The organism is Streptomyces sp. NPDC096105, assembly GCF_044763335.1.
In the GTDB taxonomy this organism is placed as follows: domain Bacteria; phylum Actinomycetota; class Actinomycetes; order Streptomycetales; family Streptomycetaceae; genus Streptomyces.
The window spans coordinates 1-55,785 of sequence record NZ_JBIWGC010000030.1 but is presented as its reverse complement, the minus strand read 5'-3'; the positions used below and the strand labels follow the sequence as shown (position 1 = coordinate 55,785).

The window sequence follows — 55,785 nt, the reverse complement described above, 5'->3', positions numbered from 1 at the left end:
CGCGTCCGGCTGTCCGGCATGCTCTCGGCCTGCGCGATGCGATCACGGCACGGACCGACGGGGCACCTTTCCTGAGGTGCGGGTGCACATGCGAGGGTCCGCGTCACACCGTGGGTCTCCTCACACCGGGGTTCACCTCGCGGGCCGATCTGACAGCGGAGGTGTCACAGCACCGGTGGGACAGCGATACTGCTGCACATGACGACCGAGACCGAGGCCCTGACCATCGACGAGCTGGCGGCCCGGGCCGGGGTGACCGTGCGCACGGTCCGCTTCTACGGGACGAAGGGCCTGCTGCCGCCCCCGGTGCTCGGTCCCCGGCGGGTCGGCCGCTACGGCCGGGAGCATCTGGCGCGGCTGGAGCTGATCGAGGAGCTGCAGAGCCGTGGCATGACCCTGGCCGCGATCGAACGCTATCTGGCGCAGCTGCCGCCGGACCTGAGCGTGCGCGACCTGGCCGTGCAGCGGGCGGTGGTCGCGTCCTGGGCGCCGGGCGCGGTGGAGGCGGTGTCCCGCGCGGAGCTGGAGCGCCGGGCGGGGCGCGCGCTGGGCGAGGAGGAGCTGAGGCGGCTCGCGGCGATGGGCGTCGTGGAGCGGGCCGCCGAGCCTGGCGCCGGCCCGGACGACGAGGTCTTCCGGGTGGACGCCGGGCTGCTGCGGCTCGGGGTGGAACTGCTGGACGTGCCGCTGTCGCACGAGTCGGTGCTGGCCGCCCGCGCGGTCCTCACCGAGCACTCCCGCGCCGCCGCCCGTGAGCTGTCGCGGCTGCTGCGCGACGCGGTGGCGGACCAGGACTCGCGCGACGTGCGGTCCCTGTCCGCCCGGATGCATCCGCTCGTGGTGCAGGCGCTGCTCACCACCTTCCAGCGGTCGCTGAGGGAGGAGTTGCGGGAGTGGCTCGACGAGGAGGGCTGAGCCGCCTCCCGCCGAGCCGCGTCCGGATCAGCGGGCGTCGGTGAAGACCTCGCCCTTCTCCGCCTTCTCCACGAGCAGGGCGGGCGGGGTGAACCGCTCGCCGTAGCGCTCGGCGAGTTCCCGGGCGCGGGCGACGAAGCCGGGCAGGCCGCCCTCGTAGCCGTTGATGTACTGCAGGACGCCGCCGGTCCAGCCGGGGAAGCCGATGCCGAGGACGGAGCCGATGTTGGCGTCGGCGACGGAGGTCAGCACGCCCTCCTCCAGCAGGCGGACGGTGTCCAGCGCCTCGGAGAACAGCATCCGCTCCTGCATGTCGCGGAACGGGATGGTGTGCCCGGGCTTGCCGAAGTGCTCGCGCAGCCCCGGCCACAGCAGGCCGCGCCCGCCGTTCTCGTCGTAGTCGTAGAAGCCGGCGCCGCCGGAGCGTCCGGTCCGGCCGAACTCGTCGACCATGCGGTCCACGACCGCGTCGGCCGGGTGCGGGGTCCAGGTGCCGCCCGCCTCCTCGACGGCCCGCTGCGTCTCGCGGCGGATCTTCCGCGGCAGGGTGAGGGTGAGCTCGTCCATCAGGGAGAGCACCTTGGCCGGGTAGCCCGCCTGGGCCGCCGCCTGCTCGACCGACGCGGGCTCGATGCCCTCGCCGACCATCGCCACGCCCTCGTTGATGAAGTGGCCGATGACGCGGGAGGTGAAGAAGCCGCGGGAGTCGTTGACCACGATCGGGGTCTTGCGGATCTGCCGCACCAGGTCGAAGGCGCGGGCCAGGGCCTCGTCGCCGGTGCGCGCGCCCTTGATGATCTCCACGAGCGGCATCTTGTCGACGGGCGAGAAGAAGTGCAGCCCGATGAAGTCCTCCTGCCGCTCGACGCCCTCGGCGAGGGCGGTGATGGGCAGGGTGGAGGTGTTGGAGCACAGCAGCGCGTCGGGCGCGACGACGTTCTGCACCTCCTGGAACACCTTGTGCTTGAGGGAGGTGTCCTCGAAGACGGCCTCGATGACCGCGTCGCAGCCGGCGAGGTCGGACACCTCGGCGGTGGGCGTGATCCGGGCGAGCAGCGCGTCGGCCTTCTCCTGCGTGGTGCGGCCCTTGGCGACGGCCTTGGCGCACAGCTTCTCGGAGTAGCCCTTGCCCTTGAGCGCGGCTTCGGGGGAGACGTCCTTGAGGACGACGTCGATGCCGGCGCGGGCGCAGGAGTAGGCGATGCCGGCGCCCATCATGCCGGCGCCGAGGACGGCGACCTTGGTGACCTTGCGGGCCGGGACGTCCTTGGGGCGGCCCGCGCCGGAGTTGACCGCCTGGAGGTCGAAGAAGAACGCCTGGATCATGTTCTTCGACGTCTGTCCCGCGGCCAGCTCCACGAAGTAGCGGGCCTCGATCACCTGGGCGGTCTCGAAGTCGACCTGAGCGCCCTCGACGGCGGCGGCCATGATGTTGCGCGGGGCCGGGTGGGGGGCGCCGCCGGTCTGCTTGCGCAGGTTGGCCGGGAAGGCGGGCAGGTTGGCGGCGAACTTCGGGTGCGACGGGGTGCCGCCGGGGATGCGGTAGCCGGGCCGGTCCCAGGGCTGCGCGGACTCGGGATGGGCGTCGATGAAGGCGCGGGCCCTGGCGAGCATCTCCTCGCGGGTCTCGGCGACCTCGTCGACCAGGCCGTTCTCCAAGGCGCGGCGCGGGCTGTACTGGGTGCCCTGGAGGAGCACCTTCAGCAGCGCGTCGGTGATGCCGAGCAGGCGCACGGTGCGGACCACGCCGCCGCCTCCGGGCAGCAGGCCCAGGGTGACCTCGGGGCAGCCGATCTTGGAGCCGGGGGCGTCCAGGGCGATGCGGTGGTGGCAGGCCAGGGCGATCTCGTAACCGCCGCCGAGGGCGGCGCCGTTGATGGCGGCGACCACGGGCTTGCCGAGGGTCTCCATGCGGCGCAGCCGGCGCTTGAAGGCCAGGCCGCCGTCGAACAGGTCCTGGGCGGTGTCGGGGGTGACCCGGATCAGGTCGCGCAGGTCGCCGCCGGCGAAGAAGGTCTTCTTGGCGGAGGTGAGGATGACGCCGCGGATCGAGTCCTTCTCCGCCTCCAGGCGGTCGGTGATCGCGGCGAAGGAGTCGCGGAACGCCTTGTTCACGGTGTTCGCGGACTGGTGGGGGTCGTCGAGGACGAGGGTGACGACGCCGGTGTCGTCCTGCTCCCAGCGGATGGTGGTGGACTCGCTGCTCATGAGGGTGTGCTCCAGGTGATCCGTCGGGAGGGGGTCAGACGCGCTCGACGATGGTGGCGATGCCCATGCCGCCGCCGACGCAGAGCGTGGCGAGCCCGTAGCGCTTGTCGCGGCGCTCCAGTTCGTCGACGAGGGTGCCGAGGATCATCGCGCCGGTCGCGCCGAGCGGGTGGCCCAGCGCGATGGCGCCGCCGTTGACGTTGACCTTGTCCAGCGACAGGCCCATGTCCTTCACGAACCGCAGCACGACGGCCGCGAACGCCTCGTTGATCTCGACCAGGTCGATGTCGTCGATGGTCAGCCCGGCCTTGGCGAGCGCCTTGCGGGTGGCGGGCGCCGGCCCCGTCAGCATGATCGTGGGGTCGGAGCCGGAGACGGCGGCGGAGACGATCCGGGCGCGCGGGGTGAGGCCGTGGCGCTCGCCGACCTCCTTGGAGCCGACGACGACCAGGGCGGCGCCGTCGACGATGCCGGAGGAGTTGCCCGCGTGGTGGACGTGGTCGATCCTCTCCACCCAGTGGTACTTCTGCAGCGCGACGGCGTCGAAGCCGCCCAGCTCGCCGATGTCCGCGAAGGACGGCTTGAGCTTCGCGAGGGAGTCGGCGGTGGTGCCGGGGCGCAGGTGCTCGTCGTGGTCGAGGACGACCAGGCCGCTGCGGTCCCTCACCGGGACGACGGACCGCCCGAAGCGGCCCTCCTTCCATGCCGTGGCCGCCCGCTCCTGGGAGAGGGCGGCGTACTCGTCGACGTCCCGCCGGGAGAAGCCCTCCAGGGTGGCGATGAGGTCCGCGCCGATGCCCTGCGGCACGAAGTTGACCTCGAGGTTGGTCATCGGGTCGTTGAACCAGGCGCCGCCGTCGCTGCCCATGGGCACGCGGGACATGGACTCCACGCCGCCCGCGAGGACCAGGTCCTCCCAGCCCGAACGGACCTTCATCGCGGCCATGTTGACCGCTTCGAGCCCGGAGGCGCAGAAGCGGTTCTCCTGCACGCCGGCCACCGTGTCCGGCAGGCCCGAGGCGACGGCGGCGATCCGGGCGATGTCGGAGCCCTGGTCGCCCAGCGGACTGACGACGCCGAGCACGATGTCGTCGACGGCGGCCGGGTCGAGTCCGGGGAAGCGGGCGCGGATCTCGTGGATCAGCCCGACGACCAGGTCGACGGGCTTGGTGCCGTGCAGGGCGCCGTTCGCCTTGCCGCGCCCGCGCGGGGTGCGGATCGCGTCGTACACATACGCTTCGGTGCTCACGAGGAGGCCTTTCGCTGAGGGTTCGAGGGCGGGGACACCAGGCCGGGTACGTCCCAGTCGCGGGCCACGTCCTCGGTGTCGGCGCCCGGCCGGGCGGGCCCGGTGCGGACGGTGGCGGGCGTCGCGGAGAACCGCGGCGCGGGTGCGGGCTGGGTGATGCCCGCGTGGTCGGTGAAGGTGGCGCGGGCGGCGAGGTGCGGGTGGCGCGGGGCCTCGCGCAGCGACAGCACCGGCGCCACGCACGCGTCGGTGCCCTCGAAGACGGCCGTCCACGCGTCGCGGGTGCGGGAGGCGAACCGCCCGGCGACCCGGGCGCGCAGCTCCGGCCAGCGGGTGACGTCGCCGTGCGCCCCGGCGAGGTCCTCCAGGTCCAGCAGGCGCAGGAACTCGGCGTAGAACCGCGGCTCCAGCGCGCCGACGGCCATGTGCCCGCCGTCGGCCGTCCCGTAGGTGCCGTAGTAGGGGCAGCCGCCGTCGAGGAGGTTGGCGCCGCGGCGGTCCTGCCAGACGCCGGCGGCGAGCATGCCGTGGATCATCGAGGTGAGGTGGGCGGTGCCGTCCACGACGGCGGCGTCGACGACCTGTCCGGCGCCGGTGGCGCGGGCGTGGTGGAGGGCGGCGAGGACGCCCACCACCAGGTACAGGGAGCCGCCCGCGTAGTCGCCGAGGAGGTTGGCGGGGGCGACCGGGGCCCGGCCGGGTTCGCCGGTCATGCCGAGGGCGCCGGTGACGGCGATGTAGCCGATGTCGTGTCCGGCGCGGTCGGCGAGGGGGCCGTCCTGGCCCCAGCCGGTCATCCGGCCGTAGACCAGGCGCGGGTTGCGGGCCCGGCAGTCCTCGGGGCCGACGCCGAGGCGCTCGGCGACACCGGGGCGGTAGCCCTCGATGAGGATGTCGGCGCGCTCGGCGAGCCCGAGGACGCGGCCGGGGCCGTCCGGGGCCTTCAGGTCGACGACCACGGAGCGCTTGTTGCGGTTGGTGACGTCCCGGGCGGGGTCGATGCCGAGTCCGGGGCCGCCGGGACGGTCGACGCGTACGACGTCGGCGCCCAGGTCGGCGAGGAGCATGGCGGCGAACGGGCCGGGGCCGATGCCGGCCAGCTCGACCACGCGCACGCCGGTGAGCGGGCCGTGGTCCGGCGCCGTCGCCTCCGTCATCGAACCCCCATCGACTGTGACACTTCTGGTGTAACACCTGCGATGTTAAGAACACCGCCCACCGGGCACAAGGGCGGGCGAGCAAGCGCTTGGCCACTCTACGGGGGCGGTCTCCGGGCCGCCCCCGCTCCGGCCGTCTCAGCGGGCCCCCGGCTCCGCCGCCCGCGCGTCGAGCCCGGCCGCCCGCCGCTCGGTGGCGACCGTGCGGCAGCTCTCCTCCGCCCGGTCGCACAGCAGCCCGGCCGCCGGGGCGCCCGCGGGCTCCGGCGGGACGCGGACCCGGCCGGCCCGGCCCGGGCCGTACCCGGCGGGCTCGGCGCCCGGGCAGGCGGGTGCGTGGGCGTGCGCCGTCTCGTCCGTCAGCGTCACGGTCACCCCGAGCGGGTGACTTCCGTCGTCGACGCCCGGGAAGACGAACACCTTCCGGTCGGCCTCGGCGACCGTCTCGCCCCAGGGGTGATCCCCGACGGCGCCCGGCAGGCGCAGGGCCCGGTCGCGTACTTTCTCCCGCTTCCTCAGGGCGTTCCGCGGCACGGCCATCGCTTTCCTCCGGACTCGTCGTCGGGCTCCGCACCCCTCACGCTAGCCTCGGCCACCGACAGCGGCGCGGCTGCACGACCAAGGGGTGTCATGAGCAGGCTGAACAGGACGGACCGTCCGTACGACATCGTGCTCTTCGGGGCCACCGGCTTCGCCGGGGCGCTGACCGCGGAGTACCTGGCCGCCCACGCGCCGGAGGACCTGCGCTGGGCGGTCGCGGGACGCAGCGAACGGAAACTCGAGGAGCTGCGGGAGCGGCTGCCCGGCGGCGAGAAGGCGGGCGTGCTGCGGGCGGACGTGTCCGAGCCGGCCACGCTGCGCGCCCTCGCCGAGCAGGCGCGCGTGGTCGCCACCACCGTGGGGCCCTACGTCGAGTACGGCGAGGAACTCGTCGCCGCCTGCGCGGACACCGGCGCGGACTACGCCGACCTGACGGGCGAGCCGGAGTTCGTGGACCTGATGTACGTCCGCCACGACGCCCGCGCGCGGGAGACCGGCGCGCGGCTGGTGCACGCCTGCGGCTTCGACTCGGTGCCGCACGACCTGGGCGCGTACTTCACGGTGCGGCAGCTGCCGGCGGACGTGCCGCTGACGGTCGACGGGTACGTCACCGCCGACGCGGCCTTCTCGGGCGGCACGTTCGCCTCGGCGCTGAACCAGTTCGCCCGCCCTGGCAGGCTGCGCGCCGCCGCACGGGACCGCCGGCGCCACGAGCCCCGGCTGGTGGGCCGCCGCGCCTCCGCGCCGACGGGCGCCCCGCGTTACGCGCCGGAGGTCGACGCGTGGGCGCTTCCGTTGCCGACGATCGACGGCCAGATCGTGCGCCGCTCGGCGAAGGCGATCGCCCGCTACGGCCCGGACTTCCGCTACCGCCACTACGCCGCGGTGCGCAGTCTGCCGGTCGCCCTGGGCGGCGTGGCCGCGGTCGGCACGCTGGTCGCGGCGGCCCAGGTCCCGCCGCTGCGCCGCGCCCTGTCCGCCCGCCTCGCGCCGGGGGACGGCCCGAGCCCCGAGAAGCGGGCCCGCAGCTGGTTCACGGTCCGCTTCGTCGGCGAGGGCGGCGGCCGCCGGGTCTACACGGAGGTCTCGGGCGGCGACCCGGGCTACGACGAGACGGCGAAGATGCTCGCCGAGAGCGCGCTGTGCCTGGCCCTCGACGACCTGCCCCCGACGTCGGGTCAGGTCACGACGGCGGTGGCGATGGGGGACGCGCTGATCGGACGCCTGCGGGAGGCGGGGATCGGGTTCCGGGTGGCGGCGGTTCGCTGACGGCCGTCGAAGCCCTCGCGGGCACCGGCGTCAGAGCGGCCAGGCGAGCAGGGTGTAGATCATGCCCGCCACCCAGCCCAGGCCCGCCAGGACCGCGAGGGTGAGGGCCAGGGTGACGGCTCGGTCGGTGAGGCGTACGGGGGAACGCCGGCTGCGGTGGGTCGACATGGCGAACACCCTGCCGTCGGGCGGCCGTTCGGGCATCCGTACGCGTACTCAGTCCGCCGTGGGTGCAGGTGCTGCCTCGCGGAGGGCGCGGCGGCACAGGGCGTCCGCCCTGCGGGTGGTCTCGGGGAGGCGGTAGGCGGGGGCCAGCGCGAGCGTGTGGGCGCAGGCGTTGTCCAGGCTCACCCGGTGGCCCACCGACACGAACACCGGTTTGACGGCGTCCCGGGTGCGCAGCGCGCGGCCGATCTCCTCGTGGCCGGCGAGGAGGGGGGAGGTGCTGCCGCGCGGGGCGGCGGGTTCGGCGTAGGTGAAGGTGAAGGGGTTCTTGGCCACGCCGATCGTGGGGAGGCCGGTGAGGACGCCGAGGTGGCTGGCGAGGCCGAAGCGGCGGGGGTGGGCGAGGCCGTAACCGTCGCAGACCACCAGGCCGGGCGCGCAGGGCAGGGCGTCGAGGGCGGTCAGCACGGTGGGGATCTCGCGGAACGCCAGCAGCCCGGGAACGTACGGGAAGGAGATCCGCCCCACGGCCGTGGACTCGGCGACGACGTCCAGACTCCCCGCGTCGAGGACGACGGCCGCGGCGGCGACCACGTCCCGCTCGTCGTCGTAGGCCACGTCGACGCCGGTGACGTGGCCGGTGCCGGGCGGCGGCCCCGGTTCGCCGAGCACCACCTTCGCGCGGAGCGCGTCCTGGACCGCGCGGGCCTCTTCCTCGGTGACGGGCCAGCCGGCCGGTGTGCGTACGGTCGTCGTCATGGTGCCCCGAGCCTACGGGGCGCCGCGCGGGAGGGCGGCCGCCCGGCCCGCCCTGACGCGCGGAGGCAGGCTCACTTGCCGAGCGCCCGCTGCAACTGGCCCTTGTTCATGCTCGAACGGCCCTCGATGTTCCGCTTCTTGGCCTCTTCGTAGAGCTGGTCGCGGGTCGGGCCCTGGGAGCCCTTGCCGGACCGCTGGCCGCCGCGCTTGCCGGAGGACATGTCCTGCGTCGACGTCCGGCTGGCCGTCTTCGACTCGCCGGACCGGGCGCGTTCCTTGTTCACCGTCCGGGCGGCGATCTCCTCGGCGCGCCCGGTGCTCTCGCCCCGGTCCTCCGCGCTCTCCTTGATGTGCTCGTACTGACGCTCCCGCTTGGGGCTGGAACCGCTTGGCATGTGCGCTCACTTTCTCCCGCGCTCGGCGAGCGCTCGGTCGCGTACAGCGGTCGGGTACCCCGGTCGGCGGGATGTAGGGCCCTCACCCGGCGTCACTGCTCCAGCCGGGCGACCCTGCCCTTCTCCCCCGCCGCCCAGCAGCCCCGGTCGGGCGTGCAGTCGACGGTGTCGTACGAGCCGGTGCCGACGGTCCGCCAGGTGCGGCCGCCGTCGGTGGTCAGGTCGGTGCCGGTGGGGCCGACGGCGAGGGCGGCGGCGCGGCTGTGCGGGAGCCAGGCGACGCCGGAGCGGTAGGCGGGCGGGGATCCGGCGGCCGGGCGCCACGTGCGGCCGCCGTCGCCGGTGCGGGCTGCGGCGTCGGGCGAGGGCAGGCCGGGGTTGAAGTCGCCGCCGACGGCGAGACCGTGGTGGCGGTCGCGGAAGGCGAGGGCGAAGACGCCGCGCGCCGGGCCGCCGGCCGGGATCGGGGTGTCGGTGGCCGTCCAGGTGCGGCCGCGGTCGGCGGAGTGCAGGACGCGGGCGCGGGCCGCTCCCCCGGTGGCCAGCCAGACGTCCTTCGGCCCGGACGACACCAGGCACTGGCCGCTCGCGGCGAACCCGGCCTCGCCCTCCAGCGCCGGCGGCATGCCGGTGTCGGGCAGCACGGTCCAGGAGCGGCCCCCGTCGCGGGTCGACAGGATACGGAACCTGCCGCCCACGGGATCGCTCATCGCCAGGCCGTGCCGGTGGTCGAAGAAGGTGAGGCAGTCGTAGAAGGCGCGGGCGTCCGGGTTGCGGAAGGTCTCCGTCCAGGTCGCTCCGCCGTCGTCGGTGCGGTAGACGCGGGAGTCCTCGCCCTCCCCGACGGCCAGCACGACGGCCCGCCGCGCGTCGAACGCCTCGATGTCCCGGAACTGCAACTCCCCCGCGCCGGGCGGCGAGACGTCCCGCCAGGCCCGGCCGCCGTCGGTGGTGCGCAGCACGGTGCCGCGGGTTCCGGCGACCCACGCCGTGTCCCGGCTGACGGCGGCGAGACCGCGGAACCGCACGTCGGGAGTGCCGGTGTCCTTCAACTCCCAGTGCGGGGCACGGTCCTTCGGACGCTCGTGCGCCTGCGCGGGTACGGCGGTGAGGGCCGCGAGCGCAGCCGTGCAGGCGGCCACCGCGGCCGCCCGGCGGAAGCGCCGCCCCCCGCGTCCCGTCGGTTCCGTCCGTCGCGTGCTTCCCGAGCGCCTCATGGCGGGCGAAGCTAGCCCACGGGCCGGACGCCGTCCAGAGCGCCCGCCCGGCGGGCGCCGCCCCAGGTGGCCCGTGCGGGACGGGAGGAGAGACGTGTCACTCGGGCGCATGAAGGCGGTGACAGAGGTCACTCGCTCTCCATGCGCACGGAATGGCCGATTCCAGCGTCTCCTAGGTAGCCGACGAACACGATCCGCCCGGAAGCCCGCCCAGCCGTCACGAGGGAGCAAGGCGTTGTCCACCGTCATCGAGCAGCCCGTAGAGGCCCGCCTGGTCGCCGCCGCGCCGCGGATGGCCGACATCCCCGCCACGCTGCACTACGACGGCGACGACCCGTTCGCCGTCCGCATGACCTTCCCCGCGCCCGCCACGCTCGAAGGCGTCGACGTGTGCTGGACGTTCGCCCGCGACCTGCTCGCCGCGGGCATGGAGGCCCCGGAGGGCCACGGCGACGTACGCGTCCGTCCGTACGGCTACGACCGCACGGTGCTGGAGTTCCACGCCCCGGAGGGCACGGCCGTGGTCCACGTCCGCTCCGGCGAACTGCGCCGCTTCCTGGCGGCGACGAGCGAGCTGGTCCCGACCGGCCTCGAACACCTCCGCCTCGACCTGGACCACGACCTGGCGGAACTGATGCGGGACGCGTGAGCGGTTCCGCGGGGCGGGGCGCCCTGCGGAACGCGGCGGACCCGCGTGCGCGCGACGCGCGAAAGGGAGCGGGCACGGCCCCGAAAGGAGGCCTGGGCACGAGAGGGATCGGTCCGGGTGGCCGCGTTCGGCCGGCGGCCGGGTCAGTGCGGCTCCGTCGGGCGGGCGCCTCGCAGGAACTGCGTCACCGCCGTGTCCACCAGCCCCTCGAGCCGTCCCGGTCCGATCATGCCGCTGGTGAGCATGGACGTGATCCCCAGGACGGTGGCGTAGATGACCAGTCCGATCTCCTCCGGGTCGCCCTCCTCCAACTCGCCGCGTGACTGGCCCTCTTCGATCAGGTCACCGATCTGCCCGAACGCGGCTGCGGCGGCCTCGGCGACCGCGGTCGCCCCCGGGCGGTGCTTGGCGGCGTTCATCAGCCCGGTCAGCGCGGCGTTCTCGGTCGCGAACCGGACGTAGGCCGACGCGAACGCGTGCAGGCGAGCGGCCAGGTCGTCGTCGTCGATCTCGTCCACCGCGGCCCGCAGCCTCGCGCCCAGGCGGACGAAGCCCGACTCGGCGAGGGCGTCCAGCAGCGCGCGGCGGTCCGCGAAGTGCCGGCGGGGCGCCGCGTGACTGACGCCGACGTCCCGTGCCAAGTCCCGCAGGGAGAGCCGCTCGACCCCGTGCGCCCTCAGGCTGCGCTCCGCCGCGTCGAGAAGCTCCGTGCGGAGATTCCCGTGGTGGTAGGGACGCTGCTCGATGGTGTCAGGCATGAGGTCAGCCTACCCGGCGCGATGTAGTCATTGACTACAATGTTGTCAATGACTACTCTCGCGGGTATGCCGGGATCCCCCCGGCCGACCTCCCCGGCGACAGCCGTGTCGGCCCCGCCGGTCGTGGGACTGCCTCGCGGTCGTGGGACACCGCCTCCTGAAGGGACCCGCCGTTGTGATGCGTCCACGGAAAGACCCGCGCGAGCACCCTCGCGAAAGGGACGAACTCGTCGTCGTCTCCGGCGCCTCCTCGGGCATCGGCGCCGCGACGGCGCGGGCCCTCGCCGCGATGGGCTACCACGTCCTGGCCGGCGTGCGCACCGACACCGAGGCGGACGCCGTACGGGCCGACGGCATCGAACCGGTCGTCCTGGACATCACCGTCCCGGAGCACGTCGAGGCCCTGGCCCGGCGGATCGCCGACGACCCCGGGCGGCGCACCCTGCGTGTTCTGGTCAACAACGCGGGGATCGAGATCAACGCCCCCGTCGAGGTGCTCCCCCTGACCTTGTGGCGCGAGCAGTTCGAGGTGAACCTCTTCGGACACATCGCCGTCATCCAGCAACTCCTGCCCTTCCTGCGGCGGAGCCGGGGCAGGATCGTCAACATCAGTTCCGTGGGCGGGGTGGCCGCGCTGCCCGTCTTCGGCGCGTACGCGGGAACCAAGTTCGCCCTCGAAGCGGCCAGCGACGCTCTGCGCCGCGAGGTCTCGGCACACGGCGTGCAGGTGGTCGTCGTCCAGCCCGGCGGCGTCCGGACCGAGATGGCCGCCCGCAGCGGTGACGTCTCGCTCGGTCTCGCCGCCGGGATGAGCGCCGAGCACCAGCGTCTCTACGGCGGCCTCATCAACGCGACGGTGTCGTCGAACACGGCCTTCCTCGAACGCGCCGTACCGGCGGCGAAGGCCGGGGCCAGGATCGCCAGGGTGGCGACCACACGCCGCCCGCGCGCCCGGTACACCCTCGGCGCGGACGCCGCCCTCATCATCCCCCTCGCCCGTTTCCTGCCGGCCCGGCTGATGGACGGCGTCCTCGCCATGAGCCACCGGTCCAGGAGCCCGAGAACCGCGCCGGCGCCCGCGCCTGCTCCTGCGCCCGCTCCCGAGTCGGCAGGAGGTCCTTCCTGACCACGCCGACCGACCGCTTCGATCCGATCGAGCCGATGCGCCGGGGGATCCGCCCGGGGCTTTCAGCGTCCCCTGGACAGTGAGGGCGTCGGGGCCGTGTCCCGCAGGGCTGAGCGGAGTTCGCCGAGGACGGCGGCGAAGGCCGGGGACGTCTCCGAGGCGCGGGCGGACAGGACGGCGGTGGGCGGCGTGTCGTCGCCTCCGAGCGGAAGACCGGCCGCGGCCGCCAGGGTCAGCGCGACCGCGGTCGTCGCCGGGACCTCGTCCGCCGCCGCGGAGCCGGACAGGATCCGCCGGGCCTCCTCGCGCAGCGCGTCCGCGCGGGCCGTGTCCGCCAGGACGTGGTCCACGGACGGGAACACGCCCAGCACCCGGTGCTTCTCGGCCCGCAGCACGCCCTCGGCCACCAGGTGCTCGCGCACCGCGTCCAGGGTGTGCCGGGCGTGCAGCGTCACCCAGGTGCGCCAGTCGTGCGGGAAGGACTCGCTGACCAGCTCCAGCAGCCCGTCCAGGGCCGGGTCGCCGGTGCGGGAGTCGAGGTCGCGCGGGGTGACGATGCCGTCGTCGTCGACCAGCAGGCCGCGCCGTGCGAGATCGGCCAGGGCGCCGGCCCGCACCACGGGGGCGGCCCGGGTGGGGTCGGTGTCCCAGGCCAGCAGGCACAGGCGGGCCGGCAGGGAGAGCGGGCCGTTGGGCACGGGGCCTCCTCGGTGCGGGGATAGGGGGTCCGAAGGCGTCCGGAAATCGCGTTGACGGCCGGTGCGGCCGCGCGTAACGTCGTCGTCGGTTCTGTTGCCGTCGATGGGAGAAGGACGTTGCTCGTCTGAGGTTCTGAGACACCGCCTCACACCGGTCAGGTGTGTGCGCTGCGTGCGACCTCGGCGTTCGAGCCGTCCTTGCGGTCCCTCCGCACCAGGGCTTTTCTCATGCCACGGATTCCTTCCCGGCTGCCGGTCGTCCTCCCGCGGTGTCTCGATACGCGTGTGCCCCTGATCCCCCTCAGCAACCGCGGAGGCCCGCATGCCAGCCTCACTCACCTGTCACTCCCTCTCCTTCACCTGGCCCGACGGCACCGTCGTCCTCGAGGACCTCGACGCGGCCTTCGGCCCCGGCCGCACCGGCCTCGTCGGCCTCAACGGCTCGGGCAAGTCGACCCTGCTCAAGCTGATCGCCGGGGAACTCACCCCCACGGACGGCTCCGTCCGGGTGTCCGGCGAGGTGGGCCGGCTGCCGCAGACCGTCACGCTGGACACCGCGCTGCGGGTCGACGAGGCGCTCGGCATCGCCGGGAAGCGGGCCGCGCTGCACGCCATCGAGGCGGGCGACGTGGCCGAGGAGCACTTCGAGACCGTCGGCGACGACTGGGACGTCGAGGAGCGCGCCCTGGCCACGCTCGGCGAGCTGGGCCTCGGACACATCGGCCTGGACCGCACCGTCGGCGAGGTGTCCGGCGGCGAGTCGGTGATGCTGCGGCTGGCCGCGCTGCTGCTGAGCCGTCCCGACGTGCTGCTGCTCGACGAACCCACCAACAACCTCGACCTGTACGCCCGCAGACGGCTGTACGCGGCCGTCGAGAGCTGGCCGGGCGTCCTGGTCGTGGTGAGCCACGACCGGGAACTGCTCGGCCTGGTCGACCAGATCGCGGACCTGCGCCCGGGCGGGATCGCCTGGTACGGCGGCAACCTCACCGCGTACGAGGAGGCCCTGGCCGTCGAGCAGGAGGCGGCGGAGCGCATGGTGCGCGTCGCCGGGGCCGACCTGCGCAAGCAGAAGCGTGAACTGGCCGACGCCCAGGTCAAGCTGGCCCGCCGCAAGCGGTACGGCCAGAAGATGTGGGACAACAAGCGCGAGCCCAAGGTCGTCATGGGCGAGCGCAAACGTCAGGCGCAGGTCTCCGCCGGCAAGCACCGCATCATGCACGAGGAGAAGCTCGCCGAGGCCAAGGAGCGGCTCGACGACGCGGTGGGGGCGGTGCGGGACGACGACGAGATCCGCGTCGACCTGCCGTTCACCGCCGTGCCGCCGGGACGCCAGGTCCTCACCCTGATGGATCTGGAAACGGCGTACGGCGCCCGGGTGAAGGGTCTCGACCTGCGGGGCCCGGAGCGGGTGGCGCTGATCGGGCGCAACGGCGCCGGCAAGACGACGCTGCTGCGCACGGTCGCCGGGGAGCTGCCGCCGGTGTCGGGCGAGGCTGCGGCGCACGTCCCGCTGCGGTTCCTGCCGCAGCGGCTCGACATCCTCGACCCGGAGCTGACGGTGGCGGAGAACGTGGCGCGGTTCGCACCGGGCGCCACCGACAACCGGATCCGGGCGCGGCTCGCCCGCTTCCTGTTCCGGGGCGCCCGCGCCGACCGGCGGGCGGCCACGCTGTCCGGCGGCGAACGCTTCCGGGCGGCCCTGGCCGCGCTGATGCTGGCGGAGCCCGCGCCGCAGCTGCTGATGCTGGACGAGCCGACGAACAACCTGGACATGGCGAGCGTCCGGCAGCTCACCACGGCGCTGGAGTCGTTCGAGGGGGCGCTGGTCGTGGCCAGTCACGACCTGCCGTTCCTGCGGTCGGTCGGCATCACGCGCTGGCTGCTGATGGAAGGAGGGGAGCTGAAGGAAATCACGCCAGAAGCTGTCGGGTATTCCGCCTAGCGTCGGCGGCATGACCCAGCAGGACGCGTACCTCACCCTCACCGGAGCCACCGAGAACAACCTGAAGGACGTCTCGCTCCGCATCCCGAAGGGCCGGCTGACCGTGTTCACCGGCGTTTCGGGATCGGGGAAGTCGTCGGTCGTCTTCGACACGATCGCGGTCGAGTCGCAGCGGCAGCTGAACGAGACGTACACCTGGTTCGTCCGCAACCGGCTGCCCAAGTACGAGCGGCCGCACGCGCGGGCGCTGGAGCACCTGACGCCGGTGATCGTCGTCGACCAGCGGCCGGTCGGCGGCCACTCCCGGTCGACGGTGGGCACGATGACGGACGTGCACTCGGTGCTGCGGGTGCTGTTCTCCCGGCACGGCGCCCCGAGCGCGGGACCGGCGACCGCGTACTCGTTCAACGACCCGTCGGGCATGTGTCCCGGCTGCGACGGACTGGGCCGGACCGTACGGCCGGACTGGGACCGCATCATCGACCCGGACCGCTCCCTCGCCGAGGGGGCGGTCCGGTTCCCGCCGTTCGCCCCGGGCACCTGGCAGGGGCAGGCGTACACCAACAGCGACGAGCTGGACCCGGACAAGCCGGTGCGCGACTTCACCGCCGCCGAGCGGGAGTTCCTGATGCGGGGGCGGCCCGGCAGCAAGGTCACCGTGCACGGCACGGGCGGCACCTGGACCACCGAGTACGAGGGACTGGCCGACCGCTTCGAACGGCTGTATCTGAAGCGGGACCTGGAGGGGATGAGCCAGAAGACCCGTGACCTGGTGCGGGAGTTCCTCACCGAGGGCGTCTGCCCTGACTGCGGCGGGGCCCGGCTGAACGAGGCGGCGCTGGCCTCCCGGATCGACGGCCGGAACATCGCCGACCTCTCGGCGATGCAGGTGTGCGACCTGATCCCGGTGCTGCGGACGATCGACGACCCGGTGGCCGGGCCGGTCGCCGCGGCCGCCGTCGCCGCGCTGGAGCGGATCGACCGGATCGGCCTCGGCTACCTCAGCCTCGACCGGGCGACGTCCACGCTCTCCGGCGGCGAGGGCCAGCGGCTGAAGACCGTACGGCACCTGGGCTCCAGCCTGACCGGGATGACGTACGTCTTCGACGAGCCGAGCGTCGGACTGCACCCGCGGGACGTGCACCGGCTGGGTGAACTGCTGCTGCGCCTGCGGGACAAGGGCAACACCGTGCTGGTCGTCGAGCACGACCCGGACGTCATCGCGCTGGCCGACCACGTCGTCGACATGGGGCCGGGCGGGGGCGCCGAGGGCGGCAGGGTGGTGTTCGAGGGGACGCCGCGGGAGCTGGCCGCCTCGGGCACGCCGACGGGGCGGTGCCTCGGGCGGCGCACCGCGGTGAAGACGGAAGTACGGCAGCCCACGGGTGAGTTGTGGGTGAAGGGGGCGAACCGGCACAACCTGCGGGACGTCACCGTGTGCTTCCCGGCCGGGGTGCTGACCGCGGTGACCGGGGTGGCGGGGTCCGGGAAGAGCAGTCTGGTCGCCGAGTTCACCGACGCCCACCCCGAGGTCGTGGTGGTCGACCAGTCGTCCATCGGCATCTCCGGGCGGTCCACCCCGGCGACGTACCTGGGGGTCATGGACACCGTGCGGAAGATCTTCGCGCGGGAGACGGGCGCGGAACCGGGCCTGTTCAGCTTCAACTCCACCGGTGCGTGCGCCACCTGCGGCGGCCGCGGCATCCTCCACACCGACCTGGCGTTCATGGACCCGGTGACCACCACCTGCCCGGACTGCGAGGGGCGGCGGTTCGGCGAGGAAGTGCTGCGGCTGACCGTCGACGGCCGTTCGGTCGCCGACGTGCTGGAGATGACCGCCGGCGAGGCCCTGGACTTCTTCCACGACACGGGCGTACGGCGGCGGCTGCGCGCCCTGCGGGACGTCGGGCTCACCTACCTCACGCTGGGCCAGCCGCTGTCCACCCTGTCCGGCGGGGAGCGGCAGCGGCTGAAGCTGGCCACCCGGCTGCACCGGGACGGCGCGGTGTACGTGCTCGACGAGCCGACGACCGGGCTGCACATGGCGGACGTGGACGGTCTGCTCGGCCTGCTGGACCGGCTGGTGGACGCGGGCAACACGGTGGTCGTGGTCGAGCACAACCTCCAGGTGGTGGCGCACGCGGACCGGGTGATCGACCTGGGCCCGGGCGGCGGGAAGGACGGCGGCCGGGTGGTGTTCGAGGGCACGCCGGCCGAGCTGCTGCGGGCGCCGGGGTCGTTCACCGGAGAGCATCTGCGGCGGGCCACGGGCTGAGCCGGGGTGCCCGGGGCGCGGATCCGGGTACTCGTGACGGTCCCGTCCGCGCCGGAGGAACCCCGCTGACCGGCGGGGTCTTACGGTGCTCTTAGCCTACGGTCACGTAACCTACGGATACGTAGCCTACGATGCCGTAGGTTGTCCGGCACCGCTCGCCGGCACGTCCGCATGTCCCCGTCCCCCTGGAGCCACCCGTGACACTTACTCCTCCCCACCTCGGCAGCCCTTCCGTCTGGACCGACGCCCGGCTGTTGTACGCGCTGGAGGAAGTGGTCGAGAAGGAACTCAACCGGCATCTGAAGGTCGCGAAGGACTGGATGCCGCACGAATACGTGCCGTGGAGCGACGGCCGCAACTTCCCCGGCCTCTTCGAGGACGGCGAGGCCTGGGAGAAGGGCCAGTCGAAGGTCACCGAGGTCGGCCGGATCGCGCTCGTGGTCAACCTGCTGACGGAGGACAACCTCCCCAGCTACCACCACGAGATCGCCACGCTGTTCGGCCGGGACGGCGCCTGGGGCACCTGGGTGCACCGCTGGACCGCGGAGGAGGGCCGGCACGGCATCGTGATGCGCGACTACCTGCTCGCCTCGCGCGCGGTGGACCCGGACAAGCTCGAGCAGTTCCGCATGGCGCACATGAGTGAGGGCTTCGAGTCGGACAACCGGCACTCGATGCTGCACTCGGTCGCCTACGTCGCCTTCCAGGAGCTGGCCACCCGCATCTCCCACCGCAACACCGGGCACCAGTCCGGCGACCCGGTCTGCGACCGGATGCTGGCGCGGATCGCGACCGACGAGAACCTGCACATGGTGTTCTACCGGAACCTGCTGAAGGCGGCGTTCGAGATCGCCCCGGACCTGACGATGCAGGCGGTCCGCGACGTGGTGGTGAACTTCCGCATGCCCGGCCACAGCATCCCCGGCTTCGAGCGGGCGGCCGCGCAGATGGCCATCGGCGAGGTGTACAACCTGCGCATCCACCACGACGACGTGCTGCAGCCGGTGCTGCGCTTCCTGAGGGTCATGGAGATCGACGGGCTGGGCCCGGAGGGTCTCAAGGCGCAGGAGGAGCTCGGTGTGTTCCTCGGCGGGCTGGACGCCGAGGCGCGCACGTTCGACGAGAAGCTCGCCGCCCGCAAGGCGCGGATGGCCGCCCGCGCCGCCGGCTGAGCCGGCCGGGGCGGCCCTACCGGTGTCCGGTGCGTCGCAGTTCGTGGCGTTCCTTCTCGGACAGGCCGCCCCACACGCCGAAGCGCATGTCGTGGGTGAGGGCGTACTCCAGGCAGGCGGCGCGGATCGGGCACAGGCCGCAGATGCGCTTGGCCTCACGGACCGAGCTGCCGGGCTCGGGGAAGAAGAAGTCTCCCCCGGTCTGCGCGCACAGCGCCTCCTCCTGCCAGGTGAGGTCGGGTGGCGTCAATGTGTCGGTGTGCATGGCCGGAAGCGTGCCCGAGCGGGAAAAACATTCGATCAACGCGGCATCAACGCCGGGCCCGGGGCGGCGGCCCCGGCCCGGCGAAGCCGTGCGGCGGACACGATGATGACGCCCGGCGGCCCGGCCGCGCACGGCGGCGCGCCGGACGTCAGATCCGGCGCGGATCGCCCCTGAGCACCGCGAAGCGCGCGCCGTACGGGTCCTCCAGGCGGGCCAGCCGGCCCGCCCCGGGGACCGAGGCGGCGGGCATCCGCACCCGGCCGCCCCGCTCGGAGGCGCGCGCGACCACGGTGTCCGGGTCCTCGGCGCCGATGTACGGCAGCCAGTGCGAGCGGCCCTCGTCCCGCTCCACGGGGTCGTCGGCGAGCGGCACCATCCCGCCGAACGCGCCCCCCTCACCGGCCGCCCGCGGGCCGGCGGAGGTGTAGACGCCGCCGGGGAAGGTCACCGCGGAGGTCTCCCAGCCGAGGACCGCGTGGTAGAAGGCGGCGGCGCGGGCGATGTCCGGCGTGTACAGCTCGGCCCAGCACAGGCTGCCCGCCTCGCCGGCCGACTCCAGGCCCTCGCGCCGCCCGGGCTGCCAGACGCCGAAGGGGGCGCCCGCCGGGTCGGCGACGACCGCCGACCGGCCCTGCTCCCCCACGGTGACCGGCGGCTCCGGCACGCTCCCCCCGGCGTCGCGGACCGCGTCGGCGGTGGCGTCGGCGTCGGGGCTGCGGAAGTACACCGTCCAGACGGCCGGTCCCTGGTCGCGGACGACCGGCGCGCAGCCCGCGACGATCCGGCCGGCCCGCTCGAAGAAGCCGTAGCCTCCGCCCTCGGGTCCCGCGGAGCGGTACGACCAGCCGAACAGGGCGCGGTAGAAGGACGCGGCGCCCTCCGGGTCGGGCGTGCCGACGTCGATCCAGCAGGGCGCGCCGTCGACGAAGCGGGTGGTGAGCATGGTGCCTCCTCCGGGGAGTCCCGTCGCCTGCTCCGTCGAGTCTTCCACCCCTCACCGGCGATCGCCCGGACGGCACCCGGACGGGCCGCGGCCGGCCGGGGCAGGGGTCAGGCGGACGCCCTGCGGACCAGCGTGACCGGCAGCACCACCCCGGACGGCCCGGCGCCCGCGGTCTCGTCCGGCGCGATGCCGCGGTCCAGGTCGCGCAGCAGCAGGCGGGTCATCAGGCGGCCCATCTCCTCGATGTCCTGACGGACCGTGGTGAGCGGGGGTTCGGTCTGCTCGGCGATCGGCAGCATGTCGTCGAAGCCGACCACCGCGACGTCCTCGGGTACCCGCCGGCCGTGCTCGCGCAGCGCCCGCAGGGCGCCGGCCGCCATCAGGTCGTTCCCGGCGAACACCGCGTCCAGGTCGGGCCGGCGGCCGAGCAGGGCGCGCATCGCCCGCTCGCCGCCGGCGGCGGTGAAGCCGCCCTCCTCGACGAGCGCCGGGTCGGGGTCGGCCATGACGTCCCGGAAGCCGTCGAGCCGGTCCACGGCCGAGGTCTGGTCGAGGGCGCCGGTGATGTGCGCGATCCGCTGGCGGCCGAGGCCGAGCAGATGCCGTACGGCGTCGCGGGCGCCGCCGCGGTTGTCGGTGTCGACGTACCGCACGCCGTCCTCGCCGCCGTTCCAGTGCGGCCGGCCGCCGAACACGGTCGGCAGTCCGGCCCGCTGGATCAGTCCGGGCAGCGGGTCGTCGATGTGCAGGGAGAACACCAGGGCGCCGTCGACATGGCCGCCGGCCAGGTAGCGCGCGACGCGCGCGTGGTCGTCGCGGTCCTCGGTGAGCAGCAGCACCAGCTGGTTGTCGTGGGCGGTCAGTTCCTTGCTGATGCCGCGCAGCTGGCGGGCGAAGAAGGGGTCGGCGAAGACCCGGGTCTCCGGCTCGGCCACGATGACGGCGACGGCGTCGTGGCGCCGGGTGACCAGGCTGCGGGCGGCCTGGTTGGGGACGTAGCCGAGTTCGTCCACCGCGCGCCGGACGCGTTCGGCCAGTGGTTCGCGCACTCCGTCGGAGCCGTTGACCACACGGGACACCGTGGCCCGGGAGACCCCGGCCCGCGCGGCCACGGCCTCCAGCGTGGGACGTGACGCCGTCTCGCTCACTTCGGGGCTCCTCACCTGGCGGTTGGCCGAAAGGATAGCCCCGGCCGGCCCGGCGGCGAGAGCGCTCTCGCCGCGTGCGGGCCGCCCGTCAGTGCTCGTGCCGCGGCTTCTCCCCGGCGCCCGCGGTGTGGGCGTGCCCGTGCGGGTCGTGGCCGGGGATGGTGCCGTCCGGTTTCCGGACCAGGAACAGGCCGACCATGCCCATGTCGGAGTGGCTCTGGACGTGGCAGTGGTACATCCAGGCGCCCGCGCCCACCCCCTCCCCCGCGATCACCTGGAAGCCGAAGGAGTCGGCGGGGCCGCAGATCTTGGTGTCGACGACCCGGGTGGGGTCGTCGGGGCCGGTGAGGATGCCGGTGCGGTTGTCGGCCCAGCGGTGACCGTGCATGTGGAAGGTGTGGTAGTACTCGCCGTGCGTGATCATGACGATCTCGACCCGGTCGCCCACAGTGGCCTCGAAGTCCGGGCCCGTGTGCGCCGGCTTGTTGTTGATCGTCATGTCGTTGAAGACGATGGTGTGGGTGGCGTCCGGCAGGATGTCGCCCTTGCGGCGCACGATCACCGGGCCGTAGAGGCCGCCCCGGATGCCGCCGGTGCCGTGCACGGTGCCGACGACGTGGTCGTGGTAGTGCCAGTACCCCGCGCTGCCCGCCCGCCAGGTGCCGTCCGCGCGCCGTCCCGGCTTGTGGGTGCGCCAGGTGTAGGTGCGGGTGCCGCCGGGCTCGACGGCGCTCCGGTTCTGCTGGGTGCCGTCGCTGGAGATCTCGTAGTCGACGCCGTGGACGTGCAGGCTGACCGGGACGTCCATGGTGTTCTCGAACTCGATGTGCAGGGTGTCGCCCTCGTTGAGCTCGATGAGCGGGCCGGGGATCGTCGCCTTGCCCTTCTCGAGGCCGTAGCCCATCTGCCCGCCGGCGAGGCGCTCGGCGTACAGCTTGATCCGGCGCACCTCGCCCCCGGCGGGCGCGGTCCTCGCCGTCGCGGGGGCGCTCGCGGCCCCGGAAGCGGCCGACAACGATGTCGTCGCCACTGCGGCGCCGCTCAGGAGTACCCGCCGGTTGAAACCGCGTCTGTCCATGCCGAACTCCCCATGTGGCTGTCATGAACCTGTGAAACCGTAGCGGTCGGCTCTGGGTTTATCCACACTCAGGACAAAGTTCGTTTCTTCGCTGCGATAGGTATTGGCGTCCGGCGCAAAGAGGTCTAGCTTCCTTGACGCTGTTGCTGCGACCGAGGAGGGGTGGGTGGCCACGTGCGGTCCACATCGCGTCAAGAGCCCGCGCACACGCGCGGGTTGAGCACATCGAGCACCTCGAACGCACAAAGGACGAGAAGAGGACGGCGCGCCTGGGCCGCCGCCGTGGCCGCCGGCGCCGTCGCCGCCGGCCTGCTGTCGGGTCCCGCCGCCAGCGCGCGCCCGGCCCCGGATCCGTCCCTGACAACGATGTCCATCACATCGCCGCCCGGCGGCGCGAACGTCCGTGTGCTGCTGTTCCACGGCTCGGCGGCCGGCGGCGACGAGTCGCCCCTGGTGAACGCCGGGATCGCGGCGATCGAGCGGATCGGACAGACCGGTCCGGAGAACCAGCGCTTCACGGTGACCGCCACCGGCGACGCGTCGGTCTTCACCAACGACAAGAAGCTGAGCCGCTTCAACACGATCGTCTTCCTCACCGGCGGCGGGGACGTCCTCGACCCGGAGCAGGAGGCGGGCCTGGAGGCGTACATGGAGGCCGGCGGCGGGTTCGTCGGCCTGCACGACGCGGCCCGCGCGGAGCCCTACTCGGACTGGTTCACCGGGCTGATCGGCGCCCGCCCGGCCGCGGGGCAGGCCACCGTGCAGCGGGCGACCGTGGAGGTCGGCGACCGGCTGCACCCGGCGACCAGGGGCCTGCCGCTGGAGTGGAAGCGGCCCGACAAGTGGCTGAACTGGGCGAAGAACCCGTCCGGCGACGTCCACACGGTCGCCCGGGTGCGCGAGTCGACCTACGAGCCCGGCGCCGGCGCCAACGGCTGGGACCACCCGGTCAGCTGGTGCCGCGACTACGACGGCGGCCGCTCCTTCTACACCGGCATGGGCGGCACGGTGTCGTCGTACGACGAGACCGACTTCCGCGAGCACCTGCGCGGCGCCCTGCTGTGGACCACGCGTCTGGTCCGGGCCGACTGCAAGGCGACCATCACCGGCAACTACAAGGCGGAGCGGCTCACCAAGCCCAACCAGCCCGGGCAAAACGACCAGATCGGCGAGCCGCACGGCCTGGTCACCGCGCCCGACGGCCGCGTGTTCTACATCGGCCGGGGCGGCGCCGACGCCTCGCAGCCGGTCGTCACCGACTGGAACGACCCTGATGTCGGCAAGGGCACGGGCGAGATCCACGTCTACGACCCGAGGACCGAGGAGGTCACCCTCGCCGGCGCGCTCACCGTCTTCGGCAACAAGGGCGGCGGCGACGAGCTGACCAAGGTCGAGGAGGGCCTGCTCGGCATCGAACTCGACCCGCAGTTCGCGCGGAACGGGTGGGTGTACCTGCACTGGACCCCGCACTCGGGGATCGACCGGGACAAGCGCATGGCCGAGCGGCGGGTCTCCCGCTTCACGCTCGACCGCGCCACCGGCAAGCTGGACCTGAGCAGCGAGAAGGTGCTGCTGAAGTGGCCGGTGCAGATCCACAGCTGCTGCCACGCGGGCGGCGGGATGGCCTGGGACTCCAAGGGCAACCTGTACATCGCCACCGGTGACAACAACTCCAGCGGCTTCAGCGGCGGTTACTCCGGCAACAACCCGGAGCCCCACTACAAGGGCGTGTCCTTCGCCGACGCCCGCCGCACCGCCGGCAACACCAACAACCTCAACGGCAAGATCCTGCGCATCCACCCCGAGCCGGACGGCACGTACACCCTGCCCGAGGGCAACCTGTTCACCGGCAGGGAGACCGACGAGGGCGGCGGCAAGACCCGCGGCGAGATCTACGTGATGGGCGTGCGCAACCCGGCGCGCATCTCCGTCGACCCGGAGACCGACATCCTCTACGCGGGCTGGGTCGGCCCGGACGCGGGCGCCCCGTCGGCGACCTGGGGCCCGGCCAAGTACGACACCTTCGCCGTGATCACCGAGGCGTCCAACCGCGGCTGGCCGTACTGCATGGGCGACAAGCAGCCCTACCGGGACCGCAACCTGCCCGACCCGTCCAAGCCGCTCGGCTGGTACGACTGCGACCACCCGAAGAACGAGTCGCCGAACAACGACGGCCTGGTCAACCTGCCGCCGGTGACCGGCAACAACATCTGGTACTCGCCGCAGGGCGGCGGCCCCGGCTTCCCGCGCGACGAGAACGGCGTCCCGTCCTACAAGCAGGACGAGGCGACGTACCGGCTGCCCTGGCTGAAGGGCGGCGGGCAGGCCGCGATGAACGGTCCGGTCTACCGCTACGACGACGCGAACCCCAGTGACGTCAAGTGGCCCGCGTACTGGGACGGCAAGTGGTTCGTCGGCGACTTCTACGACGCCGACCAGCCGCGCAACGCGGTGCTGATGGACCCGAGGACACAGGGCGACGGCGGTCTGCCGGTGCACTCGGAGTCCCTGAAGAAGATCGTGCCGGTCGGCAACGACGGCATCAGGAACCTGATGGGCTGGACGTTCGGCCCGGACGGCGCGCTGTACGTGCTGGACTACGGGCGCGGGTTCTTCACCTCCGACGCCAGGTCCGCGCTGTGGCGGGTCACCTACACGGGCGGCGGGCCGACCCCGGCCGCCGGCCAGCTGGCGAGGGGGACGCAGTGACACGTCGACCGAGAGTGTGGGCCGCGCTGCTGGCCGGCCTGATGATGGTGCTCGGCCTGCAGGCGCTGCCCGCCGCCGGGCAGCCGAAGGCCGAGGGCGGCCGCGCGGCGGCCCAGGTCCTCACCTGGACCGCCGGCAACGACATCGACAGGTACCTGTCCGCACCGGCCACCGCGGTGGCCGGTCCCGCGACGATCGTCTTCGAGAACAGCGTGGCCACCGGCAACACCACCGGCATGCCGCACACCCTGACGTTCGTCACCTCCGACCCGGAGTACAACAACGACGTCCAGCTGAACATCCTGGCCAACCCGACCGACGCGCAGGGCGGCCGGCACACCGCGGAGGTGACGCTCACCCCGGGCAAGTACCTCTACCACTGCACCATCCCCGGCCACGGCGAGATGCGGGGCGTGCTCACCGTCACCGAGGGCGGCGGCGAGGACACCACCGCGCCGGAGGCCACGGCGAAGGTGACCGGCACGCAGAACGGCCAGGGCGCGTACGTCGGGTCCGCGAGCGTCACCCTGGAGGCCACGGACGAGGGCTCGGGCGTGGACCGCATCGAGTACGCGCTCGGTGACGACGACGCCTGGCAGCCGTACACCGCCCCGGTCGTGGTCGACCAGGTCGGCACGCACACCGTCCGCTACCGCGCCCTGGACAGGGCCGGCAACGTGTCGGAGGAGAAGAGCGTCGAGTTCACCGTCGTCGCTCCGCCGACGGACGACACCACGCCGCCGGAGACCTCGGCGACCGTGGACGGCGAGAAGAACGCCGACGGTCACTACATCGACATGGCGACGGTCACCGTCACCGCGTCCGACACCGGATCCGGCGTGAACACCATCGAGTACGCGCTCGGCGCGGACGGCGCCTGGCAGCCGTACGCCGGTCCGGTGATGGTGCACGAGGCGGGCACGCACACCGTCCGCTACCGGGCCACCGACAAGGCGGGCAACGCCGCGGCGGAGAAGAGCGTGGAGTTCACGGTCGTCGCCGCTCCCCCGCAGGACACCACCCCGCCCACCACCGGCGTCACCGTCCAGGGCACGAAGAACTCCGACGGCGCCTACGTCGGCCGCGCCACGGTGACGGTCAGCGCCGACGACGGGCACGGCGGGTCAGGGGTGGCGCGCGTCGAGTACTCCCTCGACGCGGGGCCGTACCTGGCGTACACCGCGCCCGTGGTGGTCGACCGGGCGGGCCGGCACACGGTGGCCTACCGGGCGACCGACGAGGCCGGCAACACCTCCGAGCCGCTCACGGTGAGCTTCACGGTGGTGTCCGGCGGGGTGCCCGCGCCCCCCTGCCCCGAGTACGACGAGCGGCTGACCGTGATCGTCGGCACGGTCGACTCGGGCGTGCCGAACCGGGTGACCGACAACCGGTGCCGGATCGGCGAGCTGATCGAGGACGAGAAGGAGTGGACCTCGCAGGCGCTGTTCCTGAAGCACGTCAGGGCCGTGCTGGACGCGCTGAAGAAGGAAGGGGTCGTCGACCGGCGTGAGTACCGGGCGATCAACAAGGCGGCCCGGCAGTCCGGCATCGGCACGCCCGGTCGGACCGAGGGCTACCGCACCATCCTCGACGGCACCGAGGCGTCGTTCGCCCGGTGGGAGCAGGTGGGCGGCGGTTCGTTCAGCCTGAACCCGGACGGGTCCATCACCTCGGGCACCACCCGGGGCGGGCTCGGCATGCTGTGGTTCCCGGAGCGCAAGTACGGCGACTTCTCGCTGAAGCTCCAGTGGCGTGACGACGCCCCGGGCACCGGCAACGCCAACTCCGGTGTGTTCGTGCGGTTCCCGCAGATCCACGACCACCCGGAGGAGCCCCGCCCCGAGTGGGCCGCCATCAAGTTCGGGCACGAGATCCAGGTGTTCGACTCGCCCGCCGGCGACATGTACAAGACGGGCTCGGTCTACGGCTTCGACCGTGTGGGCCTGGCCGGCGCGGGCGTGACGCAGAAGGGCACCTGGAACGACTACGAGATCCGGGTGGTGGACCAACACTACGAGGTCTACCGCAACGGCGTGCTGATCAACGAGTTCGACAACATCGGCGGCCTGGACTTCTCCCCGCCGCGCTCGGACGACCCGGGCACGGACGGGCGGCGGTACGCCTCCGGCTACATCGGACTGCAGGTGCACGGCACGACGGACGTCGTCTCCTACCGGGACGTGCGGATCAAGGAGCTGTGACCCGCGTTCCCCTGCCGTAGGGGCCGGGTCAGGAAGCCGGGGGTTCCGGCTTCCTGACCCGGCCCGGCTGCCGTCTCCGCCGTCCCGCGCCCCGACCGCACCCCGGAGAGCAGCGCGTACGCGCAGCTGGAGGAGGCTGTCCGCCACGACCTCGCGGAGATCCTCGGCGGGCCGTGCCCCCGGACACCGCGGCTCAGGGCTTGATCAGCACCTTGACGGCGCCGTCCCGCTTCTTCTGGAACATGTCGTAGGCCTCGGGGGCCTCGTCCAGCGGGACGCGGTGGGTGGCGAAGTCGTCGACGCCCAGCGGGTCCTCGTCGGTGAGGTAGGGGATGATCTCGTCGCTCCAGCGGCGCACGTTGGCCTGGCCCATGCGCATCTGCACCTGCTTGTCGAACAGGGTGAGCATGGGCATCGGGTCGGCCATGCCGCCGTAGACGCCGGAGAGCGAGATGGTGCCGCCGCGGCGGACCAGTTCGATGGCGGTGTAGAGCGCGGCGAGCCGGTCGACGCTGAAGCGCTCGGCCATCGGGCCGCCGAGCTTGCGGGGCAGCACCGCTGAGGCGTTCTGCACCATGCGGGCCGCCGTGCTGCCGTGCGCCTCGGTGCCGACGGCGTCGATCACGGCGTCGGGGCCACGGCCGTCGGTCCGGTCGCGGATCGCCTCGACGAGCCCCTTCTCGTCGTCGAAGGAGCGCAGGTCGAAGGTCTCCACGCCGCGTTCCTCGGCCCGGCGCAGCCGTTCGGGGACCAGGTCCACACCGAACACCCGTCCGGCGCCCTTGACCTGGGCGACCCGACAGGCCATGTCGCCGATGGGGCCGAGGCCGAGCACCGCGACGCTGCCGCCCTGGGGAACGTCGGCGTAGGCGACCGCCTGCCAGGCGGTGGGCAGCACGTCGGAGAGGTAGAGGAAGCGGTCGTCCGCCGGGCCCTCCGGCACCTTGATGGGGCCGTACTGGGCCTGCGGCACCCGGAGGTACTCGGCCTGGGAACCGGGCACCGCGCCGTACAGGCGGGTGTAGCCGAACAGGGCCGCGCCCTTGCCCTCGGCGCTGACCTGGGTGGTCTCGCACTGGGTGGGCAGGCCCGTCAGGCACATCCAGCAGTTGCCGCAGGCGATCTGGAAGGGCACCACGACCCGGTCGCCCACCTGGAGGTCGGGGACGGCCGCGCCGACCTCCTCCACGATGCCCATCGGCTCGTGGCCGAGGATGTCGCCCGGGGTCATGAACGGGGTGAGCACCTCGTACAGGTGCAGGTCGGATCCGCACAGTCCGGTGGAGGTGACGCGGATGATCGCGTCCGTCGGCTCCTCGATCCTGGGATCCGGGACGGTCTCGACCCGTACGTCCCGCTTGCCCTGCCAGGTCAGTGCCTTCATCGCCGCCTGCTCCCTCCGTGCCGGCCGGTGTGTCACGTCCGTGCGCGCCTGTGCGCCGCCCGTGCGGTCGCGTCCGGGTACCCGAGGCGCGGGACGCCGAACCGCTCGCCGCTGGGCCGATCGGCGGACTCCACCGCGCGGAATCCCGTCCGGCCAGGCAGGGGCGTAGACGATCGGAAAAGCGCACAATTGGAACAGCGGATGAGTGAGGACGGCCGGTGGCGACGGTGGGCACAGAACGAGGGGCGCCGCGACGGCGCGGCGGCAGGAGGGCCGGAGTGCTGCTGGCCGCCCTGCTGGCGGCCGGACTGGCGGCGGGCTGCACGTCGGGCGGGTCCGGGGACGACGGACGCGGAGCGCGGGAGTCGCCGGCCGCGACGCGGGACGCGGACGGGGCGGGGGCTCCCCCCGTCCTCGCCGTGAAGATCGACAACGTGCCCGCCGCCCGGCCCCCGACGGGACTCGACGAGGCGGACGTGGTCTACGTCGAGCAGGTGGAGGGCGGGCTGAGCCGGCTGATGGCGGTGTACGCCACCCGGCTGCCCGAGTCGGTGGGGCCGGTGCGCAGCGCCCGGGAGTCCGACCTGGAGCTGCTGCGCCAGTTCGGCCGTCCCCTGTTCGTCTTCTCCGGGGCCCAGGGCAAGCTGCTGCCGCTGATCGACCGGGCGCCGCTGACGCCCGTGACCCCGGAGTCGGACGCCGGCGCCTTCACCCGGGACTCCGCGCGGGCGGCCCCGCACAACCTGTACCTCCGCCCGGACCGGGTGCTCGAGGACCCGCCCGGTGAGGCCGCGCTGACCACGGGTTTCCGCCGGGGTCCGGCGCCCGCCGGCGGCACGCCCGAGGACGAGGCCACCGTCCGTTTCCCGGCGGCCCGCTTCACCTTCACCTGGTCGGACGCCGACCGTGGCTGGCAGGTGTCGATGGACGGCTCTCCCGCCACCACGCGGGACGGCGACCGGCTGACGGCGGCCACGGTGGTCGTGCAGGACGTGACCGTGCGCCGCTCCGGCTTCCGCGACTCCCTCGGCAACAACACGCCGTACACGGAGACGGTGGGCTCGGGGAAGGCGACGGTGCTGCGCGACGGGCGCGCCTACCCGGCGTCCTGGAGCCGGCCGGCCGCCGCGGACGGCACGTCCCTCACCTCGCCGGACGGCGGGCCGGTGAACGTCGCGCCAGGACCGGTGTGGGTGCTGCTGGCGTCGGGACGCTGAGCGCGCGCGTCACCGGGCGGCGGGGCGGATCGCGGACGCGGTGCCGGGCGCGTCCCTCGTGGAGATCCCCGGCGCCTCGCACCTGGCGCCCGCGCAGCGCCCGGGGGCCGTCCTCACCGCGCCGCGCGCACTTCGCAGGGCACGCCGGGCGGGGGACGGCGGTGCGCCGCGCGGTGCTCGGCGACGCGCACGTGGACCGGGCGCAGGCACGGCAGACGCCGTTCACCACCCGCTTCCAGGGCTTCATCCCCCGCTACGCCCAGGGCGAGATCTGGACCGGCCCGGCGCTGTCCCGCCGCGAACGCAGCATGGTCGCGCTGACGGCGCGGTGCTGCCGGAGACGGCCGTCCACTGCGGGGTCCCGGCGGCCGACGCGGCGTTCGCCGTCGCCCAGCGGGTGCTCGACGAGGAGGAGGGACGAGGGGCAGGGAGTCACCGGAGTCCGACGCCCGCGGCCAGTTCGGCGCGGGCCTGCTCCACCAGGCCGTCCGCCCCGCACGCCCGGGCCAGCGCCACGCCCCGCTCCAGATCGGGCACGGAGCGGGCGAGCACGCCGTACTCGATGCGGGCGGCGGCGTGTTCGTACTGGCAGGGCGAGGACTCCAGACAGGCGACCGCCTGGCCGGCGAGGCGCACCGCGCGCTGCCCGGTCTCCAGGGCGGCCGCCACCCGCAGGGCCTCCCCTATCGCCGTGTCGGTGCCGAGGCGTTCGGCGCGGCGGCGGAGGTCGACGGCGAGCCGGGCCGCGCGGGCCGGGTCCTCGGTGGCGAGCGCACGGGCCAGGTCGGCGGCGGCGAAGACGTGCACCGGGTTGTGGTGGCCGCGCGCGGCGGCGGCCTTCTCCGCCGCTTCCAGTTCGTCGACGCCCTCCTTGGCGCGGCCCACGGCGAGCAGCAGCCGGCCGCGCACCGAACGCGGGTCGGGCAGCACGACGGTGGACGGGTAGGGCGGGGCGAAACCGTGCCGTTCGGCCATGGCCCACGCCTCGTCGACATGGCCTCGGGCGAGCAGCGTGTCGACGAGGTTGCAGGTGGCCGTCCAGTACAACGGCAGTCCGCGGCCGACGCGTTCGGCGAGGCGCAGCGACTCGCGCAGGGAGTCCTCCGCCGCCTCCAGCCGTCCGCGCCTGCGGTGGGCGAGTCCGACGTAGGCGTGGGCGAGGGCCAGGTGTCCGCCGCCCCAGCCGGCCGTGTCGTACGCCTGCAGGGCCTCGTTGTAGAGGGTCTCGGCGCGGTCGAGGCGGTCGGTGTACGCGTAGGAGCCGGCCAGCATCAGCAGCAGTTCCACGCCCCACTCGGAGTCGGTCCAGCCGAGGCCGGGCGCGAGGCGGCCGTTGACCAGGGCGCGGTCGCAGATCTCGACGATCTCCTCGGCGTTCTCCCCGCGCATCATCGCGTCGAAGCCGCGCAGGATGAGCAGCGCCCGCTCGGCGTTGTCGCGGCCGGTGCAGGTGGCGGCGAGCTCGGCGAGGCGTTCGGAGCGGCCCGGGGTGAGGGACTCACCGGCGTGCAGGCCCTCCCACATGAACCGCACGGCCTGGAGCCGCATCCGGGCGGGTCCGGCGGGCAGCCGGGCGGCCTCCGCCTCGACCGTGCGGACGGCCTCCTCCATCTGGTCGTTGTGCAGCAGGGCCTGGGAGAGCCGGATCACGGCGTCCACCCGCCGGTCGCCGTCCAGTCCGGGCATGCCGAGCGCGGTGCGCAGATGGCCGATGGTGCGGGCGGGCGCGGTCAGGAAAGTGGCGCAGCCCAGTTCGTAGAGGACGTGCGCGTGGACCTCGGGGCGGGGCGGCTCCTCCAGGGCGCGCTCCAGACAGCGGCGGGCGGCGTCCGGGGCGCCGACGGCGAGGTGTTCGCGGGCCGCCTCGCGCAACTGCCAGACGAGTTCCTCGTCGTCGTCCGGGTGCACCTCGAGGAGGTGGCGGGCGGCCGCGGCGGCCCCGCGGCCGGAGTCGTTGACGATACGGGCCGCGATGCCGTGCATGGCGCGGCGCAGCGCGTCCGGGACGGAGTTGTAGGCGGCGGTCGCGATCAGCGGGTGCACGAACTCCAGCTCCGCGGGTCCGGCGGACGCCGGGTCGGGGACCGTCAGGATGCGGGCGCCGCGCAGGCGTTCGGCGCACCGGGCCGCGTCCTCGGGGCCGAGGGTGGCGAGCTGGGCCACCAGGTCGACGGTGATGCCGTCGCCGAGGATGGCGGCGGCCCAGGCGAACCGGGTGGCGTCCACGCCGAGTTCCTCCAGCCGGGCGACGAGGCCGCCGCCGCGCGCGGAGCGGTTGAGCTCGCGCAGTTCACCGGCGTGCGCCTCGACCGGTTCCAGCTCGCTGTCCTGCACCTTGGCGAGGAGTTCGACGGTCTCGTACGGGTTGCCGCCGGTCACGGCCCACACCTCGCGGCAGAACGCCGCGTCCGCGTTCTCCCCGAGCGTGGCGCGGGTGAGTCCGGCCACCGCCTCGGGGGTGAGGGCGCTGAGGCTGGCGACGGGACGGCCGGCCGCGGCGGCGATCGCGTCCAGGTGACGGGCGCTCTCCCCGGTGATCTCGCCGGGGCGGCGGGCGACCACGACGAGGACGGACAGGTCGGCGAGGCGCTCGGCGAACGCGGCGAGCCAGTACAGGGTCTCCTGGTCGGCCCAGTGGGCGTCGTCGATGAGCAGCACCAGCGGCCAGTCCCGGCGGGCCAGCCGGCGCACGGCGGCGACCAGGCCCTCGCACACGCCCTGCGGGTCGGGGTGGCGGTCGCCGGGGTCGGCGATGCCGAGGGCGGGGCCCGCGATGTCGTACCAGTCGCCCAGGTACTCGCGGGCCTCCTCCGGCAGCATCGACACCAGGGCGGGCTGCAGGAGTTGGCGCACCACGTTGAACGGCACGGTGCGCAACGTCTCGCCGCCGCGGGCGGACCAGACGGTGCAGCCGCGCTGTTCGGCGATGCGGCGGGTCTCGGCGAGCAGGGCGGTCTTGCCGAGCCCCGCCTCGCCGCGCAACTCCAGCAGTGTGCCGGGCGAGTGGCGGTCGGCGCACAGGACGTCGACGGCCTCCGCGATGGCGGCGAGTTCCTCGTCGCGCTCCCACAGGGCGGCCGAGGGTGCCGCCGATGGCCGTACCTCCGTCATCCCGCTGCCTCCCCGAGTCGCCCGAATGACGTACCGGACCCGAGCGTAGTCCTCCGTCCGGCCCGGCGGAGCCCGCTCGGCGCACGTGTTGCCGTGACGAGTGACACCGGCCACGGGGAGTCGACGCGAACCGTCCCTCACCAGGGACCTGTCGGTCAACGACTGTTCCCTCCCGGCCCGTTGACGCGGGACGTGCCGGGCCGGCAAGAGACGGCACCGGGGTGGGCGCGGACTCTCTCATCCGGCTTTCACCGTCGCCTCATACGGTGGGGGCATGACGCAGGTGACTCCCCCCGGGTGGTACCCCGACCCCGGACAGACGCAAGACGGCCCGCCCACCGAACGCTGGTGGGACGGCACGGCCTGGACGGCCCGGATCCGCCGGCCGGACCGGGCCGCCCAGGCCACGCCGGAAGGGGGCGGCGCGGAGCGGGCCGCCGAGGCGGGGCCGGCGGGCGCGGACCGGGCCCAGGCGGGTCAGGCGGACCCGGACCAGGTCCCGGCGGGGCAGGCCGCTGCGGACCAGGCGGTCGGCCGGGCCGGCGCGGGCGAAGCGGCCGGGAGCCGGACCGGCGTGGGTGAAGCGGCCGGGAGCCGGACCGGCGCGGGGCACGCGGCTGAGAACCGTGTCAGCGCGGGCCAGGCCGGCGCGGAGCACGTGGCCGCGGGCCAGACCGGCGACAGCCATGCCGACGCAGGACAGGCGGCCACGGGACACGCACCCGTGAACCAGGGCGACGCGAGCCCGGCGGCCGGAGGCCAGGCCGCTCCGGGGCAGGCGGCCGGAGGCCAGGCCGCCGTCGGGCAGGCCGCCCCGTGGCAGGCCCCTGCTTCCGGGCCGGGGGCCGGCCAGGGTGCCGTCCGGGAGGCGGCGGGCGTGAGCGGCGGGGGGAGCCCCGGGCACCCTACGTACCCCGTCCACCCGGCCTACCCCGCCACGCCCTCGTCCGGACGGGGGCACAAGCTGCGGACCGGGATAGCCGTCGCCGTGGCCGCCGCCGTGCTCGCGAGCATCGGGGTGGGCGTGTACGCGCTGACCGACGACGACGGAGGCCGGACCACCGCGGCCTCGCAGCACGACGACCGCGACGCGTCCGGGGGCGGTCCGGACGACGGGTCCGGGGCGGACGGCGAGGACGACGGCGACGGCGACGACCCGCGCCGCGTCGAGAGCGGCTCGGTGACCGACTCGCTGAGCGGGATCAGCCTGCCCGTGCCCGAGGGCTGGTACGGGGAGGAGCTGCAGATCGGCGCCGCGCTGACGTCGAAGGACTCCTACGACTGCCCCGGTGACACCTCGAAGACCTGCGTCAAGGGCGGCGCGTACTCGGCGCCGGCCGTGGTGCTGGGCACCCGCGGCGCCACCGCCGAGGAGGTCGCGAAGGCGGACATCGCCGCGAACGCCGAGGAGAGCTACGGCGGCGAGACGTACGGGCGGATCACCTCGCACGACGTGCTGCTGTCCAAGGCGGTGACCGTGGCCGGGCAGAAGGGGTACCTGGTCCGCTGGAAGGCGGTGACCCAGGAGGGGGCGGACGGGTTCGTGCAGTCTCTCGCCTTCCCGTCCCCGGCCCGCCCGGACCAGATCGTGGTCGTGCGCTTCGGCGTGGACACCGACCAGCGGCAGGCGGTCCTCGACGAGATCACCGAGGGCATCGCGGTGGCCGAGGGCGGCCGCGGCAACGGACAGGACGTCTGACGCCGTCCCGGCGACCTCGGTCATACGGCCGGGTGGGGCACCCCTCCGCTCACGAGGTCCCGCCCAGCCGGGCGGTCCCCCAGGGTGCTCGGTGACGGGCGTACGGGGGACCGTCCGGCCCGGCCGGGACGCGGCGTCGGGGGAGGCGAGGAGCACCGGAGGGGGGCAGAGGCGCGCGAGGGCGGCGTCGCCCGCGGAACCCGCCGCGCCGCACACGCGGACGAGGTCGACGTGGAGCCGGGACGTCGGCAGGGGCGGCCGCCCGGGGGCGACACGGGCGGCGTCCCCGCCGAGGCCGGGAGCCGCACGGCCCCTCACGTTCCCCGCCGTTTCACCGGGATTCCCGGCCAGGGGTCTCGGGACGGTCTCCGCCCGCGTCAAGGGCACCGGCATTCCGTCCGGTGTCAGAGCACCGTCACCTCGTGCCGCACCACCGCGTCGAACAGGTACCCCTGGGTGTTGTGGACGGAGACGTCGGGCTGGGTGCGGCCCGCCGCGTCGGTGGCGCGGGCCAGCAGGCGGGCCGTGCCCCGGACGCGAGGGGTCCAGTTGACGGACCACCGGGTCCACGTGTCGGGACGCGGCCGTTCCAGCAGCCGGGCCGGCCGCCAGCTCGACCCGCCGTCGGTGCTCACGTCGACCCGCGCGACCGGCCCCGCCCCCGACCACGAGCGACCTGTCAGCACCTGGGTCCGGCCCGCCCGGAACGTGGCGCCGCTCGCCAGCTCGAAGGCGCTCTTGAGGGTTTGCCGGGTCAGCGGCGCGCTGCCGCCTTCGGGGTGGGCGGACCCGAAGAGCCGGTAGGACGTGGTGTTCCACGGCGAGAACAGCGGCTGCGCGGACACCTCGATGTCGCCGACCCACTTGATCGACGCGATGCCCACCCAGGAGGGCACCAGGACCCGCACCGGGTACCCGTGGTCGGGCGGGAGCGGTTCGCCGTTCATCTCGTAGGCGAGCACGACGTCGCGCAGCGCCTTCGCCAGCGGCAGCGGCCGCCGCACCCGGCCGAGGCTCTCCCCGCCGCTGACGTACTCGGCGTCCAGGCCCCGCGGCTGCACGTCGACGGCGTAGGGGGACAGGCCCGCCCGGCGCAGGACGGTGGACAGGGGGACCCCGCGCCAGCTCGCCACCCCGATCGCGCCGAGCGTCCAGGGGGTGCCGGAGACCGCCTCGCCCTGCTGGGTGGTGTAGCCGCTGCGCCCGTTGCCGGCGCACTCGACGAACGCGGTGCGGGTGACGGACGGCAGCCGGCGCAAGTCGTCGTGGCCGAACTCGACCGCCTTGTCCTCGCCGGGCCCGCCGCGCAGGCCGCTCCCCCACAGCCGCAGCCGCCAGTCGCCCGCGTCGATGCGGGGCGTGGCGGTGTGGTTGCGTACGAAGAACAGGTCGTTGGGGGTGTGGTGGCCGGTGCCGCGCAGGGCCTCCCAGCGGGTCTCGGCGTTGGTGCCGTGGCGGACGAACTTCTCGGGCGGCAGCGGTTTGACGACGGTGTCGCCGTCGGCGGCACGGGCGGGGGCCGGTGCGGACAAGGACAGCGCGCCGGCGCCTCCGGCCGCGGCGAGCAGGGCGAGCAGGCGGCGTCGGCTCACGCCGTCCGCCCTGGCCTCGCCGGCCAGCCACTGGCGCAGCCTGTGCCGGTCGTAGGCGGTCTCGTCGGGGCGGGATGAGGGCACGGCGGATGAAGGCATGACGGCAGTCCTCGTCGTCGTAGGGGCGGTCGTCGCGGCAGCGGAGGAGCGGAGGGGGCGCGGCGGGCCGGGACCGGCGTCGCGGAGGGCCGGCGCCGGAGGAACGGGGAGGCGCGCCGGGTCAGCCGGCGAGGCGGCACAGCGCTGCGGCCACGCGGACGAGATCCACGGCACGGCGGCGCGTCAGGGGCTCCAGCGGCGGCATGGCGAGATGCAAGCACGCGCCGTTCGGAGGTGTCAACGCACCGTCAGGTCTGCGCGACCGCCCTTCCGGCGGACTTCGGCGGCCCGGGCGGCGACCCGGAGCGTTCACCATATGAGACGTTCCCCAATTCCCTATAGATTTACTAGGAAAGCCTTGACGGTGTTCACGAGGCGTGCGCAGCATGAGGGACATGTCCCCTGTGCAGCAGCGACTCGTACGTCGTCGGCACGTCGACTTCGGTCACGTCGTCAGCGCCGCCTGCTGTCGCGCCTGACGCACGGCCCGCTCGTCCGGCCGTGCACTCCGGCCCGCCCCCCCGGCGTCCACGCACCACCCCGCGTCCGCCGGGACCCGACACCATTCCGAGGGACGACCGCCATGACCACGGCACTTCCGCACCCGACCGCCTCGCTCCGTCCGCTGCCCGACGCACGCCGCCTCCACATGGTGGCCGACGGGGCGCGGCGTGACACCGAGGGCCCCGCGTCCGCGCCGCTCGTCGGCTACCTCCTGCTGGTCCCCCAGGGGACCGACCCTCTCGACCTGCTCGTGAAGGACCGGCCACGGCCCGAGTTCCGCCTGGTGGCCGCCGACGTGACCGCGGACGGCGCCGCACCCGTGCGGCAGCCGGCGGACGACGCCGTCCGGATCGACACCGCGCGCCGCACCGCCGAAGTCGACGGACGCGAACTCGACCTGACCTACCTGGAGTTCGAGCTGCTGACGCATCTCGTGGGGCGGCCCCACCTCGTACAGTCGCGCGAGACACTGGTGGCGGCCGTGTGGGGGTACCACCACGTCGGCGACGGCCGCACCGTCGATGTCCACGTCGCGCGTCTTCGCCGCAAGCTGGGCGCCGCCCACCGGCACCGGATCGTGACCGTCCGGAGCATCGGCTACAAGTACGTCCCCGGCCGGCAGGACAACCCCCGCGCCGCAGCCCGCGGCCGATCCTGAGGAGAGCACCGCCATGTGCCCTGCCGCCGCGCCGGCCCGCCCCGCGCTCCCGGCCGACCCCGTCGCGCACGGCCGGGCGCACTGGCTGCGCGTGGCCCGCGAGGCGGCGGACGACCTGGCCACGGACACCGTGATCCGGGAACAGGCGGGCAAGGCCCCGGTGGACGAGGTGTCCCGGCTGCGTGAGGCGGGGCTGCTGACCCTGCTCACGCCGGCCGGACCGGACGTGGGCGGCGCGGACTGGGACACGGCGTACGCGGTGGTGCGGGAGATCTCCACGGCCGACGGCCCGATAGGCCGGCTCCTCGGCTCCCACTACTTCCTGTCGTGGAGCGCCCGGTTCTTCGCGGACCCGGGGACGGCCCTGCGGGTGACGGAGCGCCCCGCGGCCGAACAGTGGTGCTGGGGCGGCGGGTTCGCCCCGCAGGACCCTCCGCTGACGCTGTCCCGCACGTCCCGGGGCCTGGTGCTCGGCGGCCGTCAGAGCTACCCGACGGGGGTGCTCGTGGCCGACCGTCTCGCCGTACGGGCGGTGCGGGAGGACACCGGCGAACCCCTGGCCGTCGTGGTGGACCCGGTCCGCCGGGGCGTGGCGGTCGACGCGTCCGGCGACACCTTCGGGCAGCGGCTGGCGGGCGGCGGAAGCGTGGAGTTCGACGACGTGCCGGTGGGCGGCGAGGACGTCCTGGGCTCGCTGTCCGCGGACGAGGACCACCTGGCCCCCCGGGCCGCGCTGGCCGCGCCCGTCGGGCGGCTGTTCTCGGTGCAGCTGCTGCTCGGGATGGCCGAGGGGGTGCTGGCCGAGGTGCGCGAGTACAGCAGGGCCGGGCGCCGCCCGTGGCAGCCCGTCCCGCCGGCCGGCACGCCCGACGACCCGCAGGTGCTCACCGCGTACGGCGAGCTGACGGTGCTCACCCGTTCCGCGTCCGCGCTGTGCGACCAGGCGCTGGACGCCGTGCGGCACGGGCTGGAGCGCGGCGAGGACCTGACGTACGACGAGTACGCGGACGTCTCCGCGCTGGTGTCCATGGCCGAGACCGCGGCCTCCCGGGCGGCCCAGGAGTCCGCCACCCGCGCGCTCGACATCGTCGGCCCGCGCTCGGCGTCCGCGCGGCTGGGCTTCGACCGGTTCTGGCGCAACGCCCGGACGCACACTCTGTACGAGCCCGTCGCACACCGGCTGCGCGACGTCGGGGACTACTTCCTCAACGGCGCCCACCCCCCGTTCGTCCTGCCCGCATGACCTCCTGGGAGCCGGGCCGCGGATTCCTTCCCGGACACGTGCCGTGAACTGGTCCACGGGACTCGCCGGACTGGTCGCGGGCCTGGTCATCTCGGTGGCGACCACGCCCGCGGGTGTGTCCGGCGCGGTGTTCCTGCTGCCGGTGCAGCTCAGTGTTCTCGGTGTGCCGAGCCCCGCGGTCACGCCGACGAACCTGCTGTTCAACGTGGTGGCCGGGCCCGGCGCGCTGCTGCGGCACCTCCGCACCGGCCTGCTGCGCGATCCGCTGACCCGCCGTCTGGTGAGCGGCACCCTGCCCGGGGTCGCGGTGGGCTCGGTCGTGCGGGTGTTCGCCGTCCCGGGGGCCACCGTCTTCCGGCTGCTGATCGCCGTGCTGCTGGTACCGCTCGGGCTGTGGCTGGTCCGCCGCACCCTGAGGCCCGTCCGGCCGGCCGGGGACGCGGAGCCGTCGCCGCGCACCGTGACCGGGCTGGCCCTGGCGGTCGGCGCGGTCGGCGGGGTCTACGGCATCGGCGGCGGCTCGCTGCTCGGGCCGCTGCTGGCCGGGCGGGGCATGTCCGTCGCGCGGGTGGCGCCGGCGGCGCTGGCCTCGACCTTCGTCACGTCCGTGGCGGGCGCCTGCGCCTTCGCGCTGTTGTCCCTGACCGGCACCGGTGACGTGGCCCCGGACTGGTACCTGGGGCTGGCCTGCGGGCTGGGCGGACTGATCGGCGGGTATCTCGGCGCGCGGCTGCAGCCGCGGCTGCCCGAGACCGGGCTGCGTCTGCTGCTGGGCTCCCTCGCCACCGCGGTGGGCGTCCTCTACGCCGTGCAGGCGCTGGGCTGACCGCCGGCTCCGTCCTCCGACCGCGGGTGGAGGGCGGCACGGGCCGTACGGGATAATGAACGCATGCGGATCTCAGCCAGGGCGGACTACGCGGTACGCGCCGCGCTGCAACTCGCGTCCTCCATGGACGACGGGCCGCTCAAGGCCGAGGCGATCGCCAACGCGCAGGACATCCCGCACAAGTTCCTCGAGAGCATCCTCAACGACATGCGGCGGGGCGGGCTCGTGGTGAGCCAGCGCGGAGGGAACGGCGGGTACCGGCTGGCGAAGCCCGCCGACTCGATCAGCATCGCCGACGTCATCCGCGTCGTGGAGGGCCCGCTGGTCTCGGTGCGCGGAGTCCGTCCGCCGGAGCTGTCCTACTCGGGTCCCGCCGAGTCGCTGCTGCCCCTGTGGATCGCGCTGCGGTCGAACGTCCGCCAGATCCTGGAGGGCGTGTCCCTCGCCGACGTGGCGTCCTCGCGGCTGCCCGCCGGAGTGGCCGCGTTGGCGGACACTCCGACGGCCTGGGTGAATCCCTGATTCCACCCTCCTGGCAGGGGTTTCTCACGATGTGAGCGAGTGGCGTCCATCATGTGATCTGCCTCTTGGGGCAAGGGCTGCTTTCTGCCACGATCCCTAGCATCCAGGTAGGAAAACTAGGGATCTTCAGGGGGTGGCCATGACCGCGCGTCCGCACGACGACTCCGCGCGCCCCCTGCTGACTTCGCGCCGCCACATCGACTTCGGCCGCACGTCCAGCGCCATCTGTCAGCCGGCCTGAGGGCCCGCCAGGACCGCGTCCGCGGCCGGCGGCGCACCTCCGCCCGCCCGCCTCACCGCACCCGCGCACCGAGTCGCGACCCCCTCCCGTCCCGCGAGGCGGGCCCGGCGGCCGCGCGAGCACACACCCCTGAGCCACGCCCGTACGCCGGCTTCGTCCCGAACGCCCTTTCCCGAGAGGACACCTCCGTGTCTGCCGCACGACCGCTCACCATCCTGCGCACCGTCGCCGCCATGGCGGCCCTCCCGCTCCTGCTCACCGCCTGCGGCTACGGTTCCGACGCCGAGGACGACGCCCCTCGGGCGGAGGCCGCCCCGGACGCGGAGAAGCTCTCCGCCCCCGAGGTGAGAATCGGCTACTTCCCGAACCTCACGCACGCCACCGCCCTGGTAGGCGTCCAGGAGGGCCTGCTCCAGAAGGAGCTGGGCGGCACCAGGATCAAGGCGTCGACGTTCAACGCCGGGCCGTCCGAGATCGAGGCGCTGAACGCCGGGTCCATCGACATCGGCTGGATCGGCCCCTCGCCGTCCGTCAACGGCTACACCAAGTCGGGCGGCGAGAACCTGCGCATCATCAGCGGTTCGGCGTCCGGCGGCGTGAAGCTCGTGGTCAACCCGGACACGATCAAGACCCTGGACGACCTCAAGGGCAAGAAGATCGCCACCCCGCAGCTCGGCAACACCCAGGACGTGGCCTTCCTGCACTGGATCGCCGAGAAGGGCTGGAAGGTCGACGCCCAGAGCGGCAAGGGCGACGTGTCCGTGGTGCGCACGGACAACAAGATCACCCCGGACGCCTACAGGTCCGGCTCCGTCGACGGCGCCTGGGTGCCCGAGCCCACCGCGTCCAAGCTGGTCGCGGACGGTGCGAAGGTGCTGCTCGACGAGTCCGACATCTGGCCGGACAAGAAGTTCGTGATCACCAACATCATCGTGTCGCAGAACTTCCTCGAGGAGCACCCGGACGTCGTCGAGGCCGTGCTGCGCGGCTCGGTGAGGACCAACGCGTGGATCAACGCCAACCCGGACCAGGCCAAGGCCTCCGCGAACAAGGCGCTGGAGAAGCTGTCCGGCAAGGCCCTGCCGGCCGAGGTCCTGAACCCTGCGTGGGAGTCCATCACCTTCCTCGACGACCCGCTGGCCTCCACCCTCGACGCCCAGGCGGCGCACGCGGTGTCGGCCGGCCTGCTGGAGAAGCCCGATCTGAACGGCATCTACGACCTGAAGCCGCTGAACAGGGTCCTCAAGGCCGAGGGCAGGCCCGAGGTCGACGACGCCGGGCTCGGCGTCCGCTGACGACGCCCGCGCCCCGACGACACCCCAGGAGGTGACGACCATGACCACCACGACGGCCGGGACGGCCGAGGACACCACGGCGGCGGTGTACGCCGCACGGGTCGAGCACGTCTCGAAGTCCTTTCCCGCTCCGGGCGCCCCGGGCGGACGGCAGCTCGTGCTGGACGACATCACCCTCGATGTCGCACCCGGCGAGTTCGTCACCCTCCTGGGCGCCTCGGGCTGCGGCAAGTCCACCCTGCTCAACCTGATCGCCGGACTGGACCGGCCGTCCGCCGGCACGATCGGCACGGACGGCCGCCCCGCCCTGATGTTCCAGGAGCACGCCCTGTTCCCGTGGCTGACCGCGGGCAAGAACATCGAACTCGCCCTGAAACTGCGCGGGGTGGGCAAGCCGGAGCGCCGCCGGGAGGCGGAGCGGCTGCTGGAGCTGGTGCGGCTGAGAGACGCCCACGGCAAGCGGGTGCACGAGTTGTCCGGCGGCATGCGCCAGCGCGTGGCGCTGGCCCGCGCGCTGGCCCAGGAGAGCCGGCTGCTGCTGATGGACGAGCCGTTCGCCGCGCTCGACGCCATCACCCGGGACGTGCTGCACGACGAACTGACCCGGATCTGGCGGGAGACGGGACTGTCGGTGCTGTTCGTCACCCACAACGTGCGCGAGGCGGTGCGGCTCGCCCAGCGCGTCGTCCTGCTGTCGTCCCGGCCGGGCCGCATCGCCCGGCAGTGGACGGTGGATCTGCCGCAGCCGCGCCGCCTCGAGGACGCCGCCGTCGCGAAGCTGTCCGCCGGGATCACCGAAGAACTGCGTGGGGAGATCCGCCGTCATGGCCAGCACTGAGAAAGCCGCCGACGTCACGAAGGACACCGCCGCGCCCCAGGACCCGGACGATCTCGCGGGCCTGGAGGCCGGCCTCGACGCGCTGGACTCGGCGCGGTCGGTCCGCACCCCGCTGCGCGAGACCCTGCTGCGCAAGGTGCTGCCGCCGGTCACCGCCGTCGCCCTGGTGCTGGTGGTGTGGCAGATCCTGGTGTGGGCGGAGGTCGCTCCCCCGTACAAGCTCGCCTCCCCCTCCGACGTGTGGGGCGAGGTGCGCGCGGCCTGGCTGCGGGGCACGCTGCTCGACTACGTCTGGACGTCCGTCTCGCGCGGCCTGCTCGGCTTCCTGCTGGCGCTCGCCATCGGCACCCCGCTCGGGCTGCTGGTGGCGCGGGTGACCTTCGTCCGGGCGGCCATCGGCCCGGTCCTGTCGGGTCTGCAGTCGCTGCCCTCGGTCGCCTGGGTGCCGCCCGCCGTGATCTGGCTGGGTCTGAACGACTCGATGATGTTCGCGGTGATCCTGCTCGGCGCCGTCCCGTCCATCGCCAACGGCCTGGTGGCGGGCATCGACCAGATCCCGCCGTTGTTCCTGCGCGCGGGGCGCACTCTGGGCGCGACGGGGATGCGCGAGGCCCGGTACGTCGTGATGCCCGCCGCGCTTCCCGGCTACGTGGCCGGCCTCAAGCAGGGCTGGGCCTTCTCCTGGCGCTCGCTGATGGCCGCCGAGATCATCGCCTCCTCGCCCGATCTCGGCGTCGGGCTGGGCCAGTTGCTGGAGAACGGCCGCAACAACAGCAGCATGCCGCAGGTGTTCCTGGCCATCCTGCTGATCCTGTGCGTCGGCATCGCCGTCGACCTGCTGCTCTTCAGCCCGCTGGAGCGGCGCGTGCTGCGCGGGCGGGGGCTGCTGGCCGGCCGCTGACCCCGCCCGCACGGCACACCGGCTCGGGACCGGTACACCTCCGCCTCGCCGAACCGGCCGGCCGGCCGGTGCCGCGCAGCCGCGGACGGAGCGGGCGGCCGTCGCCCGGGGCGGTCACCGTGTCGCCGGTCGCCGACGGTGACGTCGAGGCCGGCGCGAGCCCCGTGCAGGGCGCGGGCGGCGTCCGCCGTCCCGGCACCCGTCACCACGACACCGCAGGCCGGTGACTCGCTCACCCCGGTGCTGTCACGTCGCACGGCCGCCGTACAGGGCGTGGGCGGGCGGTCGTGCCGGGGTTCAGCCGCCGGTGGGGACCACGCGCAGATGGGAGGCGGCGCGGCGGGCGCCGCGGTCCCGGCCGGCGGCCCGGGGCGCCTCCCGCGGGACGAACGTCACCCGGCGGCACTCCATCTCCTCGAGGACGGACGTGGTCTCCACCAACAGACGGCACTCCGTGGCGCCCCAGCGCGGATCCGGATGCAGCAACGGCCGTACGGAGCCGTCGTGTTCGGCGGCCCGCTCACCCGCCGCGCGCAGCCAGTGCGGCAGACCGTGCCGGTAGGCGGCGTCCATGATGGGGTCCTGGGCGATGTCCCGCCGTACGGCGTGCAGCACGGGGTCGTGGGCGTGCCGCTCGACGGTCGCGGCGAAGTCCGCCAGCATGGGCAGACACCAGCTCGCCTCGTGGTCGCCGAGCACCGTGGCGGCGTCCGGGTGGAACAGCACGAAGCGGAGGAAGCTGGCGCCGGGGTGGGCCGTCGGATGCGGCTCCACGCCCTGGAAAAGTGCCCGGAAAGCACCGTTGGTGAGCAGTACGTCCCATCGGTGGTCCACGACCAGCGACGGGAAGGGCACGGCGTCCAGCAGGACGGCGTAGTCCTGCAGATATGCCTGGGCCTCGGGAGTCCCGGGGCCGGGCCGCGGTGCCGGCCGCCGCCCTCCTGCCTGATATGCCATCGGGAGGTCACCCCTCTTGCCTGTGCGGCCCTGACGCGGCGTGCCGATCCTGCTGCCCGGAGGCGTGGCATGTCAACTATCGTGGCATTCCGCCACGGTTGACGGCTGAAATTGGCCACAGTTGTGGCGAGACCTGGATGGGAGTTCGCTCCACCGGCTAGTCTCCGTGAGGTTCACGGCAATCGTTGTGAGAAGCCTGTGAGAGACGTAGGAGATCTTTCGGTGACGGGTGGCTTCGAGGGTCCGGGCGCCGCGCCGACGAACGCGCTGCTCTCCGTCGTCGCCCGCGTCACCGCACTCGCCGACCGGCTCGGCGTGGCGCACAGCGAGGTCTTCGACGTGGGCCGGCTGTCCGTGGCGTCCGGAGTCCCGGAGCCCGTGGTGAAGGCGCTGCTGAGCGGGCGGCCCGCGGGCGAGCCCGACGTGCAGGCGCGCTTCCTGCAGCGGCTGGACCTGCTGCGCCGTACGCGGCTGAAGCCGAACGGGCGCAAGTACACGCAGCAGGAGATCGCCGACGGGGCGGGCATGTCCCGGCAGCAGGCCGGCGCGCTGATCAACGGTGACCGGCGGCCCACCATGGAGCACTGCGACGCCCTCCAGCGGTTCTTCCGGGTGCACGCCGGTTTTCTCACCGCCGAGGACCCGGAGGCGCTGGCGAGCGCCCTCCAGCACACCGAGCAGGAGCTGCTGCAGAAGCTCGCGGAGCGGGAGTCGGTCACGGCGGCCGAGGACCCGCTGGAGCGGCTGCTGCAGGACCACGGGGTGCGGGGCATCGCCTGGCGGGCCGCGCAGCTGCCCACCGACCAGCACCGCGACAAGGTCGCGGAGTGGCTGGACATGCTCCTGGAGAGCGTCCAGCGGCCCAAGTCGTGACCCGGGGAGAACTGTGGGCATCGGTAGGGAAATGCGCCGCCTGTGCGGAGAGTTGGTCACGGAGCTGACGCTTCCCGTCCCGGCGCGGCCCGCCGATCTCTACGCCGCCCTGTGCGAGGCGATGAGCCGGCGCCGGGGACGGCCGGTGCTGTTCCGCGCGGCGGCCTTTCCGCCGGGCACGGCGAGCGGGCTGTGGCTGGACATGGCGGACCAGGACCTCGTCGTGGTCGAGGAACGCACGGCGCCGGACCACCAGTTGGTGATCCTGGGCCACGAGCTGTGGCACATGAAGGCCGGTCACCGCGGTCACCACGTGGCGGGCGCGGAGGTCACGACCCGTTTGTGGGGCGCCTCCCTCGACGACGACGTCCTGCGGGCGACCGTGCTGCGGGTCGCCGCGCGCACCCGGTTCGACCTCGCGGAGGAGAAGGAGGCCGAGACGTTCGGGCTGCTGCTGGCCAGCAAGTGCCGGACGTACCTCGCCGGCTCGTCGCTGCGCGGGCCGGTGCAACGGGATCATCTGGCGGGGCGGATCGGGGCGTCGCTGGGGTATCTGGGACCGCAGAGCTGAGGCCGCTGAGCCGCAGCTCCCAGGGCGGGTCGCGGGGTGTCCGGCGTGCGGACGGGGCGGTGGTCCGGGCCGATTGTCAGTGGTGGGCGGCAAGCTGGTGATACGCCCCCGTTCGTGCGGGGGCGTGGGGACCCACGACCACGACACGGGGAGAGCCGAGCGATGCCCACCGCCGTACTGACCGACCGCGAGCGCACCGCCGTCCAGGCCTATCTCAGACTGCTGCACACCGTGCGGGCCGTCTTCGGCGACGACCGGTGCGGCCCGCCGGGCCCGGACGTGCTGCCGGTTGTCCCGCCTTCCGTTCTCGCGGAGGCGGAGACGGCGTTGGAGCGGGCGGGACTGGCGGGGAACGAGGAGTCGTTCTTCCGGATGGTCAGGGGTTGGCGTTCCGAGGGGTAGTCGTCTCCCGGGCGCGGCACGCTTCTTCGCGCGTCGCGCCCGGGACGGCCCCGGCGACCGCAGGGCGGTGGGAGCCGTCATCAGCCGTGCGGGATGGTCACCGCCGTGGTGAGCAGGCTGGACTCGGCGGCCCAGCGGCCGGTGAAGTGGTCGAGGCGGCGGCCTGAGACGACGGGGCCGGGGACCAGGAGAGTCGCGTGGAAGGTGCCGTCGAGGTGGATCGTGATGTCCGCCTCCGAGAAGTCCAGCCACTTCCGGGTGAGCGGGAACCACGCCTTGTAGACGGACTCCTTGGCGCTGAACAGCAGGCGGTCCCAGTGGATGTCCGGGCGTTCCGCGTGCAGGCGGCTGATCCGCTCCGTCTCCTGCGGCAGGGAGACGGTGGACAGCACCCCCTCGGGGAGCAGCGGGCCGTGCGTCTCGGCGTCGATGCCGATGGACGCCAGGTCGTCGGCGCGGACCAGTGCGGCGGCGCGGTAGCCCTCGCAGTGGGTCATGCTGCCGGTCACTCCAACGGGCCAGACGGGGGCGCCGCGCTCGCCGGGGACGACGGGCTGCGCGGGTACGCCGAGCTTTTCCATGGCGCGCCGGGCGCAGGAGCGTACGGCGGTGAAGTCGCGGCGGCGCTTCAGGACCGCGCGGGTGAGGACGGCCTCCTCCTCGGGGAACAGCGGGGCGTCCACGCCCTCGTCGCCGTAGGCCTCGACGGCGGCCACCGTCGGCGGGAGCAGGTCCTCGATCACCGGGCCGGCCCCTCCACGGGCAGCATGCGGCGCAGCCGCCCCGGCGGTTCCCGCCGTTTGCGCCACTCACGCGGGTAGCCCACCGAAACCTCCTCGAAGCGGACGCCGTCCTGCCAGGTCGTCCGGGGAATGTGCAGATGACCGTAGACCGAGGTGTGGACGGGGTACCTGCGGTGCCAGTCGTCGGTCAGCACGGTGCCGCACCACATGGCGAACTCCGGGTACCACAGCACCTCGGTCGGATGGCGGTGCAGCGGCCAGTGCGTGACGGGGATGAGGGGCAGGTCCTCGGGGAGTTCCGCGAGCCGCCGTTCGGTCTCGGCGACGCGGGCCCGGCACCAGTCCTCCCGGGTCGGGTACGGATCGGGGTGCAGCAGGCGTTCGTCGGTGCAGACCACCCCGGTGCCGTGCGCGTATTCAAGGCCCTCCTCCTTGGTGGTGCAGCCGGAGGGGAGGAACGAGTAGTCGTAGAGGAGGAAGAGGGGTGCGACGGTCACCGGGCCGCCGGGGCCCTCCCAGACCGGGTACGGGTCCTCGGGGGTGAGCACGCCGAGGTCACGGCACTGCTCGACCAGATGCTCGTAGCGGGCGACGCCGCGCAGGGTGACGGCGTCCCCCGGGTGGGTCCACAGTTCGTGGTTGCCGGGCGTCCAGACGACGCGGGCGAAGCGGCCGGCGAAGGTCTTGAGGGCCCAGCGGACGTCCTCCACCGTCTCCGCGACGTCACCGGCCACCAGCAGCCAGTCCTCGTCCGACTCGGGCCGCATGCCCTCGACCAGGTCGCGGTTCTCGGCATAGCCGATGTGCAGATCGCTGACGGCCCACAGCTGAGGGCCGTCTCCACCCGTCACCATCCTCGTCGCCCCTTCAGCAGCCGCCGGACCTCACCACGAGATCACATCCGTCCCGCCGGAACAACCTCGGACCATCACCCGGACGTGGTATCAGGACGACTCTTCTTGGTCGTATGATCTGCCCGACACCACCGCCATGGACACGTGTTTCCCGTACGGCGGTTCGGTGACAACTCCCTACGTCATGCCCGGGCACGGGCCGCTGAGCCCTGCCCGCACACCGTTGAAAGGCGGCCTGCATGGTCTCTCGCGTACGCGTCTGGCTCAACCGCACGTACGCGGAGAACGTGTTCTTCATGGATCAGCTGCGGCGAAATCCCAGCGACCGGGCCGTCGAGATCCACGCCACCCACGGCGACCCCGACTCCCCCGTGCTCGCCGCGGCCGACACCGCCGAACTGGAGCCGGAGGACCTGTCCCCGGCGGCGTACGTCGAGTACGCGCTCACCCAGTGCGCGCGGCGCGGGATCGACGTGTTCGTGCCCCGGCTGCACCAGACGGCGATCGTCGCGCACCGCGCCGAGTTCGAGGCGGCCGGGACCGCGCTGCTGGCGCCGCCGCCCGAGGCGGTGGCGGTGTTCGAGGACAAGGTGGTCGCCTACCAGGCGGTCGAGTCGGTCGGTGTGCCGGTGCCGCCGTGGTGGCGGGTCCGTGACGCCGACGAACTCCTCACGGCGGTCGAGGAGTTGGAGCGGCTCGGGCACAGGGCGTGCTTCAAGCCCGCGTCCGGCGCGGGCGGGGTCGGCTTCCGGGTGATCACCCGCGAGCCCTTCTCGCTGCCCCAGCTGAGCGGCTTCCCCGGCCCGCGGGTTCCCCTCGGCCTGGTGCTGGAGGCCCTGCGGCGGGCCGACGAGCCGGTCGACTGGCTGGTGATGCCGCGCCTGGAGCAGCCCGAGGTGTCCGTGGACTGCCTGACCGGCACGGACAACCGCGTCCGGCTGGCCGTCGGGCGCACCAAGCACGGCCGGAGGCGCGGTTTCACGCTGCACGAGCAGTGGCTGGAGCCGGCCCGGCGGATCGCCGAGGGCTTCGGTCTGCACCACCTGTCCAACATCCAGTTCCGGATGCTCGGCGACCGCCCGGTGCTGATGGACGTCAACACCCGGCCCGCGGGCGGACTGCACCAGCTCTCGCTGTGCGGGGTGAACGCGCCCTGGGCCGCGGTGCGGCTGGCGCTCGGCGACGACCCGGGCGAGATCGCCCCGCCGTTCCTGGGCCAGGACTACACGGTGGTGTCCGGTCCGCGCCCGCTGCTCCCGGTGACCGTGCCGCGGCAGCGGACCGGCTCACCCGCGGCCACCGGCCCGCTGGACGCGCTGCCGGCGCCGGCGACGCCCGTCGAGCCGCGGACGGCGTCGGGAGCACTGCACTAGCGGCCGGTTCGCCGCCGCAGCGGCCGGTGACGGCCGGCGGCCGGCGGCTTTCCGAGAATTCCTCGAAGAAAATGTCCGCCAGGGTGTATCAGGCCCCGGTGTGCGGGCTCTTGATGGTGAACGGCGACTGGGGAAGCCGCCGGGGGGAGCACGGGGGACCGGGGGGGGGGAGCTCGGGTCGGTCGGCCGCTGTCACGGGGGGCGGCCGGCCGGCCCGAGGCCGGCTTGCCTCTTGTCAGCCGAGGTAGGCGAGTCCGGGGTGGACGGCCGTGTAGGCGTCGACCAGGCGGCGGGCCACGCTCACCGAGTCCACCAGCGGGTGCAGGGCGAAGGCCTTGACGGCGGTGGTGCGGGACCCCGACCGGGCGGCGGTCAGCACCTCGCGTTCCACGGCCTTCACGGCGCAGACGAGACCGACGGCGTGGCCGGGCAGCGGGTCGACGGCGACGGGGTGGGCCCCGTTGGCGTCCACCAGGCAGGGCACTTCGATCACGGCGTCGTCGTCCAGCGGTGAAAGGGTGCCGCGGTTGCGGACGTTGAGGATCAGGGTGGTGCGTTCGTCCCGGGCGATCGCCCGCATCAGCGCGAGCGCCACCTTCTCGTAGCCGCCGGACAGGTCGTCCGCCTCGCGTTCGCCCGCGCCGGCCGCCTCCCGGCTCTCGCTCATGTAGGTGGCCTCCCGCTCGGCGCGGGTGCGGTCCCACAACTCCAGGGCGGAGACGTCCGGGTCGGCCGTCCCGGCGTAGAAGCCCTCCTGCTGGTCGCGCAGGAAGGCGCCGCGGGTCCTGTGCGCCTGCTGGTAGGCGTGCACGGCCTCGCGGTTGAAGTAGTAGTAGTGCAGGTACTCGTTGGGGATCGCGCCCAGCGAGCGCAGCCAGTCCGCGCCGAAGAGCCGGCCCTCCTCGAACGAGCCGAGCAGCGCGGCGTCGCCGAGCAGGCGCGGCAGTCGGTCCTGGCCCGCCACGCGCAGGCCGCGCACCCAGCCGAGGTGGTTGAGGCCGACGTAGTCGATCCAGGCTTCCTGCGGACGTGCGCCGAGCACCCGGGCGATGCGGCGGCCGAGACCGACCGGTGAATCGCAGATGCCGATCACGCGGTCACCGAGGTGGGCGGACATGGCCTCGGTGACCAGGCCCGCCGGGTTGGTGAAGTTGATGACCCAGGCGTCGGGGGCGATGCGGGCCACCCGGCGGGCGATGTCGACGGCGACGGGGACGGTGCGCAGACCGTAGGCGATGCCTCCGGCGCCGACGGTCTCCTGGCCGAGCACGCCCTCGGCGAGCGCCACCCGCTCGTCGTTCGCCCTGCCCTCCAGGCCGCCGACGCGGATCGCGGAGAAGACGAAGTCCGCACCGCGCAGTGCCTCGTCGAGGTCCGTGGTGGCGGTCACCTCGGGCGCGTCGGGCACCCCGGCGGCCTGCTCGGCCAGCACCCTGGAGATCGCCCGCAGCCGCCCGGCGTCCACGTCGTGCAGCACGACCCGGGTCACCCGCCCCTCGGCACGGTCCGTGAGCAGCGCCCCGTACACCAGCGGCACCCGGAACCCGCCGCCGCCCAGAATCGTCAGCCTCACATCCACACCTTCCCGCAGCCACGGCCCGCCCCCGACCCTACTCGCGCCCCGCCCGCCCCTCACGCCCGGCGGTCCGGGACTCCGCGGGACTCGCCTTCCCCCGCCTGGCGCGCGGGGCCGGCCCCGGGAACCACGGGTCTCCGCCCGCCCCGGCCCGGTTTCCCCTGTTCGCGCCCATTCGAGAGGTGAACTCCTCTAACCGGCAAGCACTTTCACGGTTACACCTCTTGACGCCGGAGAGGCCCCGGAGCACATTGGCGTGACCGTGAGAGCGCTCTCACGAGCAGTTCCGGACTCTCCGGGCACACCCCCACAACCATCAGCACCGAGAGGTCATCCCCCCACATGAACGTCACCTCCGGCACCCCCCGGTCCCCCCACGCACGGCGACGGCTCAGGCGCACGCTCGTCGCCCTCGCGGGCGCACTGGCGCTCGGGGCCGGCGCCCTCACCCTCACCAGTCCCTCCGCCAGCGCCTCCGTGCCGCCCCCGCCGTCGGGGTGGACCCAGGTCTTCACCGACGACTTCGACGGTCCCGAGGGCAGCGGAGTCGACACCGGCAACTGGCAGTACGCCACCGGCACCGGTTACCCCGGCGGCCCCGCCAACTGGGGCACCGGCGAGATCGAGACGATGACGTCCAGCCCGGACAACGTCTCGCTCGACGGCGACGGCAACCTGCGCATCACCCCTCGGCGCGACGGCGCCGGCAACTGGACGTCGGGCCGCATCGAGACCGCCCGCGACGACTTCCAGCCCCCGGCCGGGGGCAAGCTGAGGGTCGAGGCCCGCGTCCAGGTGCCGAACGTCACCGGTGACGCCGCCAAGGGCTACTGGCCCGCGTTCTGGATGCTCGGCGCCCCCTACCGGGGCGACCACTGGAACTGGCCCGCCGTCGGCGAGCTGGACATCATGGAGAACACCCAGGGCATGAACACGGTGTTCGCCACGATGCACTGCGGCACCTCGCCGGGCGGCCCGTGCAACGAGACCAGCGGCATCGGCGGTGAGACCACCTGCCAGGGCACGACCTGTCAGGCCGGTTTCCACACCTACCGGATGGAGTGGGACCGCTCGTCGGACGTGGAGGAGATCCGCTTCTCCCTCGACGACGACACCTTCCACACCGTCCGGGAGGACCAGGTCGACGCGGTGACCTGGTCGAACGCCACGGACCACGGCTTCTTCGTCATCCTCAACGTGGCGATGGGCGGCGGTTTCCCCGACGCGTTCGGCGGCGGCCCCGACGCGGGCACCGAGCCCGGCCACTCGATGCTCGTGGACTACGTCCAGGTGCTGACCGCCTCCTAGCCCGCCGGCCCCACGCCCCCACCCCCCGCACCCGGCCCTCCCGGCCGGCGACGAGGGCTCCGCGCACCCCGCGCGGAGCCCTCGTCGGTGTTCACCCCGCACGCTCAGCGGCGCCGCGCGGAACGGGGCCGGGGCGGTGTCCATGCGCTGCCGTGCGTGAGGAGCCGCTCGGGAGCCTCCAGCACCCTCCGCGTGTCGATGAACGCCGTGGACGTCCCCCCGGTGGCGGCGCGCACCACCCGGGCCAAGGCGCGCCGGGAACAACCGGGGGCGTCGGCGTACGCGCTGACGCCGTGGCCGGCTGCTGGGGTCCGCTGGACCGGCGGGGGGGCGCAGCACGGCCGTGTGCGGGCTCAGCGGCAGGGTGACGGCGTCCTCGCACTCACGGCGCGGCCGGTCCGACGCGGCGCGGAGTGCGGCGAGCCGGGCCGGGCCGCATCAGCGGCGGCCGGTCGTAGCGGCAGGGGTCAGCGGCCCCGGTGGTGGCGCGGGGCAGGAAGCCGGGCTGCATGGCCAGGACGGTTCCGCGGTACCCGGCGTCCCGGGAGGAGCGGTGGCCCTGCCGGCCCCGCAGACGCTCCGCTCGACGCTCGACCAGGGAAGGGAAGGGTCTCATTCCGCCGCCGTCGCCCCGCCCGCCGTCCGGGTGCCGTCGTCACCCCCCTGGGGGAATCCGCCCGTCACGCCTCCCCCGGCCGTCGCACATCCGTCGGGGGCCGCCGGACGGGGGCGCCCAGCGCCCCCCTTTCACCGCGGGCGGGCACAACGGAATCTTCGTGCGAATAAGTCAGACTTTTACTTGTGAACGCGCTGCGGAGTTCCCTTCGCCCGGATCGAGGGCACCGCGAGAACGAGCACCTGCACGGGTGACCGGCACGACCGGCCGCCCGGAATCGACGGACGCCGGGCGCGGTTGACGCGAGCGCGAGAGAGAAGGAGATCAGAGTGGCCCGCACCATGTGCGACAGAGTGTTCGATCCGCCCGGAGGGCCCGGAGCAGGCGCACAGCCGCCGCCACGGGGGTGCACCGGGGTGAAGGACCCCGCGGACGAGGACACCCTGTAGAGGGAGGACCGCTCCGCGGCGGCCGGGAGCACGTACGACGTGGTGGCGCGGCAGCCGGGAACCCGGACAGGGCGAGGTTCGTGGACGCCGGGCCGTGGCCGCGCCAGGCGGCGGCGACGGCGTCCGACAGCGAGGGAGTTGACGCGGAATGACCGACGAGACCACCGAACCGGCGGTGGACGCCCCCGAGGCGGCACGGGACGAGCGGGCGGACGTGGACGCCCCCGAGGCGGCACGGGACGAGCGGGCGGACGTGGACGCCCCCGAGGCGGCACGGGACGAGCGGGCGGACGCCGTCACCGCCCTCACCGCGCCCCCGCCCGGCTGGCCCAACCCGCTGCGCGACCCCCGGGACCGCCGGCTGCCCCGGATCGCGGGCCCGTCCGGTCTGGTCATCTTCGGGGTGACCGGCGACCTGTCCCGCAGGAAGCTGATGCCGGCCGTGTACGACCTCGCCAACCGGGGGCTGCTGCCGCCGGGCTTCTCCCTCGTGGGCTTCGCCCGCCGCGACTGGGAGGACCAGGACTTCGCGCAGGTGGTGCACGACGCGGTCAAGGAGCACGCGCGGACCCCGTTCCGCGAGGAGGTCTGGCAGCAGTTGTCGGAGGGCATGCGGTTCGTGCCCGGCGACTTCGACGACGACCACGCCTTCGACCAGCTACGCGAGGCGGTCGACGAACTGGACACCTCCCGGGGCACCAGCGGCAACTACGCCTTCTACCTCTCCGTGCCGCCGAAGTTCTTCCCCAAGGTGGTGCAGCAGCTCAAGAAGCACGGTCTGGCCGACGCGCCCGAAGGATCCTGGCGGCGCGCGGTGATCGAGAAGCCGTTCGGGCACGACCTGACGTCCGCGCAGGAGCTCAACGCGATCGTGCACGAGGTGTTCGACCCGGAGCAGGTCTTCCGCATCGACCACTACCTGGGCAAGGAGACCGTCCAGAACATCCTGGCGCTGCGCTTCGCCAACCAGATGTTCGAACCGATCTGGAACCGGTCCTTCGTGGACCACGTGCAGATCACCATGGCCGAGGACATCGGCATCGGCGGCCGGGCCGGCTACTACGACGGCATCGGCGCCGCCCGCGACGTCATCCAGAACCACCTCCTCCAGCTCATGGCCCTCACCGCCATGGAGGAACCCGCCTCCTTCGACGCGGCGTCGCTGCTGACCGAGAAGCTGAAGGTGTTCCGGGCCGTGCGGCTGCCCGAGGACCTGGGCCTGCACACGGTGCGCGGGCAGTACGCGGCCGCCTGGCAGGGCGGCGCGAAGGTGCGCGGCTACCTCGAGGAGGAGGGCATCGACCCGTCCTCCACCACCGACACCTACGCGGCGATCAAACTCGGGGTGGACAACCGCCGCTGGGCGGGCGTCCCCTTCTACCTGCGCACCGGCAAGCGGCTGGGCCGCCGGGTCACCGAGATCGCGGTGGTCCTCCAGCGGGCGCCGCACTCCCCCTTCGACACCACGGCCACCGAGGAGCTCGGCCAGAACGCCATCGTGATCCGCGTCCAGCCGGACGAGGGCATGACGGTGCGGTTCGGCTCCAAGGTGCCCGGGACCTCCATGGAGCTGCGGGACGTGACGATGGACTTCGCCTACGGCGAGTCGTTCACCGAGTCCAGCCCGGAGGCCTACGAACGGCTCATCCTGGACGTCCTCCTGGGCGACGCCAACCTGTTCCCCCGCCACCAGGAAGTGGAGGAGTCCTGGAGGATCCTCGACCCGATCGAGGAGTACTGGGCGTCGCACGGCAGGCCCGCGCAGTACACATCGGGCAGCTGGGGACCCGCGGAAGCCGACGAGATGCTCGCACGAGACGGACGGAGCTGGCGCAGGCCATGAAGATCGACCTGACCGACACCACGGCAAGCAAGATCAACAAGGCGTTGGTGCAGGGCCGGCGGGCCATCGGCACCCCGGCCGTGGGCATGGTCCTGACGATGGTGATCGTCACGGACGAGGAAAACGCCTACGACTCGATCAAGGCGGCCGAGGAGGCCTCGCACGAGCACCCCGCGCGCACCCTGGTCGTCATCAAGCGGCACACCCGCAACCCGCGCGAACGCACCCGGTCCCGGCTCGACGCCGAGGTACGGGTGGGTTCGGAGTCCGGCACCGGTGAGACGGTGGTGCTGCGCACCTACGGCGAGGTGTCCGAGCACGCCGACTCGGTGGTGCTGCCGCTGCTGCTGCCGGACGCCCCGGTGGTGGTGTGGTGGCCGGCCGACGCGCCCGAGAACCCCTCCCGCGACCCGCTCGGCGCGCTGGGCCAGCGCCGGATCACCGACCTGTACACGGTCGAGAACCCGATGGAGACCCTGCGCGCCCGGCAGCGCACCTACGCGCCCGGCGACACCGACCTCGCCTGGACCCGGCTGACCCTGTGGCGTTCCATGCTGGCCGCCGCCCTCGACCAGGCCCGGGACCCCGTCACCTCCGCGGCCGTCGAGGCGGAGGCGGAGAACCCGGCCGCGGAGCTGCTGGCGCGCTGGCTGGAGGCCCGGCTGCGGGTCCCCGTCGAGCGGGTGGTGACCGCGGGCCCCGCGGTCACGGCGGTCCGGCTGGGCACCGAGGACGGCGAGATCGTCATCGACCGCCCCGAGGGCCCCCTGGCCACGCTCACCCTGCCCGGCCAGCCCGCGCGCCGGCTGGCACTGAAGGTCCGCTCCACCTCCGAACTCATCGCCGAGGAGCTCAGGCGCCTCGACGCGGACGAGATGTACGCCGTCGCCCTGCGCGGCGAGGCCACCGAGGAGATCCCCGCCCATGTCTGACGTCCCCGAACCGACCCGCCGCCCCGAGTGGGCCGCCCTGGAACAGCACCGCGCGCAGGGCGTCCCGGGCCTGCGCGAACTGTTCGACGCCGACCCCTCCCGCGCGCAGCGGTACGTCGTGCACGTCGGCGACCTCCGCATCGACTACTCCAAGCACCTGGTCACCGACGAGACGCTGCGGCTGTTGCGTGAACTGGCCGCGGCCACGGACGTGTTCGGGTCGCGGGACGCGATGTTCCGCGGGGAGCGGATCAACACCACCGAGGACCGTGCGGTGCTGCACACCGCGCTGCGGGCGCCGCGGGACGCGGTGATCG

General features: G+C 73.6%; 47 protein-coding genes and 4 pseudogenes. 29 read left to right on the top strand and 22 right to left on the bottom strand.

What is annotated here, in order from left to right; all coding sequences use genetic code 11:
• The first annotated feature begins 198 nt into the window (after positions 1 to 198).
• The gene (locus tag ACIQ8B_RS30890; RefSeq protein WP_290011536.1) at positions 199 to 915 is read left to right on the top strand and encodes a MerR family transcriptional regulator; all 717 of its coding nucleotides are present in this window, start codon (positions 199 to 201) and stop codon (positions 913 to 915) included.
• A gap of 27 nt (positions 916 to 942) precedes the next feature.
• On the opposite strand, the gene ACIQ8B_RS30885 is transcribed toward ACIQ8B_RS30890, so the two are convergent.
• The 4 genes from ACIQ8B_RS30885 to ACIQ8B_RS30870 all read right to left on the bottom strand — a co-directional run bounded on the left by ACIQ8B_RS30885 (position 943) and on the right by ACIQ8B_RS30870 (position 6,069).
• Positions 943 to 3,123, bottom strand: a complete 2,181-nt coding sequence (locus ACIQ8B_RS30885) for a 3-hydroxyacyl-CoA dehydrogenase NAD-binding domain-containing protein (RefSeq protein WP_403551384.1) — start codon at positions 3,121 to 3,123, stop codon at positions 943 to 945.
• A gap of 34 nt (positions 3,124 to 3,157) precedes the next feature.
• Entirely contained in the window at positions 3,158 to 4,372 is a 1,215-nt protein-coding gene (locus ACIQ8B_RS30880) for an acetyl-CoA C-acetyltransferase (protein ID WP_403551382.1), read from the bottom strand.
• Positions 4,369 to 5,529: a CaiB/BaiF CoA transferase family protein gene (locus ACIQ8B_RS30875; RefSeq protein WP_403551380.1), complete on the bottom strand. Its 1,161-nt coding sequence runs from the start codon at positions 5,527 to 5,529 to the stop codon at positions 4,369 to 4,371. Before ACIQ8B_RS30875 ends, ACIQ8B_RS30880 begins: the two co-directional genes overlap by 4 nt.
• 138 nt (positions 5,530 to 5,667) lie before the next feature.
• Complete coding sequence (locus tag ACIQ8B_RS30870) at positions 5,668 to 6,069, bottom strand: MmcQ/YjbR family DNA-binding protein (RefSeq protein ID WP_403551378.1); 402 nt, start codon at positions 6,067 to 6,069, stop codon at positions 5,668 to 5,670.
• Positions 6,070 to 6,159: 90 nt separating this feature from the next.
• Here ACIQ8B_RS30870 and ACIQ8B_RS30865 point away from each other — a divergent pair, with 90 nt between their 5' ends.
• A complete protein-coding gene (locus ACIQ8B_RS30865) occupies positions 6,160 to 7,338 on the top strand; it encodes a saccharopine dehydrogenase family protein (protein WP_403551376.1) in 1,179 nt (392 codons plus the stop codon).
• A gap of 30 nt (positions 7,339 to 7,368) precedes the next feature.
• Here the strand turns inward: ACIQ8B_RS30865 and mmpA are convergent, their stop codons facing one another.
• The 4 genes from mmpA to ACIQ8B_RS30845 form a co-directional block, all read right to left on the bottom strand.
• Complete coding sequence (mmpA, locus tag ACIQ8B_RS30860) at positions 7,369 to 7,506, bottom strand: morphogenic membrane protein MmpA (protein ID WP_290011145.1); 138 nt, start codon at positions 7,504 to 7,506, stop codon at positions 7,369 to 7,371.
• A gap of 48 nt (positions 7,507 to 7,554) precedes the next feature.
• On the bottom strand, positions 7,555 to 8,262 hold the full coding sequence (locus ACIQ8B_RS30855; RefSeq protein WP_403551374.1) for an endonuclease V: 708 nt from the start codon (positions 8,260 to 8,262) through the stop codon (positions 7,555 to 7,557).
• A 71-nt stretch (positions 8,263 to 8,333) separates the two neighbouring features.
• Positions 8,334 to 8,657 carry a plasmid stabilization protein gene (locus tag ACIQ8B_RS30850; RefSeq protein WP_403551372.1) on the bottom strand — a complete coding sequence of 108 codons (324 nt, stop codon included), beginning with the start codon at positions 8,655 to 8,657 and terminating at the stop codon, positions 8,334 to 8,336.
• A gap of 92 nt (positions 8,658 to 8,749) precedes the next feature.
• Positions 8,750 to 9,874, bottom strand: a complete 1,125-nt coding sequence (locus tag ACIQ8B_RS30845) for a WD40/YVTN/BNR-like repeat-containing protein (protein ID WP_403551370.1) — start codon at positions 9,872 to 9,874, stop codon at positions 8,750 to 8,752.
• Positions 9,875 to 10,109: 235 nt separating this feature from the next.
• Here ACIQ8B_RS30845 and ACIQ8B_RS30840 point away from each other — a divergent pair, with 235 nt between their 5' ends.
• Positions 10,110 to 10,523 (top strand): SsgA family sporulation/cell division regulator, encoded by a 414-nt coding sequence (locus tag ACIQ8B_RS30840; RefSeq protein WP_290011141.1) that lies wholly within the window; start codon positions 10,110 to 10,112, stop codon positions 10,521 to 10,523.
• Positions 10,524 to 10,666: 143 nt separating this feature from the next.
• On the opposite strand, the gene ACIQ8B_RS30835 is transcribed toward ACIQ8B_RS30840, so the two are convergent.
• Entirely contained in the window at positions 10,667 to 11,281 is a 615-nt protein-coding gene (locus tag ACIQ8B_RS30835; protein ID WP_290011140.1) for a TetR/AcrR family transcriptional regulator, read from the bottom strand.
• Positions 11,282 to 11,459: 178 nt separating this feature from the next.
• On the opposite strand from ACIQ8B_RS30835, the gene ACIQ8B_RS30830 reads away from it, so the two are divergent.
• Positions 11,460 to 12,407: an SDR family NAD(P)-dependent oxidoreductase gene (locus ACIQ8B_RS30830; protein ID WP_290011139.1), complete on the top strand. Its 948-nt coding sequence runs from the start codon at positions 11,460 to 11,462 to the stop codon at positions 12,405 to 12,407.
• Between the two features lie 62 nt (positions 12,408 to 12,469).
• On the opposite strand, the gene ACIQ8B_RS30825 is transcribed toward ACIQ8B_RS30830, so the two are convergent.
• Positions 12,470 to 13,105 (bottom strand): GPP34 family phosphoprotein, encoded by a 636-nt coding sequence (locus ACIQ8B_RS30825; protein ID WP_403551367.1) that lies wholly within the window; start codon positions 13,103 to 13,105, stop codon positions 12,470 to 12,472.
• Between the two features lie 322 nt (positions 13,106 to 13,427).
• Between ACIQ8B_RS30825 and ACIQ8B_RS30820 the strand changes: the two genes are divergently transcribed.
• The 3 genes from ACIQ8B_RS30820 (at position 13,428) to ACIQ8B_RS30810 (ending at position 18,497) form a co-directional block, all read left to right on the top strand.
• Positions 13,428 to 15,050, top strand: coding sequence for an ABC-F family ATP-binding cassette domain-containing protein (locus tag ACIQ8B_RS30820; protein ID WP_403551365.1), 1,623 nt, complete (start codon positions 13,428 to 13,430; stop codon positions 15,048 to 15,050).
• Positions 15,051 to 15,060: 10 nt separating this feature from the next.
• On the top strand, positions 15,061 to 17,325 hold the full coding sequence (locus ACIQ8B_RS30815; RefSeq protein WP_403551363.1) for an ATP-binding cassette domain-containing protein: 2,265 nt from the start codon (positions 15,061 to 15,063) through the stop codon (positions 17,323 to 17,325).
• A 197-nt stretch (positions 17,326 to 17,522) separates the two neighbouring features.
• Entirely contained in the window at positions 17,523 to 18,497 is a 975-nt protein-coding gene (locus ACIQ8B_RS30810) for an acyl-ACP desaturase (protein ID WP_290011135.1), read from the top strand.
• A gap of 16 nt (positions 18,498 to 18,513) precedes the next feature.
• Here ACIQ8B_RS30810 and ACIQ8B_RS30805 read toward each other — a convergent pair whose 3' ends face one another.
• The 4 genes from ACIQ8B_RS30805 to ACIQ8B_RS30790 form a co-directional block, all read right to left on the bottom strand.
• Positions 18,514 to 18,762 (bottom strand): WhiB family transcriptional regulator, encoded by a 249-nt coding sequence (locus ACIQ8B_RS30805; protein ID WP_403551361.1) that lies wholly within the window; start codon positions 18,760 to 18,762, stop codon positions 18,514 to 18,516.
• Positions 18,763 to 18,910: 148 nt separating this feature from the next.
• Positions 18,911 to 19,705, bottom strand: coding sequence for a VOC family protein (locus tag ACIQ8B_RS30800; protein ID WP_403551359.1), 795 nt, complete (start codon positions 19,703 to 19,705; stop codon positions 18,911 to 18,913).
• Between the two features lie 107 nt (positions 19,706 to 19,812).
• A complete protein-coding gene (locus tag ACIQ8B_RS30795; protein WP_290011132.1) occupies positions 19,813 to 20,853 on the bottom strand; it encodes a LacI family DNA-binding transcriptional regulator in 1,041 nt (346 codons plus the stop codon).
• An 88-nt stretch (positions 20,854 to 20,941) separates the two neighbouring features.
• Positions 20,942 to 21,931, bottom strand: coding sequence for a multicopper oxidase domain-containing protein (locus tag ACIQ8B_RS30790; protein WP_403551356.1), 990 nt, complete (start codon positions 21,929 to 21,931; stop codon positions 20,942 to 20,944).
• Positions 21,932 to 22,213: 282 nt separating this feature from the next.
• On the opposite strand from ACIQ8B_RS30790, the gene ACIQ8B_RS30785 reads away from it, so the two are divergent.
• Together ACIQ8B_RS30785 and ACIQ8B_RS30780 are read left to right on the top strand one after the other, a co-directional pair.
• A complete protein-coding gene (locus ACIQ8B_RS30785) occupies positions 22,214 to 24,640 on the top strand; it encodes a ThuA domain-containing protein (RefSeq protein ID WP_403551354.1) in 2,427 nt (808 codons plus the stop codon).
• A gap of 14 nt (positions 24,641 to 24,654) precedes the next feature.
• Positions 24,655 to 26,841, top strand: coding sequence for an OmpL47-type beta-barrel domain-containing protein (locus ACIQ8B_RS30780; protein ID WP_403551413.1), 2,187 nt, complete (start codon positions 24,655 to 24,657; stop codon positions 26,839 to 26,841).
• Between the two features lie 193 nt (positions 26,842 to 27,034).
• Here ACIQ8B_RS30780 and ACIQ8B_RS30775 read toward each other — a convergent pair whose 3' ends face one another.
• Entirely contained in the window at positions 27,035 to 28,225 is a 1,191-nt protein-coding gene (locus ACIQ8B_RS30775) for a zinc-dependent alcohol dehydrogenase (RefSeq protein WP_106411406.1), read from the bottom strand.
• Between the two features lie 218 nt (positions 28,226 to 28,443).
• On the opposite strand from ACIQ8B_RS30775, the gene ACIQ8B_RS30770 reads away from it, so the two are divergent.
• Both ACIQ8B_RS30770 and ACIQ8B_RS30765 read left to right on the top strand, forming a co-directional pair.
• Positions 28,444 to 29,442: a DUF3048 domain-containing protein gene (locus ACIQ8B_RS30770; protein ID WP_403551352.1), complete on the top strand. Its 999-nt coding sequence runs from the start codon at positions 28,444 to 28,446 to the stop codon at positions 29,440 to 29,442.
• Positions 29,443 to 29,470: 28 nt separating this feature from the next.
• Positions 29,471 to 29,857, top strand: a pseudogene (locus ACIQ8B_RS30765) (4-carboxymuconolactone decarboxylase); the annotation flags it as partial.
• 17 nt (positions 29,858 to 29,874) lie between these two features.
• On the opposite strand, the gene ACIQ8B_RS30760 reads toward ACIQ8B_RS30765, so the two are convergent.
• Positions 29,875 to 32,553 carry an ATP-binding protein gene (locus ACIQ8B_RS30760; protein ID WP_403551350.1) on the bottom strand — a complete coding sequence of 893 codons (2,679 nt, stop codon included), beginning with the start codon at positions 32,551 to 32,553 and terminating at the stop codon, positions 29,875 to 29,877.
• Positions 32,554 to 32,827: 274 nt separating this feature from the next.
• Between ACIQ8B_RS30760 and ACIQ8B_RS30755 the strand changes: the two are divergent.
• Together ACIQ8B_RS30755 and ACIQ8B_RS30750 are read left to right on the top strand one after the other, a co-directional pair.
• A pseudogene (locus ACIQ8B_RS30755) lies at positions 32,828 to 32,944 on the top strand (DUF2510 domain-containing protein); the annotation flags it as partial.
• 333 nt (positions 32,945 to 33,277) lie between these two features.
• A complete protein-coding gene (locus ACIQ8B_RS30750) occupies positions 33,278 to 34,252 on the top strand; it encodes a hypothetical protein (protein ID WP_403551411.1) in 975 nt (324 codons plus the stop codon).
• A gap of 404 nt (positions 34,253 to 34,656) precedes the next feature.
• On the opposite strand, the gene ACIQ8B_RS30745 is transcribed toward ACIQ8B_RS30750, so the two are convergent.
• A complete protein-coding gene (locus ACIQ8B_RS30745; RefSeq protein ID WP_290011124.1) occupies positions 34,657 to 35,943 on the bottom strand; it encodes a sulfite oxidase in 1,287 nt (428 codons plus the stop codon).
• Between the two features lie 583 nt (positions 35,944 to 36,526).
• Here ACIQ8B_RS30745 and ACIQ8B_RS30740 point away from each other — a divergent pair.
• The 8 genes from ACIQ8B_RS30740 (at position 36,527) to ACIQ8B_RS30705 (ending at position 42,971) form a co-directional block, all read left to right on the top strand.
• A complete protein-coding gene (locus tag ACIQ8B_RS30740; protein WP_403551348.1) occupies positions 36,527 to 37,105 on the top strand; it encodes a winged helix-turn-helix domain-containing protein in 579 nt (192 codons plus the stop codon).
• Positions 37,106 to 37,118: 13 nt separating this feature from the next.
• Positions 37,119 to 38,348 (top strand): acyl-CoA dehydrogenase family protein, encoded by a 1,230-nt coding sequence (locus ACIQ8B_RS30735; protein WP_403551346.1) that lies wholly within the window; start codon positions 37,119 to 37,121, stop codon positions 38,346 to 38,348.
• A 43-nt stretch (positions 38,349 to 38,391) separates the two neighbouring features.
• Positions 38,392 to 39,174, top strand: coding sequence for a TSUP family transporter (locus ACIQ8B_RS30730; RefSeq protein WP_403551344.1), 783 nt, complete (start codon positions 38,392 to 38,394; stop codon positions 39,172 to 39,174).
• A 63-nt stretch (positions 39,175 to 39,237) separates the two neighbouring features.
• Positions 39,238 to 39,696, top strand: coding sequence for an Rrf2 family transcriptional regulator (locus tag ACIQ8B_RS30725; protein ID WP_106411414.1), 459 nt, complete (start codon positions 39,238 to 39,240; stop codon positions 39,694 to 39,696).
• Positions 39,697 to 39,835: 139 nt separating this feature from the next.
• A complete protein-coding gene (locus ACIQ8B_RS30720) occupies positions 39,836 to 39,937 on the top strand; it encodes a putative leader peptide (protein ID WP_354671047.1) in 102 nt (33 codons plus the stop codon).
• Positions 39,938 to 40,125: 188 nt separating this feature from the next.
• A complete protein-coding gene (locus ACIQ8B_RS30715) occupies positions 40,126 to 41,232 on the top strand; it encodes an aliphatic sulfonate ABC transporter substrate-binding protein (RefSeq protein ID WP_403551342.1) in 1,107 nt (368 codons plus the stop codon).
• 40 nt (positions 41,233 to 41,272) lie between these two features.
• On the top strand, positions 41,273 to 42,070 hold the full coding sequence (locus ACIQ8B_RS30710; RefSeq protein ID WP_403551340.1) for an ABC transporter ATP-binding protein: 798 nt from the start codon (positions 41,273 to 41,275) through the stop codon (positions 42,068 to 42,070).
• A complete protein-coding gene (locus tag ACIQ8B_RS30705) occupies positions 42,057 to 42,971 on the top strand; it encodes an ABC transporter permease (protein WP_403551338.1) in 915 nt (304 codons plus the stop codon). The genes ACIQ8B_RS30710 and ACIQ8B_RS30705 overlap by 14 nt, the downstream gene beginning before the upstream one ends.
• A gap of 297 nt (positions 42,972 to 43,268) precedes the next feature.
• Here ACIQ8B_RS30705 and ACIQ8B_RS30700 read toward each other — a convergent pair whose 3' ends face one another.
• Positions 43,269 to 43,928 carry a hypothetical protein gene (locus ACIQ8B_RS30700; RefSeq protein WP_403551336.1) on the bottom strand — a complete coding sequence of 220 codons (660 nt, stop codon included), beginning with the start codon at positions 43,926 to 43,928 and terminating at the stop codon, positions 43,269 to 43,271.
• Positions 43,929 to 44,150: 222 nt separating this feature from the next.
• Between ACIQ8B_RS30700 and ACIQ8B_RS30695 the strand changes: the two genes are divergently transcribed.
• From ACIQ8B_RS30695 to ACIQ8B_RS30685, 3 genes are all read left to right on the top strand, one after another.
• Positions 44,151 to 44,801, top strand: a complete 651-nt coding sequence (locus ACIQ8B_RS30695) for a helix-turn-helix transcriptional regulator (RefSeq protein WP_106411418.1) — start codon at positions 44,151 to 44,153, stop codon at positions 44,799 to 44,801.
• Between the two features lie 31 nt (positions 44,802 to 44,832).
• Positions 44,833 to 45,372 (top strand): toxin-antitoxin system, toxin component, encoded by a 540-nt coding sequence (locus ACIQ8B_RS30690; RefSeq protein WP_106411419.1) that lies wholly within the window; start codon positions 44,833 to 44,835, stop codon positions 45,370 to 45,372.
• 162 nt (positions 45,373 to 45,534) lie between these two features.
• On the top strand, positions 45,535 to 45,774 hold the full coding sequence (locus tag ACIQ8B_RS30685; RefSeq protein WP_106411420.1) for a hypothetical protein: 240 nt from the start codon (positions 45,535 to 45,537) through the stop codon (positions 45,772 to 45,774).
• Between the two features lie 80 nt (positions 45,775 to 45,854).
• Here ACIQ8B_RS30685 and ACIQ8B_RS30680 read toward each other — a convergent pair whose 3' ends face one another.
• The gene (locus tag ACIQ8B_RS30680; protein ID WP_403551333.1) at positions 45,855 to 46,517 is read right to left on the bottom strand and encodes a 4'-phosphopantetheinyl transferase; all 663 of its coding nucleotides are present in this window, start codon (positions 46,515 to 46,517) and stop codon (positions 45,855 to 45,857) included.
• A complete protein-coding gene (locus ACIQ8B_RS30675; RefSeq protein ID WP_403551331.1) occupies positions 46,514 to 47,371 on the bottom strand; it encodes a metallophosphoesterase family protein in 858 nt (285 codons plus the stop codon). Before ACIQ8B_RS30675 ends, ACIQ8B_RS30680 begins: the two co-directional genes overlap by 4 nt.
• 239 nt (positions 47,372 to 47,610) lie before the next feature.
• Here ACIQ8B_RS30675 and ACIQ8B_RS30670 point away from each other — a divergent pair, with 239 nt between their 5' ends.
• The gene (locus ACIQ8B_RS30670) at positions 47,611 to 48,744 is read left to right on the top strand and encodes an ATP-grasp domain-containing protein (RefSeq protein WP_403551329.1); all 1,134 of its coding nucleotides are present in this window, start codon (positions 47,611 to 47,613) and stop codon (positions 48,742 to 48,744) included.
• A 235-nt stretch (positions 48,745 to 48,979) separates the two neighbouring features.
• On the opposite strand, the gene ACIQ8B_RS30665 is transcribed toward ACIQ8B_RS30670, so the two are convergent.
• Complete coding sequence (locus ACIQ8B_RS30665; protein WP_403551327.1) at positions 48,980 to 50,317, bottom strand: 6-phospho-beta-glucosidase; 1,338 nt, start codon at positions 50,315 to 50,317, stop codon at positions 48,980 to 48,982.
• Positions 50,318 to 50,662: 345 nt separating this feature from the next.
• Between ACIQ8B_RS30665 and ACIQ8B_RS30660 the strand changes: the two are divergent.
• Positions 50,663 to 51,622, top strand: a pseudogene (locus ACIQ8B_RS30660) (glycoside hydrolase family 16 protein); the annotation flags it as partial.
• Between the two features lie 388 nt (positions 51,623 to 52,010).
• Here the strand turns inward: ACIQ8B_RS30660 and ACIQ8B_RS30655 are convergent.
• Positions 52,011 to 52,244: a hypothetical protein gene (locus tag ACIQ8B_RS30655; RefSeq protein WP_403551325.1), complete on the bottom strand. Its 234-nt coding sequence runs from the start codon at positions 52,242 to 52,244 to the stop codon at positions 52,011 to 52,013.
• Between the two features lie 597 nt (positions 52,245 to 52,841).
• Between ACIQ8B_RS30655 and zwf the strand changes: the two genes are divergently transcribed.
• The 3 genes and pseudogenes from zwf to ACIQ8B_RS30640 all read left to right on the top strand — a co-directional run.
• Positions 52,842 to 54,536 (top strand): glucose-6-phosphate dehydrogenase, encoded by a 1,695-nt coding sequence (gene zwf / locus ACIQ8B_RS30650; RefSeq protein WP_403551323.1) that lies wholly within the window; start codon positions 52,842 to 52,844, stop codon positions 54,534 to 54,536.
• Positions 54,533 to 55,468: a glucose-6-phosphate dehydrogenase assembly protein OpcA gene (gene opcA, locus ACIQ8B_RS30645; RefSeq protein WP_365422002.1), complete on the top strand. Its 936-nt coding sequence runs from the start codon at positions 54,533 to 54,535 to the stop codon at positions 55,466 to 55,468. Before zwf ends, opcA begins: the two co-directional genes overlap by 4 nt.
• Positions 55,461 to 55,785, top strand: a pseudogene (locus ACIQ8B_RS30640) (glucose-6-phosphate isomerase); the annotation flags it as partial. The gene opcA and the pseudogene ACIQ8B_RS30640, both read left to right, overlap by 8 nt.

Excerpts from the sequence above, each read along its gene's own strand:
- ACIQ8B_RS30745 (WP_290011124.1), bottom strand. The coding sequence starts at position 35,943 with ATGCCTTCATCCGCCGTGCCCTCATCCCGCCCCGACGAGACCGCCTAC.
- ACIQ8B_RS30815 (WP_403551363.1), top strand. The coding sequence starts at position 15,061 with ATGACCCAGCAGGACGCGTACCTCACCCTCACCGGAGCCACCGAGAAC.
- ACIQ8B_RS30725 (WP_106411414.1), top strand. The coding sequence starts at position 39,238 with ATGCGGATCTCAGCCAGGGCGGACTACGCGGTACGCGCCGCGCTGCAA.
- zwf (WP_403551323.1), top strand. The coding sequence starts at position 52,842 with ATGACCGACGAGACCACCGAACCGGCGGTGGACGCCCCCGAGGCGGCA.
- ACIQ8B_RS30720 (WP_354671047.1), top strand. The coding sequence starts at position 39,836 with ATGACCGCGCGTCCGCACGACGACTCCGCGCGCCCCCTGCTGACTTCG.
- ACIQ8B_RS30710 (WP_403551340.1), top strand. The coding sequence starts at position 41,273 with ATGACCACCACGACGGCCGGGACGGCCGAGGACACCACGGCGGCGGTG.
- ACIQ8B_RS30740 (WP_403551348.1), top strand. The coding sequence starts at position 36,527 with ATGACCACGGCACTTCCGCACCCGACCGCCTCGCTCCGTCCGCTGCCC.
- ACIQ8B_RS30855 (WP_403551374.1), bottom strand. The coding sequence starts at position 8,262 with ATGACGACGACCGTACGCACACCGGCCGGCTGGCCCGTCACCGAGGAA.
- ACIQ8B_RS30670 (WP_403551329.1), top strand. The coding sequence starts at position 47,611 with ATGGTCTCTCGCGTACGCGTCTGGCTCAACCGCACGTACGCGGAGAAC.
- ACIQ8B_RS30775 (WP_106411406.1), bottom strand. The coding sequence starts at position 28,225 with ATGAAGGCACTGACCTGGCAGGGCAAGCGGGACGTACGGGTCGAGACC.
- ACIQ8B_RS30735 (WP_403551346.1), top strand. The coding sequence starts at position 37,119 with ATGTGCCCTGCCGCCGCGCCGGCCCGCCCCGCGCTCCCGGCCGACCCC.
- ACIQ8B_RS30790 (WP_403551356.1), bottom strand. The coding sequence starts at position 21,931 with ATGGACAGACGCGGTTTCAACCGGCGGGTACTCCTGAGCGGCGCCGCA.
- ACIQ8B_RS30700 (WP_403551336.1), bottom strand. The coding sequence starts at position 43,928 with ATGGCATATCAGGCAGGAGGGCGGCGGCCGGCACCGCGGCCCGGCCCC.
- ACIQ8B_RS30805 (WP_403551361.1), bottom strand. The coding sequence starts at position 18,762 with ATGCACACCGACACATTGACGCCACCCGACCTCACCTGGCAGGAGGAG.
- ACIQ8B_RS30705 (WP_403551338.1), top strand. The coding sequence starts at position 42,057 with ATGGCCAGCACTGAGAAAGCCGCCGACGTCACGAAGGACACCGCCGCG.
- ACIQ8B_RS30830 (WP_290011139.1), top strand. The coding sequence starts at position 11,460 with ATGCGTCCACGGAAAGACCCGCGCGAGCACCCTCGCGAAAGGGACGAA.
- ACIQ8B_RS30655 (WP_403551325.1), bottom strand. The coding sequence starts at position 52,244 with ATGAGACCCTTCCCTTCCCTGGTCGAGCGTCGAGCGGAGCGTCTGCGG.
- ACIQ8B_RS30760 (WP_403551350.1), bottom strand. The coding sequence starts at position 32,553 with ATGACGGAGGTACGGCCATCGGCGGCACCCTCGGCCGCCCTGTGGGAG.
- ACIQ8B_RS30870 (WP_403551378.1), bottom strand. The coding sequence starts at position 6,069 with ATGGCCGTGCCGCGGAACGCCCTGAGGAAGCGGGAGAAAGTACGCGAC.
- ACIQ8B_RS30690 (WP_106411419.1), top strand. The coding sequence starts at position 44,833 with ATGCGCCGCCTGTGCGGAGAGTTGGTCACGGAGCTGACGCTTCCCGTC.
- ACIQ8B_RS30675 (WP_403551331.1), bottom strand. The coding sequence starts at position 47,371 with ATGGTGACGGGTGGAGACGGCCCTCAGCTGTGGGCCGTCAGCGATCTG.
- ACIQ8B_RS30865 (WP_403551376.1), top strand. The coding sequence starts at position 6,160 with ATGAGCAGGCTGAACAGGACGGACCGTCCGTACGACATCGTGCTCTTC.
- ACIQ8B_RS30820 (WP_403551365.1), top strand. The coding sequence starts at position 13,428 with ATGCCAGCCTCACTCACCTGTCACTCCCTCTCCTTCACCTGGCCCGAC.
- mmpA (WP_290011145.1), bottom strand. The coding sequence starts at position 7,506 with ATGTCGACCCACCGCAGCCGGCGTTCCCCCGTACGCCTCACCGACCGA.
- ACIQ8B_RS30685 (WP_106411420.1), top strand. The coding sequence starts at position 45,535 with ATGCCCACCGCCGTACTGACCGACCGCGAGCGCACCGCCGTCCAGGCC.
- ACIQ8B_RS30845 (WP_403551370.1), bottom strand. The coding sequence starts at position 9,874 with ATGAGGCGCTCGGGAAGCACGCGACGGACGGAACCGACGGGACGCGGG.
- ACIQ8B_RS30885 (WP_403551384.1), bottom strand. The coding sequence starts at position 3,123 with ATGAGCAGCGAGTCCACCACCATCCGCTGGGAGCAGGACGACACCGGC.
- ACIQ8B_RS30800 (WP_403551359.1), bottom strand. The coding sequence starts at position 19,705 with ATGCTCACCACCCGCTTCGTCGACGGCGCGCCCTGCTGGATCGACGTC.
- ACIQ8B_RS30875 (WP_403551380.1), bottom strand. The coding sequence starts at position 5,529 with ATGACGGAGGCGACGGCGCCGGACCACGGCCCGCTCACCGGCGTGCGC.
- ACIQ8B_RS30835 (WP_290011140.1), bottom strand. The coding sequence starts at position 11,281 with ATGCCTGACACCATCGAGCAGCGTCCCTACCACCACGGGAATCTCCGC.
- ACIQ8B_RS30850 (WP_403551372.1), bottom strand. The coding sequence starts at position 8,657 with ATGCCAAGCGGTTCCAGCCCCAAGCGGGAGCGTCAGTACGAGCACATC.
- opcA (WP_365422002.1), top strand. The coding sequence starts at position 54,533 with ATGAAGATCGACCTGACCGACACCACGGCAAGCAAGATCAACAAGGCG.
- ACIQ8B_RS30890 (WP_290011536.1), top strand. The coding sequence starts at position 199 with ATGACGACCGAGACCGAGGCCCTGACCATCGACGAGCTGGCGGCCCGG.